Consider the following 55,422-nt stretch of genomic DNA (forward strand, 5'->3'; position numbering starts at 1 on the left):
ACGCTGGAGGTTCGGGCGCTCGAGATTACCGGAAGCCACATCGGTGATGCGCCGGTGATGCCCGATCTGCTCAACCAAATTCCGGCGGACGAGGCGATCGGCAGCGTCACTGCAGACGGTGCCTATGATACCCGCAAATGCCACGACGCCATCGCTGACCGCGGGGCGAATGCCGTCATCCCACCCCGCAAGAACGCCAAGCCGTGGAAGACCGTCACTGCGGGTGCCGTGGCCAGAAACGAGGCCCTGCGAGCTTCGAAATATCTCCGTCGAGCGATCTGGCGAAACTGGAGCGGATACCACCGCCGAAGCCGCGTCGAAACCAAGATGCACTGCGTTAAATTGCTGGGGCAGCGCCTCATGGCGCGGGACTTCGACCGACAAGTCGCGGAAGTCCAGGTCCGCATCGCCGTCATGAACGGCTACACCGCCCTTGGCATCCCTGTCACAGAGGCCGTGGGATGAATCCGTCCGGGGAAAGGGGAATCTCGGGTATTAAAAGCTTTGTGCAACAGAGCCACCTGGGGATATAGCTTGCTAAGGGGTTGCCCGGAAATCCGAGAGGTCTCATTCATCATAGCAGTGAAAGTGCGATACCAAACATCTACCCAGTCTAGAAGAGTATTGTCTACGTCAGTGATAAGTACTTTCTTCATGCGAATAGACGCCCATTCTGATCTCGTTTGACGTTGAGTAAATGCAAAGAGTTAAGCTAAAATAAACTATCCCCCATATACCCCCGCAGGACCTCCGGGACCACCACACTCCCGTCCGCCTGCTGCCCGTTCTCCAGCACGGCGATCAGGGCGCGGCCCACGGCCAGGCCGGAGCCGTTCAGGGTGTGGACGAACGCGGGCTTGCCGCCGTCCGAAGGCTTGAAGCGTGCGTTCATGCGGCGGGCCTGGAAGTCGCCGCAGGTGGAGACCGAGGAGATCTCTCGGTAGCGGTTCTGGCCCGGCAGCCAGACCTCGATGTCGAAGGTGCGGCGGGCGCCGAAGCCGGTGTCGCCGGAGCAGAGTTTCATCGTACGGTAAGGGAGTTTCAACGCTTCCAGGATACGTTCGGCGCAGGCGAGCATCCGCAGCTGCTCGTCCTCCGACGCGTCGGGGTGGGTGATCGAGACCATCTCGACCTTCTCGAACTGGTGCTGGCGGAGCATTCCGGCCGTGTCCTTGCCCGCGGACCCGGCCTCCGACCGGAAGCAGAGCGTGTGGGCGACGTAGCGGCGGGGCAGGGTGCCCTCGTCCAGGGTCTGGCCGGCGGGGATGTTGGTGAGCGTGACCTCCGACGTGGGCGTGAGCCACCAGCCGTCGGTGGTGCGGTAGCTGTCCTCGGCGAACTTGGGCAGCTGGCCGGTGCCGAGCATGGCGTCGTCCCTGACCAGCACGGGGGGGTTGACCTCTGTCAGGCCGTTTTCGGTCACGTGGGTGTCGAGCATGAACTGCGCCAGCGCCCGGTGGAGGCGGGCGACGGGACCGGAGAGGAGCACGAAACGGGAGCCGGAGAGGCGGGCGGCGGTCCCGAAGTCCAGATGGGGCGCGGCGGCGGGGATGTCGTAATGCTCCCGCGCGAAGGGCAGGTCCGGGGGGGTGCCGTGGCGCTTGACCTCCAGGTTGTCGGAGTCGTCCGTGCCGTCGGGCACGTCGGGCGCGAGGATGTTGGGCAGGGCGAGGAGCTGGGCGATCAGCTCCGCGTCCCTCTCGCGGGCGATGCGCTCCTGGTCGGCAAGCTCGGCCTTGGTGCGGGCGATGTCGGCGCGCAGGGAGTCGAAGAGGGCGTCGTCCCCCGCGGCCTTGGCGGCCCCGACCTGTTTCGAGGCCGCGTTCTGGGCGGCGCGGGCGGTCTCGGCGGCATGGATGGCGGCGCGGCGGGCCTCATCCAGGGCCAGCAGAGGGGCGGAGGCGTTGGCGATGCCGCGCCGGGCCATGGCGGCGTCGAAACCGGCGGGGTCGTCGCGGATCAGGCGGATGTCGTGCATGGGCGGCCTGCCTTGGTCTGATGGGGTCGGTCCGCCGCGGTATGCCCGATGCCGGCGGGGGGGGGAAGGGGCGCGGTGCGGGCGGCCGCGCGGGAGCGTCGCGGCGCGTGAGGCGGCCCCGGGACGGCCGGTTCCGGCCGGGCAGGGGCCCGCCGGGCGGCCTTGACATCCCCGCGATCCGGCGGCGGCGGGCTTGCTGGACAAGCTGCGGCCCCACAGATAGGACGGAGCCGATTTCAAAGGCGGGCCGTGGGCCTGCGACAGACGAGGACGACCAGATGTTTGCCACACCCGCCTTTGCCCAGGCTGCCGGCGGCGGTGCCGGGGGGGCCCTTGCCTCTTTCGTGCCGCTGATCCTGATCTTCGCGATCATGTATTTCCTGCTGATCCGTCCGCAGCAGAAACGCGCCAAGGAGCATCAGAAGATGGTCGCCGCGGTGCGCCGGGGAGACCACGTGGTGACCGCCGGCGGGCTGATCGGCAAGGTCACCAAGGTGCGCGACGACGGCGAGATCGAGGTCGAGCTGTCGGAGGGCGTCAAGGTCCGCGTGGTCCAGAACACCATCGCCCAGGTCCGCTCCAAGACCGAGCCGGCCGAGGCCTGATCCGCACCCCGAAGGATACGTCGCATGTTGCAGGTCCCGCTCTGGAAGCGAGTCTTCATCTGGGGACTGGTGCTGGCGGGTCTGCTGCTGGCCGTGCCCAACCTGTTCTACAGCCGGGTCGAGCAGGCCAACGATGCCCGCGCCGAGATCGAGACGCTGGGCGCCACGCCCGAGCGGACCGCCGCGGCGGCGGGCTGGCCGTCCTACCTGCCCTCCGGTCTGGTGAACCTGGGGCTCGACCTGCGGGGCGGCGCGCATCTGCTGGCCGAGGTCAAGGTGTCGGACGTCTATGCCCAGCGCATGGACGGGATCTGGCCGGAACTGCGCGACGCGCTGCGCGCCGCGCGCGCGGACATCGGCACGATCCGCCGCGTGGACGACGGCGGCGACGTGCTGCAGGTGCGGATCTCCAACCCCCAGGGGCTGCCGCGCGCGCTTGAGATCGCGCGCGGGCTGGCCCGGCCGGTGGCGTCGCTGACCGGCGCCGGGGCCAGCGACATCGACGTGGCCGGCACCACCGAGGGCGACACCGCGCTGCTGACGGTGCAGCTGTCGGAGGCCGAGCGCGCCGCGACGGACGACCGCACCGTCCGCCAGAGCCTGGAGATCATCCGCCGCCGCGTGGACGAGGTCGGAACCCGGGAGCCGACGATCCAGCGCCAGGGCGCGGACCGGATCCTGATCCAGGTGCCGGGCATCGGGTCGGCCGAAGAGCTGAAGGCGCTGATCGGGACCACGGCGCAGCTGACATTCAACCCGGTGGTGGGCCGCGCCGACAGCGCCGACGCGACTCCGGGCCCGGGCAATGTCATATATCCGTCGCTGGACCAGGAGGGCGTGTTCTACGAACTGGAACGCACCCCCGTCGTCACCGGCGAAAGTCTGGTCGACGCCCAGCCCGGCTTTGACCAGAACGGACGCCCGGCGGTGACCTTCCGGTTCGACCCCCAGGGCGCGCGCGCCTTCGGCGACTACACGGCCGAGAACATCGGCAACCCCTTCGCCATCGTTCTGGACGCCGAGGTGATCTCTGCCCCCGTCATCCAGAGCCACATCCCCGGCGGGTCGGGGATCATCACCGGCAACTTCACGGTCGAAGGTTCGACCGACCTGGCGGTGCTGCTGCGGGCGGGCGCCCTGCCGGCCGAGCTGGCGTTCCTGGAAGAGCGCACCGTCGGCCCGGAACTGGGGCAGGACAGCATCGAGGCCGGGCGCATCGCGTCCATGGTCGCCTTCGCCGCGGTGATGGTTCTGATGGCGGCCAGCTACGGTCTGTTCGGAATCTTCGCCAATGTCGCGCTGATCGTCAACGTCGCGCTGATCTTCGGGCTGCTTAGCCTGATCGGCGCGACGCTGACCCTGCCGGGCATCGCCGGGATCGTGCTGACCATCGGCATGGCGGTGGACGCCAACGTGCTGGTCTTCGAGCGCATCCGCGAGGAGATGCGGACCGCGAAGGGACCGAGCCGCGCCATCGCCCAGGGCTACGAGCGCGCGCTTTCGGCGATCGTGGACGCCAACATCACCACGTTCATCATCGCCATGATCCTGTTCACGCTGGGTTCCGGCCCGGTGCGCGGCTTCGCGGTGACGCTGGGGCTGGGCATCCTGACCAGCGTGTTCACCGCGATCTACGTCACCCGGCTGATGATCGTCACCTGGTTCGACCGCCGCCGCCCGAAAACCATCGAGGTCTGAGCATGAAGCGCCTGAAACTCGTCAAGGACGACGTGAACATCGACTGGTTCAAGCACGCGCGGCTGACCTTCGGGGCGTCCTGCGTGGCGGTGGTGCTGAGCGTCGTGGTCTGGGCGATCCTGGGGCTGAACTTCGGCATCGACTTCCAGGGCGGCACGACGATCCGCACCCAGGCCGAGGAATCCGTGGACGTGGCCGCCTACCGCGCCGCCCTGGCGCCGCTGGGTCTGGGGGATGTGGTGATCTCGGAGGTGTACGACCCCGGCTTCGCGACCAACGCCGCCAACGTGGCGATGGTGCGCATCGCCGCCCAGCCGGGAGAGGACAGCGTGACCCCCGAGACGGTGAACGCGGTGCGCGGCGCATTGGCCGAGGTCGCGCCGTCGGTGACGTTCACCTCCGTCGAGTCGGTCGGGCCGAAAGTGTCCGGAGAGCTGATCCGGACCGCGTTCCTGGCCGTGGCGGCGTCCCTGGGCGCGATCCTGATCTACATCTGGCTCAGGTTCGAATGGCAGTTCTCCCTGGGCGCGGTGGCGGCGCTGTTTCACGACGTGATCCTGACCATCGGGATCTTTTCCGTGCTGCGCATCCAGTTCGACCTGGCGACCATCGCGGCGATCCTGACCATCATCGGCTATTCGATCAACGACACGGTGGTGATCTTCGACCGGCTGCGCGAGAACCTGATCAAATACAAGAGCCGGGACCTGCGCGAGGTGATGAACCTCAGCGTCAACGAGACGCTGAGCCGGACGGTGATGACCTCGGGCACAACGCTGGTGGCGCTGATCGCGCTGCTGGTGCTGGGCGGCGACGTGATCCGCGGCTTCGTCTTCGCGATCACCTGGGGGGTGATCGTGGGCACCTATTCGTCGGTCTTCGTGGCCAAGAACATCGTCCTGATGCTGGGCGTCAAGCGCGACTGGTCCAAGCCCGACAAGACCGAGGGCAACCAGTTCGCGGCGCCGGGTCCCTAGGCCGTGGAACTGCACGAGGTTCCGTTCGAGGGGGTCACCCCGATCGACGGCTACGGGCCGGGGTTCTTCCGGGTCGCAGGCCGGCGGCACGAAGGCGCGATGGTGCTGCTGCCCGGCGGGCGGTCGTCCTGGGGCGGCTACGGCGACACCGCGCGGCTGGTTGCGGCGGCGGGCGACGTGGACGTGGTGCTGGTCGGCACCGGCCCCGAGATGACGGCCCTGCCGCGCGGGTTCCGCGGCGCGCTGGAAGACGCCGGCATCGGGGTCGAGGTCATGGCCTCCGGCCAGGCCTGCCGGACCTACAACGTGCTCCTGGGAGAGGGGCGGCGGGTGGGTGCGGCGCTGCTGCCGGCGTGAGCGCATGAGGGTCGAGGTCCGCGACCTGGCCGTGGGGCGCGGCGGCGTTCCGGTTCTGGCGGGCCTGTCCTTCGCGGTCGAACCGGGCCGCGCGCTGATCCTCAGGGGGCCGAACGGGGCCGGCAAGACCACGCTGCTGCGCACGCTGGCCGGGCTGCAGCCGCCCTATGCCGGGACCGTGGCGCCGGGGCCGGGGCAGGTGGCCTACGGCGCCCATGCCGACGGGATGAAGGGGCAGCTGACGGTGCTGGAGAACCTGTCGTTCTGGGCCGGGCTGCACGGCGGCGGCGGCGTGGCGGCGGCGCTGGAGGCCTTCGCGCTGACCGCGCTGGAGGACCGGCTGGCCCAGCATCTCTCCGCCGGGCAGCGGCGGCGTCTGGGTCTGGCACGGCTCATGGTCGCGGACCGCCCGGTGTGGTGCCTGGACGAGCCGACCGTGTCGCTCGACACCGCCAATACCGCGCGCTTCGTGGCCATGGTCGAACGCCACCTGGGCGCGGGCGGCACGGCGATCCTGGCCACCCATATCGACCTGGGCCTGGCCGGGGACACGCTGGACGTCCGCGCCCACCGCGCACGGGCTAGGCACATGGACGGCATCGCGTGAACTTGGGGACAGGCGATCCGGCGCGGGACGGGGGATCCACGGCGATCGCCGCGGGGCCGTTCGCGCACCCGCCCGACCGCTCTGCGGGCCGCGCACGGGCCGGGACGGACCGCGCCCGCCGCCGTGAGCGGGGTCGGGCCCCTGCGACCGGTCCTGCCGCCCGGCTTCGGGGCCCCGGCGGTCCGGCGCCCGGTCCCTGCGGCACCGCGACGGCACGCCGGCAGGCGGTCCGGGATCGTTGCGTGCTTTCGCCGGCGGCGGGCGGCGCGGTTCCCGAGGCCCTCCATCCGCGGCGGGCGCCGGCCGTCCGTCCCGCGGACCGGGAGACCGGCGCGTGATCCGCCTCATCTTCCGCGACCTGACGCTGGGCCTTCGCGCGGGCGGCGGCTTCGGGCTCGGCCTCGCGTTCTTTCTGATCGTCACCGTGCTCGTCCCCTTTGCCGTCGGTCCGGAGACCGCGCGCCTGGCCCCGATCGCGCCCGGCATCCTGTGGCTCGCGGCCCTGCTGGCGTGCCTGCTGTCGCTCGACCGGATCTTCGCGCTGGACCGCGAGGACGGGGCGCTGGACCTGCTGGCCACGGCGCCGATCCCGCTGGAGGGGCTGTCCCTGGCCAAGGCGGTGGCGCACTGGATCACCACCGGCTTGCCGCTGTCGCTGGCCGCCCCGGCGCTGGGGGTGCTGCTCAGCCTCGACTGGCCGGGCCATCTCTGGCTGGGGCTGTCGCTGCTCCTGGGCACCCCCGCCCTGTCGCTGATCGGCACCTTCGGCGCCGCGCTGACCGTGGGGCTGCGGCGCGGCGGGCTGCTGATGTCGCTTCTGGTGCTGCCGCTCTACATCCCGACGCTGGTCTTCGGCGCCGACGTGGCGCGGCGCGGGGCCGCGGGCCTGGACCCGGCCACGCCGCTGGCCCTTCTGGCGGCCGTCAGCCTGGGATGCCTCGCGGGGCTGCCCTTCGCCGCCGCCGCGGCGCTCCGGATCTCGCTGCGCTGAGGCGCCGCCCGGCCCCGCTCCGTACCGCGCGGTCCCTGCGGTCCGGCACGCGGCCCCCGGCTTCATCTTTCCCCAAATATCCCGGGGGAGTCGCCGCATGGCGACGGGGGCAGAGCCCCCGCCCGCCGCCGGGGTTCCGCGCCGGCCGCATCCCCCTTGCGCCCCGCCCCGAACCCCTGTAACGCAGCCGCACTTCACAGGCGGGGTCCGGGCCCGCGGGACAGACATCCCCGCGACGTCCACCGGTTGGGGCACATGCCCCTTGACGACCCTGCCGAGGATCGAAACCGGAAAAAGGAAACGACAGATGGCTCTACCCGAGTTCTCTCTGCGCCAGCTTCTCGAAGCGGGCGTTCACTTCGGCCACCAGACCCAGCGATGGAATCCCCGGATGGGCGAATTCATCTACGGCGACCGCAACGGCATCCACATCCTGGACCTGACCCAGACCGTTCCGATGCTGGACCGGGCCCTGCAGGTGGTGCGCGACACCGTGGCCAAGAACGGGCGCATCCTGTTCGTCGGCACCAAGCGCCAGGCCCAGAAGCCGATCGCCGACGCCGCCGAGCGCTGCGCGCAATACTACATGAACCACCGCTGGCTGGGCGGCACGCTGACCAACTGGAAGACCGTGTCCCAGTCGATCAACCGCCTGCGCGAGATCGACGAGCTGATGGTGGACGGCGCCGCCGGCCTGACCAAGCGCGAGCGTCTGTCCATGGAGCGCGACCAGGCCAAGCTGCAGGCGTCGCTGGGCGGTATCCGCGAGATGGGCGGCGTTCCCGACCTGCTGTTCGTCATCGACGTCAACAAGGAGGATCTGGCGATCCTCGAGGCCAAGAAGCTGGGCATCCCGGTCGTCGCCGTGGTCGACACCAACTGCTCGCCCGACGGGATCGACCATATCATCCCCGGCAACGACGACGCGGCCCGCGCCATCCAGCTCTATTGCGATCTGGTGAGCCGCGCGGCGCTGGACGGGATGTCGGCGCAGATGGCCTCGGCCGGCGTGGACATGGGCGCCATGGAAGAGCAGGCCGAAGAGGAAGAGATCCTTGAGACGCCGGCCAATGCCGAAGAGACCGTCGGCGTCTCCGACGAGGCGGTGGCCGACGACGCCATCGCCAAGGACGCGCCCTACGCGCTGGAAAACAAGGACTAGGACGCGGCCCGTCACGGGACGCGTCGCCGGAGCGGGACAGGACCCCCGCTCCGGGCTTATGAGGACATGAGGAGAGCCGCAGAATGGCGATCACCGCTGCAGACGTGAAGAAGCTCCGCGAATCCACCGGCGCGGGCATGATGGATGCCAAGAAGGCACTGACCGAGACGGATGGCGACATGGACGCCGCCGTGGACTGGCTGCGCACCAAGGGCCTGGCCAAGGCCGCCAAGAAGGCCGACCGCACCGCGGCAGAGGGGCTTGTGGCCGTCAAGGTCGACGGCGGCACCGGCGTTGCGGTCGAGATCAACTCCGAGACCGATTTCGTTGCCAAGAACGCCGAGTTCCAGGCGCTGGTGGGCGATGTGGCGGAGGCCGCGCTGGCCGTGGACGACGTGTCCGCCCTGGCCGAGGCCGACATGGGCGGCAAGCCCGTCAAGGAGCGCATCACCGACGCCATCGCCAAGATCGGCGAGAACATGACCCTGCGCCGGATGGAAAAGCTGTCGGGCGCCACGGTTGCGGCCTATGTGCACAACGCCGCCGCCGACGGCATGGGCAAGATCGGCGTTCTGGTCGCCTATACCGGCGACGACGCCGCGACCGCGCGCCAGGTCGCCATGCACATCGCCGCGGTCAAGCCCGCCGCGTTGAACGAACAGCAGCTCGACCCCGCCTTCGTCGAGAAGGAAAAGCAGGTCCAGATGGACATCGCGCGCGAGAGCGGCAAGCCCGAGCAGGTCATCGAGAAGATGATCGACGGCCGGATGAAGAAGTTCCTGGCCGAGGTCACGCTGGTCAACCAGGCTTTCGTGGTGAACCCGGACCTGACCGTGGGCGCGGCCGCCAGCGCGGCCGGGATCGAGATCACGGGCTTCGTGCGGATGGAAGTGGGCGAGGGGATCACCATAGAGAAAGAGGACTTCGCCGCCGAGGTCGCCAAGGCCGCCGGGCGCTGAACCGGCACTGCGGTTCACGGGGCGGGGACGGACAGCGGCGCGCCGGGCCACCGGCGCGCCGCGTGTCGTTCGGGGGGGGGGCGGGCGTGGCTCCGCCCGCTTCCGGCGCATGGCGCGGCGGGGGCGTTCCGTCCCGGGCGACCCTGGGGGAAAGATTGCGCCGCCCATGCGTCCGGTTGCCGGAGACGATCCGCCCGGATCCGTTCGACCGGGGGCCTTCGGACCGGTCGCGGCCGTGTCCCGCCGGTTCCAACCGCGCTCCGCCCCCGGCGGCGGCCTCGACCCGGGCGCCGCTCGCGTCCCGGTGCCGCCCGGCCCTGCACATACGCCGATCCCGGCGGCGGCGGCCCGCGCGGGACGCGGCCATCCAGCGGCGGCGCGCGCAAACCTCTGTGCGGCCCGGATGTGTCCGGGGCCCGTCCGCGTCAGCCCAGCAGCGTCGCCATCCGGTCCAGCGCGAAGAGATAGCCCTGGGTTCCGCAGCCGACGATGACGGCATCGGCGCGCGCGGAGATGTGGGAATGGTGGCGTAAGGCCTCCCGGGCGTGGACGTTCGAGATGTGAACCTCGATCACCGGCCCGTCGAAGGCGTTGAGCGCGTCGAGGATCGCCACGGAGGTATGGGTATAGGCGCCCGCGTTTATGACGATGCCCGCGGCCCCGTTCCGTGCGGCATGGATCAGATCGATCAGGTCGCCCTCATGGTTGGACTGGTGGCAATCGACGGTCAGGCCGAGCTCTGCGGCGCGGGCGGCGCAGGCGCCTTCCACATCCGCCAGGGTCTCGGCCCCGTAGATCCGGGGCTGGCGCTGGCCCAGCAGGTTCAGGTTGGGACCGTTGAGAAGGGTGATCTGGGACGGCATCGCGGCTCCGGGATGGCGGGTTCGCGGCGGATCATGGGGCGCACCGTCCGGCTTGTCCATCGCCCGGGGGGCGGCGCCGCGGCCGCGGCCGCCCGCCGCGCCGGCCTGCGGGGCGCGGCGGGCCGATATGCCGCGGAACCCCGCGCGCCCGGGCCTGCGTTTCCCGTCCAGTCGAAACGACATGAGGGAAAAACCATGTTCAATCCTTTGACAGGGATCGCGGCGATGGGCGGCACGCTGGCGGGTCTGGGCCTTGGGCTGGCGGCGGGAGCCGCACTGGCCGTCGCGGCGCACGGCGCCATGGCCATGGAGCCGAAGCGATGATCCTGCGGCTGGCCGCCGTGGGGGCGATCCATACCGCGGGCGGCGTGGCGATGGGCGTGACGGGGGTGCTGGCGCTCTGCACCGTGGCGCAGGTGGCCCAGAAGCTGGCGACGCGGCGGGCCCGCATGGCCATGCCGGACCTTCCGCCGAACCCGTTCGCGCCGCCGATGCCCGGATCGCCGACGACGCCGCCGCGCTAGGGGGCGCCGCGCGGCGGCCGGGGTGTCAGGTGTCGGGCGGGATCAGCCCGAGGCCGCGCAGATAGATGCCGATACCGGTTTCCAGAAGATCCTCTGGCGGAAAGGGCACGGTCGTGCCGGGAGAGTTGCGCGCGAAAAGCTCCACCACCCCGTGGCTCATCGCCCAGACATGGGCCGAGAACATGGAGGGCGGCGGGCGCTTTTCGCGCGGGATGTGTTCCGACAGGGCCTCTGCCGCGCGTTCCAGGACGCCGTTGGCGCGGGTGGCGACGGCGTGCAGGTCGGACGAGCGGTTGATGGAGATGCCGCTTTCGAACATGGCGACGTAATGGCCCGGATACGTCCGCGCGAAGGCCAGATAGGCCCGGCCCGTCGCCTCGAACGAGCGCAGGGCCGAGGGCTGGCCGGAGGCATAGGCGTAGTCCATCAGGTCGGCGAAGATCTCATAGCCCTGGCGGGCACATTCGGCGATCAGATCCTCGCGCCCCTCAAAATGGCGGTAGACCGCGGCGGGGGTGACGCCGGCGCGCTTGGCGGCCTCGGACATGGTGAAGCCGGTCGGGCCCTTTTCCTCGATCAGGACCAGGGTGGCATCCACCAGCGCCTGGGCCAGATTGCCGTGGTGATAGCCCTGCTTAGGCATCTTCCGGCCAGATCTCCGGGCCGCCGGCGATTTTGGGGTCCGGTGTGCGGGCAAGATCCGGATCCTTGCCGTCGTAATCCACGGCCCGTAGCACGGCCTGGATCGCGGCGATCCGCGCGCGGCGCTTGTCGTCGGCGCGGATCACGGTCCAGGGGGCGTGGTCCGAATGGGAACGCGCGAAGGTCTCCCCGATCGCCCGGGTGTAGGCGTCCCAGCGGTTCAGCCCCTCCACATCGACCCACGAGAGCTTCCACTGCTTGAGGGGATCGGTCTCCCGGTCGAGGAACCGGCGCAGCTGCTCGGCCCGACCGACGTTGAGCCAGAGCTTGACCAGGGTGATGCCGTCACGGACCAGCAGCGATTCGAATTCGTTGACCTGGGCGAAGAAGGACTCGCGCTCCTCGGGCGTGCAGAAGTCGAACACCGGCTCGACCACGGCGCGGTTGTACCAAGAGCGGTCGAAAAGCGCGATCTCACCCGCGCCTGGCAACTCCCTGATGTAGCGCTGGAAATACCATTCCTGCCGCTCCCGTTCGGACGGGGCGGACAGGGCCACCACGCGGGCCACGCGGGGGTTCATGTTCTCACCGAACCGCTTGATGGCGCCGCCCTTGCCGGCGGCGTCGCGCCCTTCGAACACCACCGCCACGCGCTTTCCGGTCGCCTTCACGTCGGACTGGAGGCGCACCAGCTGATGCTGAAGCGCCTCCAGCGTGGCCTGGTAGATCTTGCGCCGCATCTGCGTGTCGTAGGGGTAGCCTTCGGTGAGGATCCGGCCCTTGGCGTGGCCGGCGATGGCCGTCCGGACGCGCTCCGGCGCGGTCTGGTGAAAGGCGCTGATGGCGCCGTCGAAGGGCAGGGGCATGGGCGTCTCCTCAAGGGGTTCACCCTAGGAGCGGGGGCGGATCAGCGCAATCCGGCGCGGGCGGCGGCGCGGTCGATGGCGGCGGCGACGGCCTCCGGCGCGGCGTGATGGGGCATGTGGCCGATGCCGTCGAGCCGGGTCAGCACCGCGCCGGGCACCTGGGCGGCCAGCTTTTCGGAGTGGATGTCCAGCGGCACGACATCGTCGGCGGTGCCGTGGACGATCTCCAGCGGCAGGTCCAGCGACGGATAGCGTCCGGACATGCGCACCAGCTCGGGGCGCAAGGACTTCACCTGCTGGGCATTGGTGCGGAAGCTGTCGGGGCGCAGGGTCAGACCGGCGCCGACGTATTCGGCATAGCCCGGCGGCGGCTCCTGCGGGGCGAACACGCTGGCGATGGCGCGCCGCGCCAGCGATTTCGGCACGAAGGCAGAGATCAGCGGCACCGCCAGCCCGCCGCCGAGCGACGTGCCGGTGAACGTGTACATGATCCCCAGCCCGCCGGGCCAGGGCTGGGTCGCGCCCGACACGATGACGGCGGCGGCGGGATCGTGATCCAGCGCCCAGGCCATGGCGACCGCGCCGCCGTAGGAGTGGCCCAGCACGATCTCCCGGTCGATGCCCAGCGCGCTGGCGGCCGCCTTGAGAAGCCGCGCCTGCGCCTGCGGCCCTTCGGCGCGGGCGTCGAAGGCGCCGGCATAGTCGGGGTTGCCGTCGGTATAGCCCAGTCCGGGCCGGTCGAAGGCGGTGACGCGGTAGCGGTCCTTGACCCGGTCCACGAAATCGAAGGTCCAGTCGCGCAGGTTGCCGCTGGCGCCGTGAAGCAGCACGAGGTCCGGGCCGGACCCTTCCTGGACGTAATGCACCCGCCGCCCGTCGACCATGACGAAGCTGCCCAGGGGCGGATAGGCGTCCCGCGCGGCCGTTGCGCGGGTGTCGTTGCGCGTCTCCACGATGGCCGAGCACCCTGCGAGGGCCAGCATCGCGATCGCGGCGCTAGCGGCCGATCTTCTGGATATCATAGGGTGTCGACTGATAAATTTCGTTGATCCAGTTACCATATAGAAGATGCGCGTGGCTGCGCCAGCGGTTGACCGGCGGTCTCAACGGATCGTCATCGGTGTAGTAGTTGCAGGGCACGCCGATGCCGACGCCGGCGGCGACGTCGCGGTCGTATTCCTGCTTCAGCGTGTCGTCGTCATATTCGAAATGGTTGAAGTTGTAGATCGCGCGGTGGCCGGGGTCGGCCACCAGCGCCGGACCGGCCCCGTCGGACGCCAGAAGCGTCCTGAGGCCCGGCGCGCGCGCGATGTCGTCCTGGCGCATCTCCGTCCAGCGCGAGACCGGGATCACGCAATCGTCGGAGAACCCGCGCAGGAACGGCGAGGACGCGTCGAGCGTGCGGTGCCGGTAGCAGCCGAAGAGTTTGGCGGGCAGAAGGTGCTTCGGGACGCCGTGGAAATGGTTGATCATCGCCATGCCGCCCCAGCAGACGCCGAAGGTGGAATGGACGTTGGTCTGGGTCCAGTCCATGACCTGCCGCATCTCGTCCCAGTAGGTGACCTGATCGAACTCCAGGTGCTCGATCGGTGCGCCGGTGATGATGAGCCCGTCGAACTTCTCCTCCCGGACCTCGGCGAAGGGGCGGTAGAAGGCGGCCATATGGGCGGCGGCGGTGTTGCGGGTGCGGTGCTCCGACATGCGGATCAGCCGGAAGTCGATTTGCAGGGGGCCTGCGCCGATCAGCCGGGCGAACTGGTTCTCTGTCTGGATCTTCTTCGGCATGAGGTTGAGAAGCCCGATCTTCAGCGGACGGATGTCCTGGCGCATCGCGTCGGCCTCGGCCAGCACATGCACCCCCTCCCGTTTCAGGACGGAAAAGGCAGGCAGCGTGGCGGGCAGCTTGATCGGCATGACGGCGGGGCCTCTGGCGGTGGAGGTGCCGGGATACGGCGGATCGTCGGGGGCCTCAAGGCGGTGGCGGGCCGCATCCGGCGCGGCGGTCCGGATGGCGCCGTCCGGTCGATGGACGGGGCTGTGGCAACTCCCGGCGGCCGGGGCCTATGGCCGGCGCCGGTCCAGGGCCGCGGCGATGAGATCGTCGAACTGGGCGGGTGTCGCGACGCGCGCCACCTCGTCGGCGGTGACGGTCACGCCGCGCCGCGCCATGGCGGCGTAGCGCGGCTGCCGGTGGGCCAGCGCGCGGGCGTAGGCCCAGCGGATGAAGGCGTCGGGATCGACGGCCTGCGGCTCCAGACCGGTGTCCGACAGATAGGTCCGCCAGGTGTCGTCCAGGAATTCGGGCTGGTAGTACATCGGCTTCGGCGCGCGGTCGAAGCGGCGGACAAGCTCTGCGGTATGGGCGTTTGAGCCTTCGATCCAGACCAGCAGCAGCGTGTCGGACAGATAGGCCAGCAGCGGGTCCCGGGGATCGTCGGGATCCACCACCTCGCAGATGGAGCCGGAGGTGTCGCAGACGAAATGGTCGTAGCCATAGAGCGCCGCCCCCCGGTCGATGAAATGGCCGGTGTCGCGCATCGCCAGTCGTTCCGCCGTGCGGTGCTGGTGCTGGCGGCGCATGTATTCGTCGAAGGGCAGGCCGCCCTTCGCCGGATCGCCGGGCTTTCCGAGGTAGGTCGAGAGCGGCGCCAGGTTGTCGAAGGTGATGTTGGAGGCGACATAGATCGAATCGGTCAAGAGCAGGTCGCGCAGGAACGGCACCTGCATGGCGTGGCGCTTGAACTCGTCGGCGATATGCTCGTTCATGTAGCGGGTGCCGATGCGGTAATCGACCGAGTAGTGGAACCAGTCGCCCTGGTCGCGCAGCATGGCCGAAAGGTGGGTCTTGCCCAGCCCGGACATGCCGAAGAGCAGGACCCGCTTGCGCGGCGCGGCGCGCCAGTCGTCGGAAGAGCCGTAGATCATGGGCCGTGTCTAACCCCATGCGGGCGACGCGAAAAGGCCCCGCTTGGGGCGGGGCCTTTCGCGGCATCGCCGCAGGCGGTGGCTCAGAACTTGTAGCCGATCTGCAGCCCCACGCCGACGACGTCGTTATTGGCGAAATCGGCGCGCGCGGTCCGCGGATCGCCGGTCGCCGGAGAGGCGTCGCCCAGCCAGACATAGCGCGCCCCGCCGGCGATGTTGACCTGCTCCGTGACCTGGTAGCTGAGACCCAGGCCGATGGATTTCTGCCCGTTGGTGGGCGACAGCGGCGATACGAGGTTGTCCCTGTCCTGCTCGTAGCCGAAGGTGACGGAGCCGGACAGCTTGTCGGTGAGCCGCCGGCCGATGCCGACCGTGAGGGCGTAGCCGTCCTCGATGTCGGTCAGGCTGTCGTTGTCGCGCAGCCCGCCGTCCTGGGCGATGTCGAAGAACACCGGCGACACGATCACGTCCCCGTACCAGGCATAGCGGATCTGGCCGAAAAGCAGCGTCTGCTGGTTCAGGCCGGTCTGGAAATCCAGGTTCAGCGAGGCCGGCGTTTCCACCGTGGTGGTCGAGCTGGCCGACAGCAGCGGGTTGATGAGGTTCACGGGGATGCCGTTCAGCGTCTCCGTGGTCTTGAGATCGTGCTCCATCTTGGAGGAATAGGTCAGCGCCACCCGCAGCGCGATGTCGGGCCGCTCATAGGCGACGCCGAGGACATAGCCCGTGTCGCTGTCCTCTTCGAAGCCGGCGTTGTAGCCCGACAGCCCGCCGTAGGCGAGGCCGGCCAGCGTCACATCCGCGCTGAGGCGGGTGCGGCGCAGGCCGCCGTGGACGGAAAAGGCGTCGCTGATCTCATAGCGCGCGAGGGCGGTCAGCGACTTGCTGTCCACCCGCGCCTGCGTCCCGCCCAGGGCGAACGAGCCGCCGGCCGGGTAGGACACATCCGACCCGAAGGGCTGGTCCGCGATCAGCGCGAAGCTCAGCCTGTCGGTGAGCTGGTACTTGATGGCGGCGCCGACCTGGTTGTAGTTCTCGGCCACCTCGCCGCTGCCGGACCCGCCGAACACGGCCGCATCGGTGCCGGTGACGTCCGGCATGACCCGCCCGAAGCTGAGTTCGAACGCGTTGCCGTCCTCGAACAGGATGTCGACAGGCTGGCCGGACCGGTCCAGCCCGAGGGCGAGCGCCGCGCCCGGAACGAGGGCAAGCGCCGCGGCGCCGGCGAGGAATGTGGCTTTCATGATCTCCTCCCTGAGATCTGGTGTAAAATGCTGTGCCATGTCACGCCAGAACGGTTCACCGGGCAACGGCTGACGGCACGTCATGCGTGTTTTTGCGACCCAGCGTCACGTTTTCGATACATTCCGGCTCTCGGCGCGGATGTTGAGCGCGTTGGCCGCGAAGATCACCGCCGCCCCGGCGAAGACGGCGGCCTGCAGCGGCTCTGCGTAGAGCGCCATGCCGACCACGGCGATGACCGGAAGGCGCAGGAAATCCATCGGCATGACCACCGATGCGGGCGCCATGGAGAGCGCCGTGGTCAGGCACAGATGCGCCCCCAGCCCGGCACAGCCGATCACGGCCAGCCAGGGCCAGAGCGCCGCCGACGGCCAGGCGATGTCGCCGTCGAGGCCCGCCATCGCCAGACCGAAGCCCGCCTGCATGACCGTCAGCCAGAACAGGATCGACACGATCGGTTCGGTCCGGGTCAGGCGGCGGGTGAACAGCGCGGTGGCGGCGAAACCCAGCGCGGCGGCGGCGGCGGCGGCCTGGCCCGGGCCGACGCCCCCGGCGTCCGGGCGCGCCACCAGAAGGATGCCCGCGAAGCCCAGCACGGCCGAGAGGACGCGCGTGCCCGTCAGCCGTTCGGCCAGGATCAGCGGCGCGCCCAGCGCCACCCAGATCGGAGAGGTGAACTCCAGCGCGAAGACCTGCGCCAGGGGGATCACGGTGATGGCGTAGAACCACAGGTTCTGGCCGGTGAAATGGCACAGGTTGCGGATGGCGTGAAGGCGCAGCCGGCGCGCGCGGATGCGGCCAAGCTGCCCGGTCGGCGCACCCACCGCGACCACCAGCGCCAGACCGACGATCGAGCGGTAGGTCATCAGCTCGAACGTGTCGAGCTCGGCCGCGCCGGCCCGGCCCGCCACCGCCATGGCCGAGAACGACACGATCGCCCCCGTCATCCAAAGGGCGGCGCGGCGCAGGGTGGCGGCATCGGTCATGTCCGGGGGCGGGCGGACGTCGTCCGCCGGTCACCGCTGCCGGACGGCAGGGACCGACGGCGGCGGGGCCGGGGGCGCGTGGGCCATGCGGATCGTGGCCCTCGTCCGGGCCCGCCACGCTGCGCGGCGGCGGCGCGGACCGGCTCTCCGGCGATGCGGATCATGGGCGGCTCCCGGGATACGGTCCGGGAGGGTCCGGGACGCGTGCCGATCCTAGCGCGCCGGGCGGGGCGGCTTCAAGGCCGGCAGGACGTGGGACAGGACGCGCCGCAGACGCGACTCTGCGCCGGCGATCGCGACCGCCAGCGCCAGCGACAGCGCCAGCCCCGGCACGGGGTAGAGCGGCGGCGGCAGTCCGGGAAAGGCCCGCGCCAGGGCGATGGCCAGCCCGGTGGTGATGTTCTGGTGGACCAGATAGAGCGGATAGGCGATCCAGCCCAGCCACAGGAGCGCACGGTGCTCCAGCGCGCGGGTGCCGCGCACGGCGGCCAGGAACAGCGCGGCCAGCGCCGCCGCGGTGACCAGGACGGCCGCCGCGTCGCCGCGGCCGGCCATGTCCAGCGCCGCCAGCGCGGCGAAGGCCAGCCCCGCCCGGAGCGGACCCCGGCATCCGGTCCGGGCCGTTTCCCACGCGCCGATTCCCAGAAGGAACCAGCCGTAGTGCTGCACGCCGAAGTTCCGCAGGAGCGCCAGAGGCGGCTCGACCAGGGGAGTCGCGCGCGCGGCCAGGGCAAGGGCCAGGAACCCGATGTAGAGTACCGCGACCAGCCTGAGGCGCCTGTCGCCGAGGCCGGGATAGGCCAGCGCCGCCACCGCGTAAAAGCCGACCTCCACGTAGATCGACCAGAACGCGCCGTCGAGGCTCCGGGGCGCGGCGGGCAGGAACCGGGACAGGATCTCTGGCGACAGGAGGGTGAGGCCGGGCAGCAGGTCCAGCGGCCGGGGCATCCCGGCGGGGCGTGCGGGCAGAAGCGGCGCGGTGGCGTAGATCGCCAGGCTGGCCAGGGCCATGGCGGGAAAGAGCCGCAGCCAGCGGCGCCGGGCAAAGCCCGCCACCCCGCCGCCGCGCCCCAGGCTCATGGCGATGACATAGCCCGAGATGGCGAAGAACAGCTGCACCCCCATCCAGCCCAGCCCGAGCGGCGCCAGCCAACGCGGCTGGGCGAAGGGTTCCATCCCGGACCAGCGGGCGTAGGCGTGGTAGCGCACCACCATCAGGATGGCGAGGCCCCTGAGCCCGTCCAGCGCCGGGACGCGGCGGACGGATCGCGGGGCCGGGGCCGGCGCGCGCGGGACGGGCTGCTCTGGGTCCATGGCGGGCTCCGGCGGGATCGTGGCCACCATCGGCGCGCGGGGGTTAATCCGGGCCTAACGCCGCCTCTTCGCGGGTCCGCGCCGCGGCCCGGTCCGCCGCCTCAAGCACAGGGTCGAGCCATCCGGTCCTGTCGATTTCCTCTGCCAGACGGCGGGCGCCGGCCAGGGTCAGGTGGCCCTCATCGTAGAAGTATTTCTCCAGCTCGTCGCTCATCGACAGGCAGCGGCGCTGCGCCTCCGGGCAGATCAGCGGCATCCGGTCGAGTACCGGCACGCCGTCCAGGTCGGCCGCGACCTGCTCGACCCGGTCGTTGCGGGCCTGGTTGCGCTCTTGGCCGCGCGGCGTCTCGACCTCTGCGTAGTAGCGCCGGTCCGAGAGGCGGGCGATTTCGGCGGGCTCCAGATCCCCATCGGCGGCGGAGGTGAGCACGGTGTAGTCCGCCAGGTTCAGCGTCCGCGCCCGGAAGGACGGAAACTCATGGATGTTGCGCAGCAGGACCAGCGTCTTGCCGTCGCGGGCGATGGCGCGGGCGACGTCCCCGAGATGGGGCAGATCGGCGTCGGACAGGCGGCTGGCCAGCATCACGACATCGGCCTCACGGTAGTTCGGGCTGCGAAAGAAGGCGCTGCCGATTTCGGCGATCTGCGTGTCGTATCGCGCCAGCGCCAGCCGCTTTTCCGCGGTCTTGGAGAAGCTGAGCATGTTGTAGAGGTCCTTGGAGTGGGAGTTGCCCACCAGCAGGACGCGGATCCGGTCGTCTTCGGGGTCGAACCACAGCGCGCCGTTGGCGTCGTCCGCGGTGCGGCCCAGCGCCCGGACCCGGTCCTGGACGATCGACCAGCTTTCCGAGCGCAGTCGTTCGTTGTCGATCTCATAGCGCGCGATCCGGACGTCGAACTGCGCCGGAATCGCGCGGCCGGGCGCGCCGCCGGTCAGATACCCGGCAAGACCGAGGCCGAAGACCGCCGCCAGCGCGCCGCCAGAAAGCCCGAACACCGTCGCGCGGTCCAGCCGGTCGCGGCGGCGGAACGGCTGCTCGACCACGTGGTAGCTGAAAACGGCGAGCGCGAGCGACAGGGCGATGAACGGGAGCAGATCGACGGGGGTGACGTTGTCGATGTTCCACTGGCGCCAGAAGGCGAACACCGGCTGGTGCCACAGATAGAGCGAGTAGGACACCAGCCCCAGCCCCACCACGGGGCGCAGCGACAGGATCGCGGCCGCGGGCGTGCCGGAGCCGGCGAAGAGGATCACCAGCGCCGTCCCCAGCGTCGGCAGGAGCGCCGCGGCACCCGGGAACGCGGTCTGTCCGTCGAAGGTCACGACGGCGAACCCGATCGCGGCGAGCCCGGCCAGCGGCAGGACGGCCGCGGCCGCGCCGGATCGCGGCACCGGACGGTCGAGAAGCCACAGCGCGCAGAAGGCGCCGATCATCAGCTCATAGACGCGGGCGGGCAGCAGGAAGAAGCCCGCCATGGGCGCGTTCGCGGCGCTCCAGACCGCCACCGCGAGGCTGGCCGCGAAAAGCCCCCCCAGGATCCAGGCGACACGCGCGAGGCCGAAGCGCCAGCAGGCCATCAGGAGCGGCGGGAAGAGGATGTAGAACTGTTCCTCGACCGCCAGGCTCCAGGTGTGGAGGAGGGGCTTGAGCTCTGCCGCCGTGTCGAAATAGCCGCTCTTGAGCCAGAACAGGATGTTCGACGAGAACAGCGCGGCGCTGGCGGCACTGCGCGCGACCTCGCGCATCGGGCCGGGCAGAAGCACGATCCAGGCTACGGGCAGGAAAACCGCGATGACGAAGATCAGCGCGGGAAGGATCCGGCGTGCGCGCCGTTCGTAGAAATGCGCGATGCTGAAGCGCCCCCGGCGCAGGTCGCCGGCGATGATCGAGGTGATGAGATAGCCCGACACCACGAAGAACACGTCGACGCCGACATACCCCCCCGGCACCGCGGCGAAGCCTGCATGGTAGAAGACGACGGGAAGCACCGCGAAGGCGCGCAATCCGTCGATTTCGGGGCGGTAGAACATTGAACACGACTGGCCGCTGATACAGCCCGGATAGAAGCACCGATCACGGCCCTTGCCCAGAGGCCAGCACAGCGAAGTTCCTGTCCATTCGGGGGAGGACCCTAGCCCTTCGGCCGGGTCGGTCCCGCCGACGGGCCGCCGCCCGAACCGCGCTCAGCCGTTCAGGACGCGCGCCGCATCCGGAGCGAAATAGGTCAGGATCCCGTCGCAGCCCGCGCGCTTGAAGGCCAGCAGGCTCTCCATCATCACGGTGTCGCGGGCCAGCCAGCCGTTGTCGAAGGCCGCCGAGAGCATCGCGTATTCGCCAGAGACCTGGTAGGCATAGGTGGGGACGGCGAACGCGTCCGACACGCGGCGGCAGATGTCGAGATAGGGCATTCCCGGCTTGACCATCACCATGTCCGCGCCTTCGGCCAGATCGCGGGCGACGAGGCGCAGCGCCTCGTCCGAATTGGCCGGATCCATCTGATAGGTCTTCTTGTCGCCCTTCAGCGCGCCCGAGGCGCCCACCGCGTCGCGGAACGGGCCGTAAAAGCCGCTGGCGTATTTGGCGGCATAGGACAGGATCGCCGTATCGGGGTGGCCCGCGGCCTCCAGCGCCGTGCGGATCGCCCCGATCCGCCCGTCCATCATGTCTGACGGACCCAGGATGTCCGCACCCGCATCGGCCTGGGCCAGCGCCATGCGGACCAGCGCCTCGACGCTCTCGTCGTTCACGATCGTGCCGTCACGCACGATGCCGTCGTGGCCGGCGGCGTTGTAGGGGTCCAGCGCCACATCGGTCATCACCGCGATCTGCGGCACCGCGTCCTTGATCGCGCGGGTGGCGCGGTTCGACAGGTTGTCGGGATTCCAGGCCTCTTCGCAGAGGTCGGACTTGAGCGCCGGGTCGGTATAGGGAAACAGGCAGATCGCCGGGATGCCGAGGCCCGCGGCGTCGCGCACGGCCTCTACCAGCAGGTCTATCGACAGCCGGGCCACGCCGGGCATGGAGGCGATCGGCGCGCGCTCCGCGCGCCCCTCGCACACGAAGACCGGCCAGATCAGGTCTGCCGGGGTCAGGGCGGTCTCCCGCACCAGGGCGCGCAGCGCGGGGTTGCGGCGCAGGCGGCGCAGTCGGGTGGCGGGGAAGGGGGGCGGGACCTGCGCCATGTGGGCTCCAAACGCAACGGAAACGACGGACCCCGCCTGCGTCGCATGGAACTCCGCCCGCCTCAAGTGTAAGCCCGGAAACGCATGTGGCCGCCCGGGGGGCAAGTTGGACTGGACCGGAACCGTATTCGAGCTGATCGACACGCGGTCGTTCTCTGACCTGTGGTACTGGATCGCGCTGGCGGTGGTGTGGTCCAGGGCCAGCCATTACGTGATCGGCGTGCCCTACGACATGGTCGCCCGCGCCGCGCGAGAGGGCGGCCAGGCCCAGGCGGATCTGGAGGACATCGTGCGGATCCGGGGCGCGCGGCACTTGCGCATCGTAGAGGCCGCCGGGCCGTGGCTGGTGGCGCTTCTGGCGCTGGCGCTCAGTGTCCTGCTGCTGCTGGGCTTCTTCTACGGGGTGGAGTTCGCCCAGGCGATGGCGCTGATCGCGCTGCCCCTGACCGCGGTGGGGTGGGTGTCCGTCGCCACCGCCAGGGCAACGGCGCAGGGCCCCCTGACAGGGGAGGCCCTGCGCCGCCGCATGACCCGGCACCGCGTGACGGTGCAGGTCATCGGCATGGTGTCGGTCTTCGTCACCGCCCTGTGGGGGATGTACCGCAATCTCGACGCGGGGCCCTGGGGCTAGGCGATTACGTTGGCCTCCGGGCCGTAGGGAAAGCCGGTGAGGTTCTCGGCCCCCGTGCCGGTGACCACCAGGATGTCGTGCTCGCGGTAGCCGCCGGCGCCGGGGCGGCCTTCCGGCACCCAGAGCATCGGCTCGATCGAGATCACATGGCCGGGTTCCAGCACCGTGTCGATGTCCTCGCGCAGCTCCAGCCCGGCCTCTCGCCCGTAGTAATGCGACAGGATCCCGAAGGAATGGCCGTAGCCGAAGGAGCGGTGCTCCAGCACGCCCTCATCCGACAGAAGGTCGTTCAGCGCGGCGCAGATGTCCGAGCAGCGCAGGCCGGGGCGGACCAGCGACAGGCCCAGCTCATGCGCGGCGACGTTGATGCGCCAGAGCCGCAGGGTTTCCGCGTCCGGCGCGCCCAGAAACAGCGTCCGCTCCAGCGCGGTGTAGTAGCCGTGGATCATCGGAAAGGCGTTGAGGCTGAGCAGGTCGCCCGACGCCAGCGCCCGCGTGGTGACGGGATTGTGCGCGCCGTCGGTGTTCGGGCCAGACTGGAACCACACCCAGGTGTCGCGCAGCTCTGACCCGGGATGGGCGCGGGCGATCTCTGCTTCCATGGCGTCGCGGCCGGCCATGGCCACGTCGATCTCACGCGTGCCGGGGCGGATCGCGTCGCGGATCGCGGCGCCGCCCAGGTCGGCGATGCGCGCGCCGTCGCGGATCAGCGCGATTTCCGCGGGCGATTTCACCATCCGCTGCGCCATGATGTCGGCCGAGATGTCGTGGAGCGCCGCCCCGGTGAAGGTGGCGGCCTTCTCGCGGGCGGCAAGGGTCATGTGGTCGGCCTCGACCCCGAGGCCGCGGACCGGCCCCAGCACATGGGTCACGGCGCGCCAGTAGTTGTCGCGCTGCCAGTCGGTATAGATGAGGTTGTCGCCCACGGACCGCCGCCAGGGCTGGCCTGCGTCGATATTGGCAGAGACGGTGACGCAATCGGCGGCCGTCACCACGCAAGCGTAGGGCCGCCCGAAGCTGCAATAGAGAAAGCCCGTGTAATAGGCGATCCCCTGCATGGAGGTCAGCAGCACTGCCGGCAGGTCGCGGGCCGCCATGATGGCGCGCAGCCCGGCCAGGCGGGCCGCGTATTCGTCCGCGGCGAAGGGCAGGGGGGCCTTGTCGCCGTTGGGACGGGAAAAGAAGTCGGGTCTGGTCTGGAGCATGGGAAATCCCCGCGAAACAGGCGTCCGGGCGTTCAGGACGAAAGGTTCGAAGGTCGCGGCGACGCCATCGCCGCTGCCGTCACGCTTACCGCCACCGCCACCGGCGTCAAGGGCCGTGACGCCCGGCCGCGCGCCGGGCGAGGGTCAGGACGGTGTCCACGTCGCGGCTCATCGGGCGGAGTCCGTCGTGCACCTCCGCGAACGGCACCCAGGCGGCCGCGGTGGCGTCGTCCGCCGCGACCGGGGTCCCGGAGCGGTAGGCGCAGAGCACCATGGCCAGGGCGAACCGTGGCGCGCCGCCGCCGCCGACCGCCAGTTCGGCCAGCACGCGCAGGGGACGGGCGACGACGCCGGTCTCCTCCCGAAGTTCGCGGGCCGCGGCGTCCAGGACGCTCTCGCCCGGGTCAACATGGCCGCCGGGATAGCCCCACAGCCCCGCGTCCGGCGGGTTGCGGCGCCGAACCAGCAGCACGCGGCCGGCATGGATCACAACCGCCGCCGCCCCCCGTCGCGCCTGCATTTCGCCCCTTCCCTCTGTCGGTCCGATCACGCTAGAGACGGGCGACGGTGGTCGCCCCACCCGGACAACCGGGCCCGCGTGGCGGAATGGTAGACGCAGGGGATTCAAAATCCCCCGCCGCAAGGCTTGCCGGTTCGAGTCCGGCCGCGGGTACCACCGTCCGGCGCGCGGGCGTGATGGAATGGTAGACATACGGGACTTAAAATCCCTGGGGCGCAAGCCCGTGCCGGTTCGAGTCCGGCCGCCCGTACCACGGACGCCTCCGCCGCGCCCCGCGATCCGTTGCCCGAAGCGCACAACCGTCCGGCGATCGCTCCGCCCAGCGCGAATCGCCCTCGCGCGGGTCGCCCCTCTCTCCCGCCTGCGGAGCGGGTTCCGGGCGGTGCGCGACAATCGGCGCATGGCAGGCCCTGGCGTGCGGCTTTCCGCGCCTGTCGGGGCGCCTCTCTGGACCGCGATGGCGCGCGTCCATACCGTTCCCTGCGGGCGGGCCCGCCGCCGCCCTGTCCGGCGGAGGCTCTGAGGTCCGGATCGGAGACGACCATGCCGCATGATGTATGCACCCCAGCCGGCCGTCCCCCGGGGGGCTTTGCCCCCGGAACGCGGCTCATCACCCCGGAGGGGGCGGTCGCGGTGGAAACCCTGCGGGCGGGGGATCTGGTCTTGACGCGGGACAGCGGCCCGTGCCGCCTTGCGTCGGTCTTTCGCCGCGACGCCCCGTCCGCGGCCGGCCTGGTGTGCATTGCGCCGGGCGTCCTTGGACCGGACGTTCCCGAAACGGCGCTTACCGTGGTCGCGGAGCAGCGGATGCTGATGGTCTCCGACGACACGCTGCGGCTCTTCGGCACCGCGGAAACGCTGGTCGCCGCCGGCGATCTTGCCGCAAGCGCGGTCGCGGACTGGACCCCGGAGCGGACTGGGCACCTGGTGACGCTCGACCTCGGGCGGGCCGAGCTGGTTCTGGCCGACGGGGCCTGGGCGAAGCTGGGCGCCGATCTCGACGCGCCGCCGGGATCTCCGAAAGTGCTGTCGCCGCAGGATATCCGCATCGCATCCCTCTGAGCGGTACTGGACCTTGCTCTCCGCACGCGCCATGGTACGAGCGGACGGGACCACCGGAGGACGGACATGAATTCGACGCCCTGGCATTTCTGGCTGATCGTCGCGGTCGGCTTCGTCTGGCACCTGTTCGGAGTGCTGGACTACACCGCCACGCAATACGACTGGGGCCCGTGGATGGCGATGGTCGGCGGCCGCCAGGAGATGTTCATCGAGGGGATGCCGGCCTGGGTTGACGGGGCCTGGGCGCTTTCGGCCTGGGTGGGTCTGCTGGGCGTGCTTCTGATGGCGGTGCGGGCCGGATTTTCGCCTCTGGTGCTGTCGGTGTCCATGTTCGCCACGGTGCTGGTGGCCGTCTGGCTGAGCCTCTTCTCGCAGCCGTCGCTGCTGAGCCTTGCCGGCTGGCCGGCGCTGGCGGTGATCTGGCTCTCTGCGGCTTTCACGGTTCTGCTGTGGCTCTACGCGCGCGACCAGCACAGGCACGGCGTCATCGACTGAGGCCGCGCGGCAGGCGGGTCCGGGCCCGCCTGCCGCGCGGTGCACGGCGGCGCCGTCCTGCGGACCGGGCCGCGCCGCCGGCATGGCGGTCCCGGGCCGCCCCGTCCCCGATGGATCACCCGCCTTCCGGCCGCCGCCCCGCCCGCCAGGCTGCCCAGTCCTCAGGCGTGTCCAGGTCGGTCACCGCGGCGCGTCCCGGCAGCGGCACGGCGCGTACCTTCTCTCCGGTCAGGAGTGCGCGGGCACCCGTGTCGCCGGTCAACCCGGCCATCGCCGGAACCAAGCGGGCCGGAAACAGCACCGGCTGTCCGGGCGTGCCGTCCGACGCGGTGGCGCGCAGCACCAGATCCGGCGCCGCGCGATGGGCGGCGATCAGGCGGCAGAGCGCGGGCGTGTCGATCTCCGGCATGTCCGCCAGCGTCACCAGAAGCGGCCCGGTCGCCGTCCGCGCCAGCGCCCGGAAGGAGGCGGCCATGCCCGTGCCGGCATCGGCGACGGGCACCAGGTCGACCGCAAGCCCGCCCAGAGCCGCCGCGCGGAGAGGGGCGGGAACCGGAAGGGTGACAAGAACCCGACAGCCCGTCGCCAACGCGCGCGTGGCGGCCAGGCGCAACAGCGAAAGCCCCTCCACCTCTTCCAGAAGCTTGTCGCGCCCGCGCATCCGCGCCGACGCCCCCGCGGCCAAAATCGCGATTCGCAGCCCGGTCACACCGAAACTTCCGCGAAATCGCGACCCCGCCACGGCCGGGTGCCGGAACCCGGGCCTTGCAAACATCCCGACCCGAAAACCCCGGTTGCACCGTCGCACATCTCTGCTCCCTCCGCTCCCGGCCCGACCCAACCGGCATTAACCTTAACGCCCCTTCATCTTTCCCCAAATATCCCGGGGGAGTCGCCGCAAGGCGACGGGGGCAGCGCCCCCGCACCCCGGCGCCCGCCAAAGGCAACAGACGCCTCACCGCGCCGGCGCCGCCCGCCGCGGACGCCCCAGCCGGGCCTGGCAATGGCCACGACCGTACCGGCCGGGTTTTTCCGGCGCGGTCCGCGGAACCCGCGGCGCACGGCGGAGTTGAAAATCGGACGGCGGCAGGGGCGGGGTGCCCGTCAGGTGCATCACGCGCCGACACCTCCTGCTCCCCGTGGGTAACCGATTGCTGTCCCGATCGGTCTGCATCCCGGTCCTGCCGTCGTTCCGCAGCCCAGGCCGTCCCAACCTGGGCTGCACCCCACCGTCACATGGCGCCCGTCACGTGGCCCCCGTGCCGCGGCTGCCGCGCTCGCGGTACGGGGTCGTGCGGTAATGCGCGCGATAGCATTTCGAGAAATGCGAGGGCGACGTGAAGCCGCAGGCCAGCGCCACGTTGATGACGCTCATGTCGGTCTGCAATAGCAGGTTGCGCGCGCGTTCCAGGCGCAGTTCCATATAGTAGCGCTTCGGGCTGCGGGTCAGGTAGCGGCGGAACAGCCGCTCCAGCTGGCGCGTGGACAGGTCCACCTGCTGGGCCAGCAGGGCCGGGCTGATCGGCTCTTCGATATGGGCTTCCATCTTCTGGATCACCGCCGCCAGCTTGGGATGCCGCACGCCGATCCGGGTCGGGGTAGAGAGCCGCTGCTGGTCCTGGTCGGTGCGGATCGAGGAATAGATCAGCTGGTCGGCCACCGCGTTGGCCAGGTCCTCGCCGTGATCCCGCGCCAGCAGACGCAGCATCAGGTCGATCGAAGCCGTCCCCCCCGCGGTGGTCATCCGCGCCCCGTCGATGGCGAACACCCGGCGCGTCAGCTCCACGTCCTCGAAGGCCTCGGCGAAGGCGTCCTGGTTCTCCCAGTGGATCGTGGCGCGCTTGCCGTCCAGAAGTCCCGCGGCCGCCAGCGTATGCGCGCCGGTACACAGCCCGGCGACGGCCGCCCCGCGCCGCGACTCGCGCCGCAGCCAATTCAGCACGCGCCGGGTCGTCGCCTCCGCCACGTCCACCCCGCCGCAGACCACGATGGTGGCGTCGCGCGGCGGCTCGCCCAGGTCGTCGTCCAGCGTGAACGTCACGCCGCCCGAGCAGGTCCGCACGCCGCTGCCGCCCGCGTCGCCTGTCAGGCTCCAGCTGTAGAGCGTGCGTTCCGACAGCCGGTTGGCAAGGCGCAGGCACTCCACCGCGCCCGCGAAACTCAGCAGGCTGAACCGATCCAGCAGCAGGAACGTGTAATGCGCGGTCGCCCCCTGCCGGGGGGCGGTCGCGGCGCGGGAAGGGACGGGGCGCTCGGCCATCGGGATGCTCGCTGGACATGCGTCACCCCGTCCCGCCAACCGGGCGGGGCGCGCGATTTCTCTCCGTGTTAGCGTGGCCTTTGCCGTTTGCAAGAAGAACCGCGCGGGGCTATAGCTGGCTTCCGATCTTTGGCAGGGAGAGACCGATGGCATCCGCTGAGATTTCGAGCTGGCGCACGCGCGACCGGGTCCAGATGCCGGTCTATACCGACGCCGCGCGCCTCTCCGCCGCCGAGGCGCGGCTCAGAGCCTCTCCGCCGCTGGTCTTCGCGGATGAGGCACGGCGCCTGCGCGCCGAATTGGCAGAGGTCGCCCATGGCCGCGCCTTTCTGCTCCAGGGCGGCGACTGCGCCGAAAGCTTCGAGCAGTTCGGCGCCGACCAGGTGCGCGACACGTTCAAGGTGCTGCTGCAGATGGCCATGGTACTGACCTACGGCGCCAAGGTGCCGGTGGTGAAGGTCGGCCGCATCGCCGGCCAGTTCGCCAAGCCCCGCTCGGCCCCGACGGAGACGGTGGACGGGGTAGAGCTGCCGTCCTACCGCGGCGACATCATCAACGGCTTCGCCTTCGACGCGGCGTCGCGCCTGCCCGATCCCGACCGGATGATCGAAGGCTATACCCAGGCCGCCGCGACCCTCAACCAACTGCGCGGCCTGTCCAAGGGCGGCTTTGCCGACATCAACAAGGTGCACCAGTGGACGCTGGACTTCACCGCAGAGGACAAGGCCGCCGCCTACCGCGACATCGCCAACGCGCTGCAGGACACGCTGGACTTCATCCGCGCGGCGGGCCTGACCCCCACGAAGTCCGAAGAGCTTGCGACGGTGGATTTCTACACCTCCCACGAGGCGCTGCTTCTGGAATACGAGGAAAGCCTGACCCGCCGCGATCCCATGACCGGCGACATGGTGGCGGGGTCCGGGCATCTGGTCTGGATCGGGGACCGCACCCGGCAGCCCGACGGCGCCCATGTGGAATTCTGTTCCCGGATCATGAATCCCATCGGTCTGAAATGCGGCCCGACGATTTCCAACGACGACCTGAAAGTGTTGATCGAGCGGTTGAATCCCGCCAACGAGGCGGGCCGCCTGACGCTCATCGCGCGCTTCGGCCACGCGCAGGTGGCAGAGCATCTGCCCCGTCTCATCGACACGGTCACGCAGATGGGCGCGCATGTGGTCTGGTCCTGCGATCCCATGCACGGCAACACGATCAAGTCGGCGTCCGGCTACAAGACGCGGCCCTTCGACGACGTGCTGGGAGAGGTGCGCGAGTTCTTCCGCATCCATGCAGAGATGGGCACCATTCCCGGCGGCGTCCATTTCGAGATGACCGGACAGGACGTGACCGAGTGCACCGGCGGCCTGCGCGCCCTGACGGATGAGGATCTGTCGGACCGCTACCACACGGCGTGCGATCCGCGGCTGAACGCCTCGCAATCGCTGGAGCTGGCCTTTCTGGTCAATCAGCTCATGCGCGACGGCCACGCCGCGGCACGGGATGCCGCCACCGCGTGAGCCACCGTGCGTGTCAGCCCGCGTCGACCAGCCGGAACGACCGGCGTCGGCGCAGCACGTCGCGGGCGCGGTCCGCGCGCTCGAAATCGGGACCGCCCGCGGACCGGGGGGTGAAGCCCGGCTCCACGGGGCGGTGGCCGGTCGCCGCGATGGCCATGCGCAGGGGCGGTGCCGGCATCCGGTGCGGCAGATCGAAGAAGCCCAGCGCCCGGGTGACCTGTCCCGCGCGGTCGCGCAGCGGCAGCAGGGTGAGCCCGGCGGTCAGCGGCGAGCGGAACGCGCGCCGGGACCATTCCAGCGTCAGATCCAGCCGTGCCGGCGTGTCGAACAGCGTCTCCAGCCCGTCGCCCAGACCGCTGCGCGAGGCCGGTGCGAGCAGACAGGACAGCGGCATCCCGCGAAGTTCGCACCCCTGCAGCGCCGCGATCCGCTGGCCCGCCAGACGGATCCGCGCCTGTCGCGGCGCGATCCGCTCGATCACCAGGACCCGGTCCAGCGCACAGCCCAGGGCCGCCGGATCCACATCGTCCCGGTAAGGCACGCGTCCCGCATCCAGCGCGGCCCAGTGGCTTTCGACCGCCCGGCGCGCGGTGTCGTCGCCGCGGTCCCTGCGATGCGGCAGTCTGAGAATCTCTGCGCTTCCGACCATGCCAGGCCCCCATGCTTCGCCGCGGGCCGTCGCCGGCCGCGTCTCTTCCCCGTCGCGGTCTGTCCATCGCCGCGTGCCTGTGCAAGACAGGGCGCGAACCGACCGATATTCCCCACACCATCGATACCATGGGGTTTGTCGAAAATCTTTCTTAAATACGAACGAGGGTTAATTCCTCATGTTCCCATCCGTAACGCGATCCATGACCGGCTTTGCCAGCCATACCGGCGCATGGGACGACTGGTCCTGGACCTGGGAACTGCGCTCGGTCAACGGCAAGGGGCTCGATCTTCGCCTGCGGCTGCCCGACTGGATCGGCGGGCTGGAGGCCGCGCTGCGCGCGCGTTTTCAGGGCGCGGTGTCGCGGGGCAACGTGGGGCTGTCGCTGAAACTCATGCGCGAGGCCGGGGCAGGGGGCTTCGACCGCGCCGCCCTGGACCGGGCCCTGGCGCAGATCGCAGCGGTCGAGGATATCGCACGCGCCGCGGGCCGTCCCCTGGCGCCGGTGCGCGCCACTGACCTTCTGACGCTGCGCACCGGCGCCGAGATACTCGACGCGGACGCAGAGGCCGCCCTGCGCGACCGCCTGATCGCGGATTTCGATACCGACGTGCTGCCCGCCTTTCTGGAGGTGCGCGCCGCGGAGGGCCGCGCGCTCGACGCGATCCTCACCGCCCGGCTGGATGAGATCGCGTCCCTTGTGGCCCTTGCCGGCGGTGCCGCGCGCTCCCGGCAGGCCGTCCAGGCGCAGTCGCTGGACGCCGCGGTGCGCCGCATCCTGGACGAAACCGCCGCTACCGATCCCGACCGGCTGGCCCAGGAGCTGGCGCTCATCGCCGTGCGCCAGGACGTCACCGAAGAGCTCGACCGCCTGGGCGCCCATGTAGACGCCGCGCGCACGCTTGTGCGGCGCGACGCACCCAAGGGCCGCAAGCTCGACTTCCTCATGCAGGAGTTCATGCGGGAGGCGAACACGCTTTGCGCGAAGTCCCAGGACACGGCGCTGACCGCGCACGGGCTTGACCTGAAAACCGTCATAGACCAACTCCGCGAACAGGTTCAGAACGTGGAGTGAAACCTTGCCCGACACCCGCCGCGGCCTTCTGATCATCCTCTCCTCACCCTCGGGCGCCGGAAAATCGACCCTGGCGCAGCGCCTGACGGCATGGGACCCGACGCTTGCCTTCTCCGTCTCGGCCACCACCCGGCCGCCGCGCCCGGGAGAGACCGACGGGCGCGACTATCGCTTCGTCGACGACGCGGCGTTCAAGGCCATGGTTTCGGACGGAGAGATGCTGGAACACGCCCATGTCTTCGGCAATTTCTACGGCTCTCCCCGGGGGCCGGTGGAGCAGGCCATCGGTGCGGGCAAGGACGTGCTCTTCGACATCGACTGGCAGGGCGCGCAGCAGATCCGCAATTCGGCCCTGGCCGCCCATACCCTGTCGATCTTCCTGCTGCCGCCGTCGATCCACGAACTTCGCCGCCGCCTGGAGAGCCGCGCCAAGGACGCGCCGGAGACCATTGCCGGGCGGATGCAGAAAAGCTGGGACGAGATCAGCCATTGGGACGGCTACGACTACGTGCTGGTCAACGAGGACCTGCACGACACGGAGGACCGGCTGACCTCCATCATCACCGCCGCGCGCCTGCGCCGGGTCCAGCAGCCCGGTCTGAACGCGCATGTCCGCAGACTGCAGCAGGAATTCGAGGAGAGCACATGATCTACGATCTGGGCGGCGACACGCCGCTTCTGGAGGACGGCGTCTGGGTCGCACCCGACGCCAATGTCATCGGCCGCATCATCCTGCGCGCGCGCGCCAGCGTCTGGTTCTGCGCCACCTTGCGCGGCGACAACGAGACCATAGAGGTCGGCCCCGGCACCAACATCCAGGAGAATTGCGTGCTGCATACCGACATGGGAATGCCGCTGACCATCGGGCGCGACTGCACCATCGGCCACAAGGTGATGCTGCACGGCTGCACCGTTGGCGACGAGAGCCTGATCGGCATGGGGGCGACGGTGCTGAACGGGGCGAAGATCGGGACCAACTGCCTGATCGGCGCGGGGGCGCTGGTGACCGAGGGCAAGGAGATCCCGGACGGCTCTGTGGTGCTGGGCGCGCCGGGCAAGGTGGTGCGCAAGCTGGACGCCCGGGCGATCCAGATGCTCCGCGCCTCTGCCCTGCACTACCAGGAGAACGCGGCGCGCTTCGCCAAGACCCTGACGCGGATCGACTGAACCATGGCGCAAGGATTCATCGCACGCCTGTTCGGCCGCCGCGAGGCGCCCCGCGCGCTGCCCCGGCCCGACACGGCACCGCGCACCACCGTCCGCCGCACGCCCTGGCCGGAGGGCACCGAGCGCGCCCTGGGCACGCCGCTGCAACCGTCCGTCGTCTATGGTGCCGAAAGCCCGGACGCGCTGGACGCCATCTACGAGGGCCGCGCGCCGGGATACACCTACGCGCGCGAGGCGCATCCGAATGCCTCTGTCCTGGCCGCCAAGATCGACGCGCTGGAGGGGGCCACCGGGGGGCTGGTGACGGGTTCCGGCATGGCCGCGGTGGCGGCGGCCCTGCTGGGGCTGGTGCGCGCCGGAGATCACGTGGTCGGCGGCGACCAGCTCTACGGCCGATCGCTGCGGATGATGACCGACGACCTGCCGCGGCTGGGCGTGGAGACCACGCTGGCCGATCCCACCGACGCGGCCGCCATCGAGGCCGCGCTCCGCCCCGAGACCCGCGCGATCCTGATCGAGGTCGTGTCGAACCCGACCCTGCGCGTCGCCGATCTGGACGGGATCGCCCGGCTGGCCGGGCCGCGCGGCATCACGCTGATCGTCGACAACACCTTTACCACCCCGCGCGCGATCCGGCCCTTCAGACATGGTGCGGACATCGTGATCCACTCGGTCACCAAGCTGCTGGCGGGGCACTCCGACGCGACGCTGGGCTATGTCGCCGCGAAGGATCCCGCGCACCGGGAGGCGATGCGCGTCTTTGCCACCACGCTGGGACTGACCGCCAGCCCGTTCGATTGCTGGCTGGCGGAGCGGGGGATGCACTCTTTCGAACTGCGCTACGACCGGGCAGAGGCGACCGCCCGCGCCCTGGCCGACCGTCTGGACGGGCTGCCCGGGGTCGAGAGGGTGATCTATCCCGGGCGCGACGACCATCCCGACCGGGCGCGCGCCGCGGCGCTTCTGGGCGCGCGCACCGGCAACATGGTGACGTTCCAGATCGCCGGCGGGCGCCCTGCCGCGAACGCGCTGGTGCGCGCGGCGGAGCGCATCGCCTTCGCGCCCACGCTGGGCGACGTGGCCACCACACTGTCGCACCCGGCCACGTCGTCGCACCGCGGACTGAGCCCGGAGGGGCGCGCCGCGCTGGGGCTGTCGGAAGGCTCGTTCCGGGTCTCCGTCGGGGTGGAACCCGCCGACCTGCTGCTGGGGGAGTTCGAGGCCGCGATACGCGCGGCGGCCGCGGCGGGGTAGGGCGCATGGACGGCCCGCGCCCGCAGGAGCTGCTCGACGCGCTGGCCGTGCCCGCCCTTCTGATCGGGCGCGACCACCGGATCGTCGCGGTGAACGCCGGCGCCACGGAGGTGTTCGGCCGCGGTCTGGTGGGGCGCCACTTCGTCCTGGCCCTGCGCCAGCCCGCGCTGGTCGAGGCGATCGAGCGCACCCACGGCGACGGACAGCCCCGCGACGCGCGGTTTCTGGCGCGCAAGGACCGCACCGATCTGACCTTTGGCGCCCATGTCGCCGCAGCCGGCCGCTGGATGCTGGTCAGCTTCGAGGACCGCTCGGCCGCCGAGGAGGCCGACCAGATGCGCCGCGATTTCGTCGCCAACGTCAGCCATGAGCTGAAAACCCCGCTGACCGCCATCCTGGGCTTCATCGAGACGTTGCGCGGCCCGGCCCGCGCCGATGCCGCGGCCCGCGAGCGATTCCTGACCGTGATGGAGCGAGAGGCCCAGCGGATGAACCGCCTGGTGACCGACCTGCTGTCGCTGAGCCGGGTGGAGGCCAACGAACGGATGCGCCCCACAGAGGAGGTCGACATCGCGCTGATCGTCGCCTCCTGCGTGACCACGCTGAGCGGATCGGCCACGTCGCGCGGCGTGGCGCTGGTCTACGACCGCCCCGCGGCCCCGGTGCTGCTGAAGGGCGACGGCGACCAGCTTCGGCAGGTGGTCGGGAACCTGATCGAGAACGCCGTCAAATACGGCGGCACACGGGTCGAGATCCGCCTGACCGAGCGTCTGTCCGTCCCAGAGCTCCACCGCGCCGGCGTCGTGCTGGACGTGATCGACAACGGTCCTGGCATAGACGAGCGCCATCTGTCGCGGCTGACCGAGCGGTTCTACCGCGTGGACGGCCACCGCTCCCGCGAGGTGGGGGGCACCGGGCTGGGCCTGGCGATCGTCAAGCACATCGTCTCGCGCCACCGCGGCAGGCTTCTGGTGGCGTCGCGGCGCGGTGCCGGGACGGTGTTCACCGCGCTCTTGCCGCGCGAGCCCTGACCGGCCGCGCTGCCCTTGCGTCGCCGGCGTTGTCATCAAACCGTTACATTGCCGTTACATAGGTGACGCGCCCCGCCGGTATCGAGCGGCGGAGGCCGCGACCCGGCCCGGGAAACGACAAGCCAGGAGCTCACATGTCCTTCGTCAGAACCACCGCCTCCGTTGCTATTCTTGCCGCCGCGGCCACCGCCGCAGGCGCCCAGGGCCGCGATCAGGTCCAGGTCGCCGGATCCTCCACCGTGCTGCCCTATGCCAACATCGTCGCCGAGGCGTTCGGCGAATCCTACGACTTCCCGACGCCGGTGATCCAGTCCGGGGGCTCCTCGGCGGGCCTCAAGCTCTTTTGCGAGGGCGTGGGCGAGAACACCATCGACATCGCCAACGCGTCCCGCCCGATGCGCCCCGAAGAGCAGAAAACCTGTGCCGACAATGGCGTGAACGAGATCATAGAGGTCCGGATCGGCTATGACGGCATCGTGTTCGCCAGCCAGACCGACGGACCGGCCTTCACCGCCTTCGAGCCGGCGCAATGGTACAAGGCGATGGCCGCGGAGATCCCTCAGGACGGTGAGATGGTCGCGAATCCCAATACCAACTGGACCGACATCGACCCCAGCCTTCCCGATGCCGAGATCCTGGCGTTCATTCCCGGCACCAAGCACGGCACCCGGGAGGTGTTCGAGGAAAAGGTGATCCTGGCGGGCTGCGAAGCCTCCGGCGCCATGGAGCAGATCATGGAGATCAACGGCGGCGACGAGGACGCGGCCGAAGACGCCTGCATGGCGATTCGCGACGACGGGGCCGCCGTGGACATCGACGGCGACTATACCGAAACCCTGGCGCGCATCGAATCGAACTCCGACGGCGTCGGCGTGTTCGGGCTGTCGTTTTACGAAAACAACACCGACAAGCTGAAGGTCGCCACCATGGGCGGGGTCGCGCCGTCGACCGAGACCATCGCCAGCGGCGAATACCCGGTGTCGCGCCCGCTCTACTTCTACATCAAGAAGGCGCATATCGGCGTGATCCCGGGCCTAAAGGAATACGCCGCGTTCTTCGTCAACGACCAGGTGGCCGGGCAGGGCGGCCCGCTGGCCGACTACGGGCTGGTGCCCGATCCCGAACTGGCCCAGACGCAACAGAAGGTCGAGGACGAGACCACCATGCCGGACCCCTCCTGACCCGCACGACACACGCCCGGGGCGGCCCGCTGCAAGATCCGGCGGGCCGCCCGACCCGTTCATGACCCATGCACGGCGCCGGACGACCCGCGCCCTGTCGAAAGGCCCGCTTTCATGCCGGTGATCTGGATCCTGCTCATCCTTGCCGGGCTTGCCATCGCGGGCGTGGTCCTGGGCCGCCGCCGGGCGCTTGCCTCCGCGGGCGGCGATCCGACCGCGCTTCATTCCCGGCCGAACTATCACGGCGCGTCGGTCGCGCTGGCCGCGCTGATCCCGTCGCTACTGCTCCTGGCGGTCTGGCTCTTCGTCCAGCCCGTGCTGATCGATGCCAGGGTGACCGGCCAGATCCCCGAGAGCGCCGTGCCCGACGGCGGCACGCGGGACCTGCTGATGGGCGATGTGGAACGGCTGGCCGACGGGCTTGAGATCCTGGTGCGGACCGGGCGCGTCAGCCCGCGGGAGGCTGCCGACCTCTCCGCCGGGGACGACATCCGCGGACAGCTCGGCGCCATAGGTCTGGCGCTGGGGTCCGATGTCTCGCCCGCGATCCTCGACGCCGCGCGCACCTTCCGCAACCTGTCCCGGCGCGGCGCGCTGCTGATGACCGTCGCGGTGCTGGGCGTGGCGGCCGCGGGCTTCGGCCTCAGCCTTTCCCGCGTCAACAAGGACCGCCGCGCCCGAAACGCGGTCGAACGGGTGATCCGCGGCCTGCTGCTTGTCGCGGCCTTGATCGCGATCCTGACGACGCTGGGGATCGTGCTGTCGATGCTGTTCGAATCGATCAGTTTCTTCCGCCAGTATCCGATCGCCGACTTCTTCTTCGGCACCAACTGGGCCCCGAACTTCCGCGGCAATTCGGACCTGGGGATCCTGCCGCTTCTGTGGGGCACGCTCTACATCTCTTTCATCGCGCTGGCGGTGGCGGTGCCCGTCGGGCTCTTCGCGGCGATCTACCTGTCGGAATACGCCAGCCGGCGCCTGCGCTCCGTCGCCAAGCCGCTGATCGAGGTGCTGGCCGGCATTCCCACCATCGTCTACGGCCTGTTCGCGCTGCTGGTCGTCGGACCGGCGCTGCGCGACTACTTCGCCCAGCCCCTGGGGATCGGCAATTCCAGCTCTTCGGTGATGACCGCCGGGCTGGTCATGGGGATCATGCTGATCCCGTTCGTTTCGTCGCTGTCCGACGACATCATCTCTGCCGTGCCGCAGACCATGCGCGACGGCAGCCTGGGCCTGGGGGCCACCAGGTCCGAGACGATCCGTCAGGTCGTGGTTCCGGCGGCGCTGCCCGGCATCGTCGGCGCGATCCTGCTGGCGGCAAGCCGCGCCATCGGAGAGACGATGATCGTGGTGCTGGGGGCGGGGGCCGCGGCGCGGTTGGACCTCAACCCGTTCGAGGCGATGACCACGGTCACCGTCAAGATCGTCAGCCAACTGACCGGCGACACCAACTTCGCCTCACCGGAAACCCTTGTGGCCTTCGCCCTGGGCCTGACCCTCTTCGTCATCACGCTGGTGCTCAACGTCGTCGCCCTGGCGATCGTCCGCCGCTACCGGGAGCAGTACGAATGACCGACATGCCCGACGACCGCGGCGCCGGGCGGAGTGCCGCCACCTCCACCGCGTCGATCATGCGCCCGGACGCGCGCACCAAGTCCCGCAACGCGGCCGAGAAACGGTTCCGCGCCTACGGGCTGGGGGCCATCGTCATCGGCATCCTGGCGCTGGTCTTTCTGCTGGCCTCGATCCTGTATCGCGGCCTGCCGGCCTTTACCCAGACCTACATCTCCATCGACGTCGCCCTCCCGGCCGAGACGCTGGACCCCGAAGGCAACCGCGACCCGGCGGAAATGGCCAAGGTCATCACCTTCGGCTACGCGGGGCTTGTGGACGACGCGATGCAGAGCGCGCTGGAGGCGCGCGGGATCGAGGTGGAAGGACTGAACGATCCGGGCGTCCTGATCTCCAAGCAGGCGCCGGCGCAGATCCGCGACTGGGTGCTGTCCAACCCCGAAGCGGTCGGCGGGACAGAGCGTTTCGATTTCCTCGCCACCAGCCGGATCGACCAGTACTACAAGGGCGCCGTGACCATGGAGAGTGCCGCGCGCGACAGCCAGATCAGCCCCGAGCAACTGCAACTGGCCGACATCCTGAAAGACGAGGGGATGCTGACGCGCAAGTTCAACTGGTCTTTCGTCACCGCGCCCGACGCGTCGGATCAGCGCCCGGAGGCCGCGGGGCTGGGGGTGGCGATCCTGGGGTCCGCCTACATGATGCTGATCGTGCTGGGCCTGGCGCTTCCCATCGGCGTGGCGGCATCGATCTACCTGGAGGAGTTCGCCCCCACCAATCGCTGGACCGACATCATCGAGGTCAACATCTCGAACCTTGCCGCCGTCCCGTCCATCGTGTTCGGAATTCTCGGCCTGGCGATCTTCATCAACTTCGGGGGATTGCCGCAATCGGCGCCGATCGTCGGCGGCCTGGTGCTGACGCTGATGACCCTGCCCACCATCATCATCTCGACCCGCGCATCGCTGAAATCGGTGCCGCCGTCGATCCGGGACGCGGCCTTGGGCGTGGGCGCGTCGAAGATGCAGGCCGTGTTCCACCACGTCCTGCCGCTGGCCGGTCCCGGCATCCTGACGGGGACCATCATCGGGCTGGCGCAGGCCCTGGGAGAGACCGCGCCGCTCTTGCTGATCGGCATGGTGGCCTTCGTCACCGAATATCCCGACGCGCCGCCCGAAGGCTTCTTCGACCCGGCCACGGCGCTGCCCGTGCAGGTCTACAACTGGACCCAGCGCGCCGACCCGGCCTTTGCCGAACGCGCGTCCGGCGCCATCATCGTCCTGCTGGTGTTCCTTGCGATCATGAACATCACCGCCATCGTGCTGCGCCGCAAGTTCGAGCGCCGCTGGTAACGAAAGGTCCGTCCCGTGAAAGACGCCCGTTTTGAAGAAAGAGACACCACGATGAAGGACACCAAGATCTCGGCCAGGGGGGTCAACGTGTACTATGGCGCCAACCACGCCATCAAGGACGTCTCCGTAGAGATCGCCGACAAGACGGTGACCTCCTTCATCGGCCCGTCCGGCTGCGGCAAGTCCACCTTTCTGCGCTGCCTGAACCGGATGAACGACACGATCGACATCGCCCGGATCGAGGGCGACATCCTGATCGACGAAGAGGACATCTATCACCCCGACGTGGACCCGGTGCAGCTGCGCGCCAAGGTCGGCATGGTGTTCCAGAAGCCGAACCCGTTCCCCAAGTCCATTTACGACAACGTGGCCTACGGACCCAAGATCCACGGCCTGGCCCGCAACAAGGGCGAGCTGGACGAGATCGTCGAGAAGTCGCTGAAGCGCGCCGCGATCTGGGAGGAGGTCAAGGACCGTCTCCAGGCGCCGGGCACCGGCCTGTCGGGCGGCCAGCAGCAGAGGCTGTGCATCGCCCGCGCGGTGGCCACGTCGCCGGAGGTGCTGCTGATGGATGAGCCGTGCTCGGCGCTCGACCCCATCGCCACCAGCCAGATCGAGGAGCTGATCGACGAATTGCGCGGCCGGTTCTCGGTGGTGATCGTGACCCATTCCATGCAGCAGGCCGCGCGCGTCAGCCAGAAGACCGCGTTCTTCCACCTGGGCGACCTTGTGGAATACGGCGACACCGACGACATTTTCACCAACCCGCAGGATCCGCGGACCGAGAAATACATCACCGGCCGGATCGGCTGAGGAGGGCGCCATGAGCACCGGACAACATATCGCATCCGCCTTCGACCGCGACCTGGAGGCGCTCCAGGCCACGGTCATGAAGATGGGCGGGCTGGTCGAGGCCGCCATCCAGGACGCCGCGCGCTCTCTGGAAAGCCGGGATGAGGATCTGGCCCAGCGGGTCCGCGACAACGACCGGCAGATCGACACGCTCGAAGAGCAGGTCAACGAGGAGGCCGCCCGCGTCGTGGCCCTCCGTGCGCCGATCGCCAGCGACATGCGGCTGGTGCTGTCGGTCATCAAGATCTCCGCCAATCTGGAGCGCATCGGCGACTATGCCAAGAACCTGGCCAAACGGACGGGCGTGCTGCTGCAGCTTCCCACCATCGAAGGCGCGCCCCAGTCGATCCGCCGCATGGCCCGCGAGGTGGAGGTGATGCTCCACGACGTGCTTGACGCCTATATCCACCGCGACGCCCAGATGGCCCGGCAGGTCCGGGCGCGCGATGAGGACGTGGACCAGATGTACACCGCCATCTTCCGCGAGTTCCTGACCTTCATGATGGAGGACCCGCGCAACATCACCGCCTGCATGCACCTTCACTTCATCGCCAAGAATATCGAGCGCATGGGCGACCACGTCACATCCATCGCCGATCAGGTGATCTACACGGTCGAGGGCGCCATCCCGGAAGACGACCGCCCCAAGGGCGACATGACCTCCGTCCAGCATATAGAGGGCTGATCCGATGGCCGACCGCCCGCATGTGCTGATCGTCGAGGATGAGCCGTCGCAGCGCGACATCCTGGCCTACAATCTTGAGGCAGAGGGGTTCGAGGTCACGCGCGCGGAGACGGGCGATGAGGCCCTGACCCTGTTCGATGAGGGCCAGCCGGATCTGGTGGTGCTCGACTGGATGCTGCCGGGCGTGTCCGGCATAGAGATCTGCCGCCGCCTCAAGCGCCGCGTCGCCGCCCGCGAAACGCCTGTCATCATGCTGTCGGCCCGCACCGAAGAGGCCGACCGCGTCCGCGGCCTGGAGACCGGCGCCGACGACTACGTGACCAAGCCCTATTCCGTGGCCGAATTGATGGCCCGTGTGCGCGCGCAGTTGCGCCGTACGCGGCCGGGCACCGTCGGACAGGTTCTGGACCACGCGGGCATCCGACTGGATCCCGAGACCCACCGCGTCCACCGCGACGGGCAAGAGCTGAGCCTGGGGCCGACGGAGTTCCGTCTGCTGACCACGCTCATGGAAAAGCCCGGCCGGGTCTGGAGCCGCGAGCAGTTGCTGGACCGGGTCTGGGGCCGGGACATCTATGTGGACAGCCGTACCGTGGACGTCCATGTGGGCCGGCTGCGCAAGGCGCTGCGCGCCCATGGCGGCGACGATCCGATCCGCACCGTGCGCGGCGCCGGCTACGCGCTGGGGTAGGGCGGCGGCCCGGCGGCTGCATCGCAAGGACAGGGGGAACCCTGTGTCCCGGCCCGCGTTGCGTGCCCATGAATACCGATCAGGCGGAGCGGATCCGCATCGCAGGTCACCTCGCGCTGATCCCCGTGGGGGTTCTGGCGGTTTTCTTCATCCTCTATGTCGCGGAAAGCGTGTTCAAGCCCACTATCCTGGCGCTGACGCTGGGCGTCGTGCTCTCTCCGCTGTCGGATTTCTGGGAGCGTCTGGGATTGCCCCGGGGGATCAGCGCGCTCATCAGTCTGGTGTTCACGCTCATCGTCATCATGGTTCTGGCCGCGCTTCTGCTGCCCGTTGCCGAACGCGTGGTCGCGTCCTGGCCGGCCATCATGGCGGAAACCCGGGACGCGGTCGTCCAGTTCCAGAGCATGATCCAGGGCATCGAGTCGGCCGGAGAGCAGGTCGAACGCGCCATCGGGAACGCAGCACAGGCCGGAGAGAATGCAGCCCAGGGCGGCGGCGATCTGGGCATCCCGACGACAGCGGACGCGCTGTTCCTGGCGCCAACGGTTCTGGGACAGTCAATAACCTTCGCCGGGATTCTGTTCTTCTTTCTGCTGACCCGGGTAGAGATCTACGCCTGGCTCGCCCAGCATCTGTCGCCCGAGAGCATGGAGCTTGAGACCGCCCGCCGCCTACGACAGGCGGAGCGGGAGGTGGCGCGCTACTTCCTGACGATCGCAATCGTCAACCTGGGGTTCGGCATCTGCGTGACCATCGCCATGACGCTCCTTGAGGTGCCTGCACCGCTGCTCTGGGGCACGGCGACGTTTCTGTTGAACTTCGTCCTCTATCTTGGTCCCGCAGTGGTCTTTTTCGCTCTGCTGCTCACCGGGCTGGTGGCGTTCGAGGGCAGCTACGCGGTCGTACCCGCCTTGGTCTTTCTGAGCTTCAACATGATCGAGGCGCAGTTCGTGACACCGTCGGCGATCGGCCGGACGATGAAACTGAACCCTGCGCTGGTCTTTTTCGCACTGGTATTCTTCCTGTGGCTCTGGGGCCCGATCGGCGGCTTCGTGTCGATCCCGCTGCTGCTCTGGGGCCTGACGCTTGCCAAGGAGATCACCGCGACGCGCCGCGATGTCCAAAAGCTTGCCGGCAACCCGAAAATGGACATCGAAGAGGCGCGCCAATCCTGAGCCGAACGAACGCGGCGGTTGCCCTGACCGGGCATCGGATCGGGACGAACTCACCTGCGCAACATGTCGCAATCTTTGCGGAAAAGAACACCGGACTCAGGTCCTCGGACGCATAAACGGCGGCTCCATCTTTCACATAATCATGATTATAGGTATAAGGCACATTAGCTGGGCACACCCCAAACCGGGTTGCGACAAGTCCCCTGTCTTGCTGGACATGCCGTTGTCGGTGAGAATGGCTTGGACCCGACAAGACACAGCCTCGAGCGTGCGGTGTTTCTGTCCGCCGTCGCAACGCGTTGGGCGACCGCGAACTTGGCCAGGCTTGCCCTCGGTTGTCTGCACCTCGGCGATACCGATGTGAAGGCGCCCGATGGGATACCGCTCGAACGTCTGGCGCCTTCGATGTCCGGCAGGCGCGGGACGCCACGGCGCCGAAGGCAGCAGCGCCGAGCGCGTGAGATGCGGGATCGACGACGGCAGGGCATGAAGGCGGTCGCCCAGTGCAGGCGCGTGCGGCGCCGGACCGCGACCCGTCCGGGGAAAGAGGCCCGACCCAGCTGCACGAGCACCGCTTGCGACCGCTGTATCGCTGCTCTGCCGGCGGGCGTGGTCGGGGCGCTCCCGTGACCTGCCCCGTAGAGCTTCAGCGAAAGGATCGCACCATCGGACCGTATACAAGACCGTGCGGAAGTTTCTGCCCTGGCGCATTTTCTCACGCGATCGGGAAGCGTTCTTCGAACATGATGGGGAGCTGGCGTTTGGCGGCTTCTGGCCTCCGGCTTTCGCACGGTGCGGTCGTATCGGACCCGTGGACCGCCGCAGACGCTGGCGGTGGTGTTGTATGGAAAATGCGGAAGGTGCTGTCTTGTCGCGTCCGCTTGTCCGGCGGCCACGCAGCGTCATGATGATGCAGAACGCAACGCCTTGGTTTTCTGGAGATCCCGAGATGCCTGCCGATTACTACGCCCCGACCGGAGGGCATCCGCCGCAGACGCAGCTTCTGACCGACCGCGCGATCTTCACCGAGGCCTATGCCGTGATCCCCAAGGGCACGATGCGCGATATCGTGACCTCCTCCCTGCCGTTCTGGGAGGGCACGCGGCTCTGGGTCCTGTCGCGGCCGCTGTCTGGATTTGCAGAGACGTTCTCGCAATACATCATGGAAGTCGCGCCCGGCGGCGGGTCGAACAGGCCCGACACCGACCATGGCGCGGAAGGTGTCCTGTTCGTCGTGCAAGGCATGGCGCGGCTGACGCTCAGCGGCGCGCCGCACGATCTGACGCCCGGTGGATACGCCTACCTGCCACCCGGAAGCGGCTGGACGCTGCACAACCCCGGTGGCGAAACGCTGCGGTTCCACTGGATCCGCAAGGCGTATCAGCAGGTGGAGGGGCTGGACGCGCCCGGTCCCATCGTCGCCAACGAACGCGACATCGCGCCCACGGTCATGCCGGGCACGAACGGGGCCTGGGCCACGACACGGTTCGTCGATCCCGCCGACCTGCGCCATGACATGCATGTGACCATCGTCACGTTTCAGCCCGGGGGCGTGATCCCCTTTCTGGAGACCCATGTGATGGAACACGGTCTCTACGTGCTGGAGGGCAAGGCCGTCTATCGGCTCAACAACGACTGGGTCGAGGTCGAGGCGGGGGATTACATGTGGCTGCGCGCCTTCTGTCCGCAGGCGTGCTACGCGGGCGGGCCCGGGCCGTTCCGCTATCTGCTCTACAAAGACGTGAACCGCCACATGGCGTTGCGCTCGGCGGGCGCACCGGCGGCCCCGGCGGCGTTCAGGGCGGTGGCGGAATAGACGCGCCACCCAGCGCCGCCGTCAGGGCGGCGGCGGCATCCGTTACCGCCCGGCCCAGACCCGCTATCGCCGCAGCGTCGATCCGCGAAGTCGGGCCAGACACCGACAGCCCGGCCCGGACCTCTCCGTGGACGTCGAAAACGGGGGCCGCGATGCAACGCATCCCCAGGGTGCGCTCTTCCGCGTCGATGGCATAGCCACGCTCCCGCGCCGCTTGCAGATCCCGTATCAGCATGTCGGTCCGGACGATGGTATGCGGTGTGAACCGTTCCAGTGGCGCACCTTCGATCAGCGCCCGGCGCCGGTCCTCCGGCATCCATGCCAGCAACACCTTGCCGATCCCCGAGGCATGGAACCGCGACAGCGTTCCGGGGGGAAAGAACGCGCGGATGTTGGCGTGCGTCTCCACCTGGCTGACGAACAGCACCTGCCCCGCGCGCTCTACCCCCAGGTTCGCGGTTTCACCGGTCCGCTCCATCAGGGTCCGCATGATCGGACGCGCACGATCCACAAGGCTGGTGCGACGCAGAAAACGCGAACCGATCAGGAAGGCGTTCGATCCGATATGCCAGTCCTGATCCTGGGCATCGAATTCCACCAGATCGTGACGTTCCAGGGTGACCAGGATGCGGTAGATCGTTGCGGGTGCCTGGTCGAGATCGTGCGCCAGTTCCGTCAGCGTCACTCCCCCGCTCTGCCCCAGATAGGCGAACACCTCCATCGCCCGGTCGAGCGACTTTATGACGTTCTGCGCGCTCTTGTCGTCCCAGCTGCGGGGCCGTCCGCGCGACCTGCGGCCGGACACCGCGTCATTACCCGCCATCCCCAAGACAATCCTTCGGATAACACTGAAATATGCTTTCACGACTTGAAAAACTCAATTATCTGAAAACGGGGAAGATTTCAACGCCCGGGCCGGATCGATGCGCGATCCGAAAAAATATCAATCGGAAGGTGTCTCCTTTAGATCTGTCAGGACCGACAGGAGGAGACGCCGCCATGAGCTTCCAGAACCCGGTTTTCATTCCCGGCCCGACCAACATGCCCGAGGCGATCCGCAAGGCCTGTGACATGCCGACCATCGACCATCGCTCGCCGCTGTTCGGTGGCATTCTGCACCCTTGCCTGGACGGCGTGCGCAAGGTGCTGAAGTCCGACGCGGCGCATGTGTTCATCTTTCCCGCGACGGGCACCGGCGGCTGGGAGACGGCGCTGACCAACACCCTGTCGCCCGGCGACAGAGTTCTGGCGGCACGCAACGGCATGTTCAGCCACCGCTGGATCGACATGTGCCAGCGTCACAAGCTGGACGTCGACGTGGTCGAAACACCCTGGGGTCATGGCGTGCCCGCGGACAGGTACGAGGAGATCCTGACCGCGGATACCGGCCATGGCATCAAGGCGGTCCTTGCCACCCATAACGAGACCGCGACGGGCGTCAAATCCGACATCGCCGCCGTCCGCCGGGCGCTGGATGCCGCCGGCCACCCTGCCCTGCTGCTGGTGGACGGCGTGTCGTCCATCGGGTCGATGGATTTCCGGTTCGACGACTGGGGCGTTGATGTCGCAGTCACGGGCAGCCAGAAGGGTTTCATGCTGCCCGCGGGCCTCGCGATCGCCGGCTTTTCGGACAAGGCGATGGAGGCGACCGCGACGGCCGCCCTGCCCCGCACGTTCTTCGACGTGAAGGACATGCAGAAGGGCTATGACAGCGATGCCTTTCCCTACACCCCGCCCGTGGGACTGATGAACGGTCTGCGCCTGTCGCTGGACATGCTGCTGGACGAGGGGCTGGAGAACGTCTTCGCCCGCCACCACCGCATCGCGGAAGGGGTCCGCCGGGCCGTCGGCGCCTGGGGGCTGGAACTTTGCGCCGCCTCCCCGGAACTCTATTCCGACAGCGTGTCGGCCATCCGGACACCGGAAGGGTTCAACGCCACCGACATCGTCACCCTGGCCGCGCGTGACTACGGCATGGCCTTCGGCGTGGGTCTGGGAGAGGTCGCTGGCAAGGTGTTCCGCATCGGTCACCTGGGGATGCTGACCGACGCGATGATGCTGTCCGGGCTAGGGGTAGCCGAAATGGCGATGGTCGATCTTGGCCTCGACATCACGCTGGGGTCCGGCGTCGCGGCGGCTCAGGAACACTACCGCCACGGCAACACTGCCCGGAAGGCGGCCGCGTGATGGACGGGGGCGACATGCGAATCCCGAGCTATGAGGACATGCTGGCCGCGCATGAGCGGATCAAGCCGCATATCCGGCGCACGCCGGTCCGCACCTCCGACTACCTAAACGATCTTGCGGGATGCGATCTGTATTTCAAGTGCGAGAACTTTCAGGAACCCGGTGCCTTCAAGGTGCGCGGAGCCGCCAACGCCGTTTTCGGACTGGACGATGAACAGGCGCGCAAAGGCGTGGCCACCCATTCGTCCGGCAATCACGCCTCATGCCTCAGTTTCGCCGCCATGCGGCGCGGCATCCCCTGCAATGTCGTCATGCCGCGCACCGCACCGCAGGCCAAGAAGGACACGGTCGCCCGCTATGGCGGCAGGATCACCGAATGCGATCCCTCCACCTCCTCGCGCGAGGCAGCGTTCGCCAAGGTGCAGGCAGAGACAGGCGGCGATTTCGTACATCCCTATAACGACCCGCGCGTAATCGCGGGACAGGGGACGTGTTCCAGGGAGTTCATGGAGCAGACCGACGGGCTCGACATGGTGGTGGCCCCCATCGGCGGCGGCGGCATGATCTCGGGTACCTGCCTGACGCTGTCGACGCTGGCCCCCGAAACGAAGGTGATCGCGGCCGAGCCCGAGCAGGCCGACGATGCCTATCGCAGCTTCAAGGCAGGACACATCATCGCCGATGACGCGCCCAAGACCATCGCCGACGGCCTGCTGGTGCCGTTAAAGGAGCTGACCTGGCACTTCGTGTCGAATCATGTGAGCGAGATCTACACGGCCTCCGAGCAGGAAATCATCGACGCGATGAAACTGTCGTGGAAGCATCTGCGCATCGTGATCGAGCCCAGCTGCGCGGTGCCGCTGGCCGTGATCCTCAAGAACCCGGACGCCTTCGCGGGCAAGCGCGTCGGCGTCGTCATCACCGGGGGCAATGTCGATCTCGACAAACTGCCCTGGATGCAGACCTAGGAGCCAAGCCCATGAAAGACCTCAATTACGACGATCTCGACGTCGGCTACGATGTTCCCGCCGTCCCCGGCATGGATGAGGCCGACATCGCGACCCCTGCCCTGATCCTCGACCTCGACGCGCTCGAGCGCAACGTCAAGAAGATGGGCGAATTCGCCAAGTCGGCGGGGATGCGCCACCGCAGCCACGGCAAGATGCACAAATCCGTGGATGTGCAGAAGCTCCAGCAGGAACTGGGCGGCGCCTGCGGCGTCTGCTGCCAGAAGGTCAGCGAGGCGGAAGTCTTCGCGCGCGGCGGTATAACCGACATCCTCGTGTCCAACCAGGTCACGCAACCGCGCAAGATCGCGCGTCTGGCGAATCTGCCGAACCTCGGCGCGCGGACGATCTGCTGCGTCGATGATCTGGACAATGTGTCGGACCTATCGAAGGGCGCCGTCGAGGCCGGAACCCAGATCGAATGCCTGGTCGAGATCGACTGCGGCGCGGGCCGCTGCGGCGTGACCACCACGGAAAAGGTGGTGGAACTGGCCCGGGCCATCGACGCCGCCGAAGGGCTGAAATTCGCCGGGCTCCAGGCCTATCAGGGCGCGATGCAGCACCTCGACAGCTACGACGAGCGCAAGGCCAAGACCCAGATCGCCATCGACATGGTCACCGAGGCCGTGGCCGCGCTGAAGGACGAAGGGCTGACCTGCGATATCGTCGGCGGCGGCGGCACCGGCAGCTATTATTTCGAGAGCGCCTCGGGCGTCTTCAACGAGCTTCAGTGCGGCAGCTACGCGTTCATGGATGCCGATTACGGCCGCATCCTCGATGAGGATGGCAACCGGATCGACGATGGCGAATGGGAGAACGCGCTGTTCATCCTGACCAGTGTCATGAGCCACGCGAAGGCCGACAAGGCCATCGTGGACGCGGGGCTGAAGGCGCAGTCGGTCGATAGCGGCCTGCCCACCATCTACGGGCGCGATGACGTGGAATACGTCAAGTGCTCGGACGAGCACGGCGTCGTCATGGACCCCGAGGGCGTGCTGAAGATCAACGACAAGCTTCGCCTGGTGCCGGGCCACTGCGATCCCACCTGCAACGTTCACGATTGGTATGTCGGCGTGCGCGGCGGCAAGGTCGAGACGCTGTGGCCCGTATCGGCCCGCGGCAAGGCCTACTGAGGCCTTCGCGTTCCAGGGACCGGCAGGACGCCGGTCCCGCCGTCCGCGCGCGGCGGCCCGTCCCGGCGGGTATGCGCGCGGACGCATGATGTCCCATGAATCGGAGAGCCCATGCTGATCGTGCCAGAACGCGAAATTCCCGACCTGCTGACGCGCGGGGCGTCCTTCGACGCCGTCGAGAAGGTCTTCGCCGCGATGGCCGCGGGCGACGCCTACAACTTCCCGGTCGTACGCGAGGCGATCGATCATGAGGATGCGCTCTACGGCTTCAAGGGCGGGTTCGACGCCAAGGGCCAGGTTCTGGGCCTCAAGGCGGGCGGGTTCTGGCCCAACAACATGGAACGGCGGCAGATCATCAACCATCAGTCCACCGTGTTCCTGTTCGATCCCGATACCGGCAGGGTCGCGGCCATGGTCGGCGGCAATTACCTGACCGCCCTGCGCACCGCCGCGGCCTCTTCGGTTTCGATCCGGCATCTGGCGCGCGGGGACGCCAAGGTGCTGGGCATGATCGGCGCGGGGCACCAGGCGTCGTTTCAGTTGCGCGCGGCCCTGGAGCAGCGCGAATTCGAGCGGGTGATCGCCTGGAACTACCATCCCGAGATGCTGCCCAACCTGGCAAAGATCTGCGACGAGGTCGGAGTTCCCTTTCAGGCCGTCGAGCTTGACGGGATGCGTGAGGCCGATGTCATCGTCTCGATCACCTCGGCCTTCGCGCCGTCGCTCATGGCCGATCACGTCGCGCCAGGCACCCATGTCGCCTGCATGGGCACCGACACGAAAGGAAAGCAGGAGGTCGAGGCGCAGCTTCTCGCCCGCGCCACCGTCTTTGCCGACGAGGTGGCGCAGTCGGTCTCTATCGGAGAGGCCCAGCACGCCATCGCCGAAGGGCTGATCGACAAGGCCGGCATCCACCAGATCGGCGCGGTCATCAACGGCACCCATCCGGGCCGCAGGTCCGACGGTGAGATCACCCTTTTCGACGGCACCGGCGTCGGGCTCCAGGACCTTGCCGTGGCAGCCGCCATCGTCGACCTGGCCAAGGCGAAGGGCGTCGCCATCGAGGTCGAGTTCTAGGACCGCGCCCGGCACCTTTGCGCGCAGGTCCGCACGCCCATGTGATCCGGCGCGGTGCGCTCCGGGCGCATGGCCACGGGACCGTCGCGCCGCGCTTGGGCCGTCCGTCCCGGCCGGCAGCCGATCCGCCCGGCAGGGGCCCCTGCCCTCAGGCCCGTGGCGACGTGGATCCGTCCGCGTTCGCCCCGGAGCCGTCCCGCAACGGACGCGCCAGATCCTGCGCGATGGCGAAGGCGCCGCGGATCTTGTCGGCGTCCCTGGTCCAGTCGCGTCGCACGACGATCTTGTTGTCCTTGACCTTCGCCTGACCGTTCTGCGCCTCGATGAACTCGACCAGCCCCTTGGGAGAGGCGTACTTGTCCTCATGGAACTGCACCGTCACGCCCTTGGGTCCGGCATCTAGCCGCGCGATACCGGCGCGCTTGCACTCCGCCTTGATGCGGACCACCAGAAGCAGCGTGTTCACCTCCTTCGGCAGCGGGCCGAAGCGGTCGATCAGCTCCGCGGCGAAGCCCTCCAGCTCTACCTTGGTGGTCAGATCGGTGAGGCGGCGGTAGAGTCCCAGACGCACGTCCAGGTCCGGCACGTATTCCTCCGGGATCAGGACGGCGACGCCCAGGTTTATCTGCGGGCTCCACTCGCCCGCGTCGCCCAGCCCGTCGATCCCCTCCAGCTCGCCCGCCTTGAGCCGTGCGATCGTCTCTTCCAGCATCGACTGGTACAACTCGTACCCGACCTCTCGGATCTGGCCTGACTGCTCCTCTCCCACCAGGTTGCCCGCGCCGCGGATGTCGAGATCCTGCGCGGCCAGGTTGAACCCGGCGCCAAGACTGTCGAGAGAGCCCAGCACCCGCAGCCGCTTTTCGGCCGTGGGCGTCAGCTTGGCGCGGGGTTTCGTGGTGAGATACGCATAGGCGCGGGTCTTGGCACGGCCCACCCTGCCCCGGATCTGGTAGAGCTGGGCCAGCCCGAACATGTCGGCGCGCCAGACGATCATCGTGTTGGCGGTGGGGATGTCGAGGCCGGATTCCACGATGGTCGTGGCCAGCAGCACGTCGTACTTGCCGTCATAGAACGCGTTCATACGGTCGTCGAGCTCACCGGCCGCCATCTGCCCGGTGGCGGTGACATGGGTGATCTCTGGAACCTCCTCTTTCAGGAAGGTCTCAAGCTCCGGGATGTCCTTGATCCGCGGCACCACGACGAAGGACTGGCCGCCACGGTAGTGTTCGCGCAGCAGCGCCTCGCGCACGGTGATGGCGTCGAACTCCGACACGTAGGTGCGGATCGCCAGACGATCAATTGGCGGCGTGCCGATTATCGAAAGATCCCGGACACCTGTGAGCGATAGTTGAAGCGTGCGCGGGATCGGAGTCGCGGTCAGGGTGAGCACGTGGACATCGGTCCGGAGCGATTTCAGCCGCTCCTTGTGGTTGACGCCGAAATGCTGCTCCTCGTCGATCACCAGAAGGCCGAGGTTGCGAAACTTCACCGATTTCGCCAGCAGCGCATGGGTGCCGATGACGATGTCGCAGGTCCCGTCGGCCAGCCGCTGGCGCGCCAGCTTCGCGTCCTTGTCCGACACGAAGCGCGACAGTTGCCGGACCTCCACCGGAAAGCCGCGAAAGCGGTCGCTAAAACTCTTGTAGTGCTGGCGGGCCAGCAGCGTGGTGGGCGCGATCACCGCCACCTGAACGCCCGACATGGCGGCGATGAACGCCGCGCGCATGGCGACTTCGGTCTTGCCGAACCCCACGTCGCCGACGATCAGCCGGTCCATCGGCGTACCGGAGGCCAGATCCGCCATCACGTCCTCGATGGCCTTCATCTGATCCTCTGTCTCCTCGTAGGGGAACCGGGCCGAGAAATCCTCCCAGATGTGGCTTTCGGGCTCCAGGATCGGGGCCTTCCTCAGCAGCCGTTCGGCGGCGATGCGGATCAGCCGGTCGGCGATCTCGCGGATACGCTCCTTCAACTTGGCCTTCTTGGCCTGCCACGCCCCGCCGCCCAGCTTGTCGAGCAACCCTTCGTCGTGGCCGTAGCGCGACAGAAGCTCGATATTCTCGACCGGCAGGTAGAGCCTGTCGCCGCCGGCATATTCCAGCAGCGCGCATTCATGGGCGGCGCCCAGTGCGGTCACGACCTCCAGTCCCTGGAACCGTCCGATGCCGTGATCGACATGGACGACCAGATCGCCCGGGCTGAGCGACTGCGCCTCGGTCAGGAAGTTCTCGGCCCGGCGCCGCTTGGGACCCTTGCGCACCAGCCGGTCGCCCAGAACGTCCTGCTCCGAGATCACCGCCAGGCGGCCGCCCTCGTGCGGTCCCTCGAACCCGTGCTCCAGGCCCCAGACCGTCAGGAACAGCCCGCCCTTGCCGTCGGGCACGTCGCGGAAATCCCGGATCCGGGTGGCGCCGGCGATGTCCTCGTCCTCGAGCAGGCCCTCCAGCCGCTCGCGCGCGCCGTCGGAATAGGAGGCGACGATCACCTGCCCCTCGCGGCGCTTGGCGGTGATGTGGTCGGCCAGCGCGCCGAAGAGGCTGACGCTTTCCTGCTGCCGCTCGGGCGAGAAGTTGCGCCCGATCCGCCCCCCCGCATCCGCCACTCCGGGGCCCGTCGCCTGGGCCAGCGGATGGAACTGCACGGTGCGCCGGCCGTCCGTGGCCGCCACCCACGCGGCATCGTCAAGATAGAGCGTCTCGGGCGGCGCGGGCTTGTAGACGCTGTCCACGCGCTCCTTCTTCTTCATGGCGTCCTGGCGATTGTCGTACTGGTCGGCGATGGTCTCCCACCGGGCCAGCCGCGCGGGCGTCACCTGGTCGTCCAGCGTGATGGCCGCGTCCGGCAGGTAGTCGAAGAGCGTCTCCAGCCGCTGATGGAAGAACCCCAGCCAGTGCTCTGAGCCCGCGTGCTTCTTGCCCGCGCTTACGGCCTCATAGAGCGGATCGTCGGTTCCCGCCGCGCCGAACTCGATCCGGTAGGACTGGCGGAACCGGGTGATCGCGTCGTCGTCCAGGATGACCTCAGACACGGGGGCAAGCTCTACCTCTTTCAGCTTTTCCGTGGTGCGCTGGGTGGCCGCGTCGAAGCGCCGCGCGCCGTCCAGCGTGTCGCCGAAGAGATCCAGCCGCACCGGTCCCTCATGTCCCGGCGGCCAGACGTCGATGATCCCGCCCCGGATGGCGTAGTCGCCCGGCTCCATCACCGTGGGCGCCTGCGTGAAGCCCATTCGCACCAGGAACCGGCGCAGGCCCTGCTCATCCACGCGCGATCCCACGCGGGCCGTGAACGACGCCTGCGCGACCGTATCGCGGGGCGGCACCTTCTGTGTGGCGGCGTTGACAGTTGTCAACAACGCGAACCGCTTGGGCATGGCGTGGGTCAGCGCGGCCAAGGTCGCCATCCGCCGGGCCGAGATGTCGGCGTTCGGGCTGACGCGGTCATAGGGCAGGCAGTCCCAGGCCGGAAAGGTGAAGACCGGCAGGCCGGGGTCGTAGAATTCCAGCGCCGCCTGCATCGCCGCCAGCCGCTTGTCGTCGCGCGCGACATGGAGAACATGCCCGGCCTGCGCGATCTCCCGCAGGACGAGTGCCGCGTCGAACCCTTCGGGCGCGCCGCCGAGTGTGATCTGCGAGGTCCTTGCCATGGCCCGGCAGGTAACGACGCCCGAAGCGGTGTCAATGACACAAATTCGGGTCCGGCAGCCATATTGCGCGGCTCAGCGGATGTTCAAACTGCAGGAACGGCCGGTCAAACGACAGGCAGGCGCGACCTTTTCGCCATCAGCACCTCAGCCCATCGAAGCCCCGTGAACTGAAGCTTTCGCCGAAGCCGTCTTCGGTGCGGCGCATCCCCACGCCGGCCGTCTGAATGCCGGCCCGAGCCGACGTTATCTCCGGTGGTGCGCGTACCACCCCCATCGGATACGAAACCGGCGGCGTTATCGCGCATGCCGCCCATACCATCGTCCCCACGACAAGTCTCAACGCCGTTGCAGTGACGAACGGTTTCGCCACGACCTCCCCGATCCAACGTTGGCTGGCCCGAAATGCAGCACATGCAGGAGCCGGGCTCACGCACTCGTTCGTCGGGCGAAGGACTACAGCCGCTCGGCCGAGAACGTGTCGCAGTCGCGGATGCCGCCGCTGTCGTAGCCGGTGGCGAACCAGCGCTGGCGCTGGTCGGAGGTGCCGTGGGTGAAGCTGTCGGGGCGCGGCGCGCGGCCCGCGCCCGTCTGCAACCTGTCGTCTCCGATCGCCGCGGCGGCAGCCATCGCCTCTGCGACATCGCCCTTTTGCAGCGATCCGAACTGTTCCTGCGCAGCCTGTGCCCAGACGCCGGACAGGCAGTCGGCCTGCAATTCGATCCGCACCGAGATCGCATTGGACTCCACCTCCCCCACCCTTGCGCGGATGCCGTTGGCGTCCGCCAGGATGCCAAGCTCATCCTGGACGTGATGCGCGACCTCGTGGGCCACGACATAGGCGGCGGCGAAATCGCCCCCCGCGCCGAGCCGCCTGTCGAGCGTCACGAAGAAATCCGTGTCGAGGTAGATCTTCTCGTCGCCCGGGCAGTAGAACGGCCCCGTCGCACCGGAGGCGCCGCCGCACGGGCTCTGCGTCACGCCCTTGAAGAGCACAAGCGTGGCCGGATCGTGGGGCCGTCCGACCTCCGCATCGAAGAGCCGCGCCCAGACCTCTTCGGTATCGGCCAGCGTCACGGCCACGAACTCGGCACGCTCCTCGTCCGCCGCGGTGACCTCACCGCCGCCGCCGCTGCCGCCCTGCTGCACTGCAACGTCGCGCAGGAGCGGGGTGAGGTCGATGCCGAAGATCCAGCCGATCACCACGATGGCCAGGACGCCAAGGCCCCCGGCCCCGCCAAGAACCATGCCGCCGCTGCGACCGCCGCTGCGGCGGCGATCCTCGATGTTGCTGCTTTTGCGCCGTCCTCGCCACTTCATGTCCCGATACCCCCGCTACCCCAGACGAATGGCCAGCTTATACCACCGATGGCCAGGCGCTACTCCCTTGACCGCATGCGCCGCCCGTGTTCCTTCGCGGCCATGTTGCGCCGCCTCTACGACTGGACCCTGTCCCTTTCCGCCCACCCCAACGCGCTTGTCGCGCTGGCCCTGGTGGCTTTCGTGGAATCGTCGGTCTTTCCGATCCCGCCGGACGTGTTGATGATTCCGATGATCCTGGCCACCCCGCGCCGGGCCTGGCTGATCGCCGCCGTGGCCACGGCGTCATCGGTCGCCGGGGGCCTTGCGGGCTACTGGATCGGCGCCGGGCTCTTCGAGCAGGTCGGCCGCCCGGTCCTGGAATTCTACGGCAAGACCGATTATTTCGACGAGTTTCGCCTCCGGTATGCCGAGTGGGGCGCCTGGGCGGTGCTGGTGGCGGGCATCACGCCCTTTCCGTTCAAGGTCATCACCATCCTGTCGGGGGCGGCGGGCCTGTCGCTGCCGGTGTTCCTGGTCGCCTCGATCCTGGCGCGCGGGCTGCGGTTCTTCCTGGTGGCCTGGTTGCTGAGGCTCTTCGGCGCGCCGATCCAGGAGTTCATCGAAAAACGGCTCGGACTGGTGTTCACCCTGTTCTGCGCGGCGTTGGTGGGCGGCTTCGTGGCGGTGAAGTACCTGTGACGCGCCGGGGCCTGATCCTGCTGGCCGCGACCGGCTCCGTCGTCCTGATCCTCGGGGCCTATACTTTCCAGGCTCTGGGCTACGCGCCGTGCAAGATGTGCCTGTGGCAGCGCTGGCCCCACCTCTTCGCCATCGCCCTCGGCGCCCTCGGCTCGGCGGTCCCCGCAGCCTGGGTAGCGGTTCTGGGGGCGGGCGCCACCCTGACCACGAGCGGTATCGGCCTGTTCCACACCGGGGTCGAGCGCGGCTGGTGGGAGGGTCCGTCCTCCTGCTCTGGCGGATCGTCCCTGTCGGGTCTGGGCGG

At 68.9% G+C, this 55,422-nt stretch carries 54 protein-coding genes and 2 tRNA genes (1 of these 56 only partly in view); 36 read left to right on the forward strand and 20 right to left on the reverse strand.

Going from position 1 to position 55,422, the window contains the following annotated elements; all coding sequences use genetic code 11:
• The coding region (locus KW83_RS11430) for an IS5 family transposase (RefSeq protein ID WP_152563573.1) at positions 1–465 on the forward strand (465 nt) is incomplete at its 5' end.
• A gap of 247 nt (positions 466–712) precedes the next feature.
• On the opposite strand, the gene serS is transcribed toward KW83_RS11430, so the two are convergent.
• Entirely contained in the window at positions 713–1,978 is a 1,266-nt protein-coding gene (gene serS, locus KW83_RS11435; protein WP_036178695.1) for a serine--tRNA ligase, read from the reverse strand.
• Positions 1,979–2,256: 278 nt separating this feature from the next.
• Here serS and yajC point away from each other — a divergent pair, with 278 nt between their 5' ends.
• The 8 genes from yajC to tsf all read left to right on the forward strand — a co-directional run bounded on the left by yajC (position 2,257) and on the right by tsf (position 9,334).
• The gene (gene yajC / locus KW83_RS11440) at positions 2,257–2,583 is read left to right on the forward strand and encodes a preprotein translocase subunit YajC (RefSeq protein ID WP_036178698.1); all 327 of its coding nucleotides are present in this window, start codon (positions 2,257–2,259) and stop codon (positions 2,581–2,583) included.
• Positions 2,584–2,607: 24 nt separating this feature from the next.
• Complete coding sequence (secD, locus tag KW83_RS11445; RefSeq protein WP_036178701.1) at positions 2,608–4,281, forward strand: protein translocase subunit SecD; 1,674 nt, start codon at positions 2,608–2,610, stop codon at positions 4,279–4,281.
• 2 nt (positions 4,282–4,283) lie between these two features.
• Positions 4,284–5,258 carry a protein translocase subunit SecF gene (gene secF / locus KW83_RS11450; RefSeq protein WP_036178704.1) on the forward strand — a complete coding sequence of 325 codons (975 nt, stop codon included), beginning with the start codon at positions 4,284–4,286 and terminating at the stop codon, positions 5,256–5,258.
• Between the two features lie 3 nt (positions 5,259–5,261).
• Positions 5,262–5,615, forward strand: a complete 354-nt coding sequence (locus tag KW83_RS11455; RefSeq protein WP_036178706.1) for an Mth938-like domain-containing protein — start codon at positions 5,262–5,264, stop codon at positions 5,613–5,615.
• A gap of 4 nt (positions 5,616–5,619) precedes the next feature.
• On the forward strand, positions 5,620–6,222 hold the full coding sequence (gene ccmA / locus KW83_RS11460; RefSeq protein WP_036178709.1) for a heme ABC exporter ATP-binding protein CcmA: 603 nt from the start codon (positions 5,620–5,622) through the stop codon (positions 6,220–6,222).
• Positions 6,223–6,556: 334 nt separating this feature from the next.
• On the forward strand, positions 6,557–7,213 hold the full coding sequence (gene ccmB / locus KW83_RS11465) for a heme exporter protein CcmB (protein ID WP_036178712.1): 657 nt from the start codon (positions 6,557–6,559) through the stop codon (positions 7,211–7,213).
• A gap of 307 nt (positions 7,214–7,520) precedes the next feature.
• Positions 7,521–8,375, forward strand: coding sequence for a 30S ribosomal protein S2 (gene rpsB / locus KW83_RS11470; protein ID WP_036178714.1), 855 nt, complete (start codon positions 7,521–7,523; stop codon positions 8,373–8,375).
• A gap of 83 nt (positions 8,376–8,458) precedes the next feature.
• Complete coding sequence (gene tsf, locus KW83_RS11475) at positions 8,459–9,334, forward strand: translation elongation factor Ts (RefSeq protein WP_036178718.1); 876 nt, start codon at positions 8,459–8,461, stop codon at positions 9,332–9,334.
• Positions 9,335–9,759: 425 nt separating this feature from the next.
• Here tsf and aroQ read toward each other — a convergent pair whose 3' ends face one another.
• A complete protein-coding gene (gene aroQ / locus KW83_RS11480; RefSeq protein ID WP_036178983.1) occupies positions 9,760–10,197 on the reverse strand; it encodes a type II 3-dehydroquinate dehydratase in 438 nt (145 codons plus the stop codon).
• Between the two features lie 195 nt (positions 10,198–10,392).
• Between aroQ and KW83_RS21710 the strand changes: the two genes are divergently transcribed.
• Both KW83_RS21710 and KW83_RS11485 read left to right on the forward strand, forming a co-directional pair.
• Entirely contained in the window at positions 10,393–10,521 is a 129-nt protein-coding gene (locus tag KW83_RS21710; RefSeq protein WP_268745544.1) for a hypothetical protein, read from the forward strand.
• The gene (locus KW83_RS11485; RefSeq protein WP_036178721.1) at positions 10,518–10,721 is read left to right on the forward strand and encodes a hypothetical protein; all 204 of its coding nucleotides are present in this window, start codon (positions 10,518–10,520) and stop codon (positions 10,719–10,721) included. The genes KW83_RS21710 and KW83_RS11485 overlap by 4 nt, the downstream gene beginning before the upstream one ends.
• Positions 10,722–10,746: 25 nt before the next feature.
• Here KW83_RS11485 and KW83_RS11490 read toward each other — a convergent pair whose 3' ends face one another.
• From KW83_RS11490 to hemB, 10 genes are all read right to left on the reverse strand, one after another.
• Complete coding sequence (locus tag KW83_RS11490; protein WP_036178723.1) at positions 10,747–11,364, reverse strand: TetR/AcrR family transcriptional regulator; 618 nt, start codon at positions 11,362–11,364, stop codon at positions 10,747–10,749.
• The gene (gene ppk2 / locus KW83_RS11495; protein ID WP_036178726.1) at positions 11,357–12,229 is read right to left on the reverse strand and encodes a polyphosphate kinase 2; all 873 of its coding nucleotides are present in this window, start codon (positions 12,227–12,229) and stop codon (positions 11,357–11,359) included. Before ppk2 ends, KW83_RS11490 begins: the two co-directional genes overlap by 8 nt.
• A gap of 41 nt (positions 12,230–12,270) precedes the next feature.
• Positions 12,271–13,212, reverse strand: coding sequence for an alpha/beta fold hydrolase (locus KW83_RS11500; RefSeq protein ID WP_036178728.1), 942 nt, complete (start codon positions 13,210–13,212; stop codon positions 12,271–12,273).
• A gap of 13 nt (positions 13,213–13,225) precedes the next feature.
• Positions 13,226–14,143, reverse strand: coding sequence for a homoserine O-succinyltransferase (locus KW83_RS11505; RefSeq protein ID WP_036178731.1), 918 nt, complete (start codon positions 14,141–14,143; stop codon positions 13,226–13,228).
• A gap of 147 nt (positions 14,144–14,290) precedes the next feature.
• Entirely contained in the window at positions 14,291–15,154 is an 864-nt protein-coding gene (locus KW83_RS11510) for an ATPase (RefSeq protein ID WP_036178733.1), read from the reverse strand.
• Positions 15,155–15,237: 83 nt separating this feature from the next.
• Positions 15,238–16,398, reverse strand: coding sequence for an OmpP1/FadL family transporter (locus tag KW83_RS11515; RefSeq protein WP_036178735.1), 1,161 nt, complete (start codon positions 16,396–16,398; stop codon positions 15,238–15,240).
• 105 nt (positions 16,399–16,503) lie between these two features.
• Positions 16,504–17,382, reverse strand: a complete 879-nt coding sequence (locus tag KW83_RS11520) for a DMT family transporter (protein ID WP_036178737.1) — start codon at positions 17,380–17,382, stop codon at positions 16,504–16,506.
• A gap of 213 nt (positions 17,383–17,595) precedes the next feature.
• Entirely contained in the window at positions 17,596–18,696 is a 1,101-nt protein-coding gene (locus KW83_RS19200; protein ID WP_161785488.1) for an acyltransferase family protein, read from the reverse strand.
• A 43-nt stretch (positions 18,697–18,739) separates the two neighbouring features.
• Positions 18,740–20,728, reverse strand: a complete 1,989-nt coding sequence (locus KW83_RS19205) for an acyltransferase family protein (protein ID WP_051928460.1) — start codon at positions 20,726–20,728, stop codon at positions 18,740–18,742.
• 153 nt (positions 20,729–20,881) lie between these two features.
• Positions 20,882–21,880: a porphobilinogen synthase gene (gene hemB / locus KW83_RS11535; RefSeq protein WP_036178740.1), complete on the reverse strand. Its 999-nt coding sequence runs from the start codon at positions 21,878–21,880 to the stop codon at positions 20,882–20,884.
• Between the two features lie 106 nt (positions 21,881–21,986).
• Here hemB and KW83_RS11540 point away from each other — a divergent pair, with 106 nt between their 5' ends.
• Positions 21,987–22,511 (forward strand): hypothetical protein, encoded by a 525-nt coding sequence (locus KW83_RS11540; protein WP_036178743.1) that lies wholly within the window; start codon positions 21,987–21,989, stop codon positions 22,509–22,511.
• Here KW83_RS11540 and KW83_RS11545 read toward each other — a convergent pair.
• Together KW83_RS11545 and KW83_RS11550 are read right to left on the reverse strand one after the other, a co-directional pair.
• Positions 22,508–23,716: an aminopeptidase P family protein gene (locus tag KW83_RS11545; protein ID WP_036178746.1), complete on the reverse strand. Its 1,209-nt coding sequence runs from the start codon at positions 23,714–23,716 to the stop codon at positions 22,508–22,510. The two genes, KW83_RS11540 and KW83_RS11545, sit on opposite strands and share 4 nt — an antisense overlap.
• Before the next feature lie 106 nt (positions 23,717–23,822).
• Positions 23,823–24,236, reverse strand: coding sequence for an NUDIX hydrolase (locus KW83_RS11550; RefSeq protein ID WP_036178747.1), 414 nt, complete (start codon positions 24,234–24,236; stop codon positions 23,823–23,825).
• 72 nt (positions 24,237–24,308) lie between these two features.
• On the opposite strand from KW83_RS11550, the gene KW83_RS11555 reads away from it, so the two are divergent.
• From KW83_RS11555 to KW83_RS11570, 4 genes are all read left to right on the forward strand, one after another.
• Positions 24,309–24,392: transfer RNA gene (locus KW83_RS11555), tRNA-Leu, on the forward strand.
• An 11-nt stretch (positions 24,393–24,403) separates the two neighbouring features.
• Positions 24,404–24,489, forward strand: a tRNA-Leu gene (locus tag KW83_RS11560).
• A gap of 290 nt (positions 24,490–24,779) precedes the next feature.
• On the forward strand, positions 24,780–25,298 hold the full coding sequence (locus KW83_RS11565; RefSeq protein WP_081904580.1) for a Hint domain-containing protein: 519 nt from the start codon (positions 24,780–24,782) through the stop codon (positions 25,296–25,298).
• A gap of 66 nt (positions 25,299–25,364) precedes the next feature.
• Complete coding sequence (locus KW83_RS11570; RefSeq protein ID WP_036178750.1) at positions 25,365–25,793, forward strand: hypothetical protein; 429 nt, start codon at positions 25,365–25,367, stop codon at positions 25,791–25,793.
• A 115-nt stretch (positions 25,794–25,908) separates the two neighbouring features.
• On the opposite strand, the gene KW83_RS11575 is transcribed toward KW83_RS11570, so the two are convergent.
• Entirely contained in the window at positions 25,909–26,502 is a 594-nt protein-coding gene (locus tag KW83_RS11575; RefSeq protein ID WP_036178753.1) for a nucleotidyltransferase family protein, read from the reverse strand.
• 537 nt (positions 26,503–27,039) lie between these two features.
• On the reverse strand, positions 27,040–28,053 hold the full coding sequence (locus KW83_RS11580) for a GlxA family transcriptional regulator (protein WP_036178755.1): 1,014 nt from the start codon (positions 28,051–28,053) through the stop codon (positions 27,040–27,042).
• Between the two features lie 146 nt (positions 28,054–28,199).
• On the opposite strand from KW83_RS11580, the gene KW83_RS11585 reads away from it, so the two are divergent.
• Positions 28,200–29,570 (forward strand): class II 3-deoxy-7-phosphoheptulonate synthase, encoded by a 1,371-nt coding sequence (locus tag KW83_RS11585; RefSeq protein WP_036178758.1) that lies wholly within the window; start codon positions 28,200–28,202, stop codon positions 29,568–29,570.
• 13 nt (positions 29,571–29,583) lie between these two features.
• Here the strand turns inward: KW83_RS11585 and KW83_RS11590 are convergent, their stop codons facing one another.
• Positions 29,584–30,219, reverse strand: coding sequence for a PAS domain-containing protein (locus tag KW83_RS11590; protein ID WP_051928462.1), 636 nt, complete (start codon positions 30,217–30,219; stop codon positions 29,584–29,586).
• Between the two features lie 202 nt (positions 30,220–30,421).
• Here KW83_RS11590 and KW83_RS11595 point away from each other — a divergent pair, with 202 nt between their 5' ends.
• The 13 genes from KW83_RS11595 (at position 30,422) to KW83_RS11655 (ending at position 44,070) form a co-directional block, all read left to right on the forward strand.
• On the forward strand, positions 30,422–31,294 hold the full coding sequence (locus tag KW83_RS11595; RefSeq protein ID WP_036178761.1) for a YicC/YloC family endoribonuclease: 873 nt from the start codon (positions 30,422–30,424) through the stop codon (positions 31,292–31,294).
• 4 nt (positions 31,295–31,298) lie between these two features.
• Complete coding sequence (gene gmk / locus KW83_RS11600) at positions 31,299–31,943, forward strand: guanylate kinase (RefSeq protein ID WP_036178763.1); 645 nt, start codon at positions 31,299–31,301, stop codon at positions 31,941–31,943.
• Positions 31,940–32,461 carry a gamma carbonic anhydrase family protein gene (locus KW83_RS11605; protein ID WP_036178765.1) on the forward strand — a complete coding sequence of 174 codons (522 nt, stop codon included), beginning with the start codon at positions 31,940–31,942 and terminating at the stop codon, positions 32,459–32,461. The genes gmk and KW83_RS11605 overlap by 4 nt, the downstream gene beginning before the upstream one ends.
• 3 nt (positions 32,462–32,464) lie before the next feature.
• Positions 32,465–33,715, forward strand: a complete 1,251-nt coding sequence (locus tag KW83_RS11610; RefSeq protein WP_081904582.1) for a trans-sulfuration enzyme family protein — start codon at positions 32,465–32,467, stop codon at positions 33,713–33,715.
• 5 nt (positions 33,716–33,720) lie between these two features.
• A complete protein-coding gene (locus KW83_RS11615; RefSeq protein ID WP_036178768.1) occupies positions 33,721–34,746 on the forward strand; it encodes a sensor histidine kinase in 1,026 nt (341 codons plus the stop codon).
• A gap of 134 nt (positions 34,747–34,880) precedes the next feature.
• Positions 34,881–35,927: a substrate-binding domain-containing protein gene (locus tag KW83_RS11620; protein WP_036178771.1), complete on the forward strand. Its 1,047-nt coding sequence runs from the start codon at positions 34,881–34,883 to the stop codon at positions 35,925–35,927.
• 114 nt (positions 35,928–36,041) lie between these two features.
• A complete protein-coding gene (gene pstC / locus KW83_RS11625; protein ID WP_036178773.1) occupies positions 36,042–37,499 on the forward strand; it encodes a phosphate ABC transporter permease subunit PstC in 1,458 nt (485 codons plus the stop codon).
• Between the two features lie 5 nt (positions 37,500–37,504).
• Complete coding sequence (gene pstA, locus KW83_RS11630) at positions 37,505–38,851, forward strand: phosphate ABC transporter permease PstA (RefSeq protein ID WP_051928470.1); 1,347 nt, start codon at positions 37,505–37,507, stop codon at positions 38,849–38,851.
• A gap of 51 nt (positions 38,852–38,902) precedes the next feature.
• Positions 38,903–39,664, forward strand: a complete 762-nt coding sequence (gene pstB, locus KW83_RS11635) for a phosphate ABC transporter ATP-binding protein PstB (protein ID WP_036178779.1) — start codon at positions 38,903–38,905, stop codon at positions 39,662–39,664.
• A gap of 10 nt (positions 39,665–39,674) precedes the next feature.
• The gene (phoU, locus tag KW83_RS11640; protein ID WP_036178782.1) at positions 39,675–40,388 is read left to right on the forward strand and encodes a phosphate signaling complex protein PhoU; all 714 of its coding nucleotides are present in this window, start codon (positions 39,675–39,677) and stop codon (positions 40,386–40,388) included.
• A gap of 4 nt (positions 40,389–40,392) precedes the next feature.
• The gene (gene phoB / locus KW83_RS11645; RefSeq protein WP_036178785.1) at positions 40,393–41,079 is read left to right on the forward strand and encodes a phosphate regulon transcriptional regulator PhoB; all 687 of its coding nucleotides are present in this window, start codon (positions 40,393–40,395) and stop codon (positions 41,077–41,079) included.
• A 68-nt stretch (positions 41,080–41,147) separates the two neighbouring features.
• A complete protein-coding gene (locus KW83_RS11650) occupies positions 41,148–42,254 on the forward strand; it encodes an AI-2E family transporter (RefSeq protein WP_051928463.1) in 1,107 nt (368 codons plus the stop codon).
• A gap of 949 nt (positions 42,255–43,203) precedes the next feature.
• Positions 43,204–44,070: a bifunctional allantoicase/(S)-ureidoglycine aminohydrolase gene (locus KW83_RS11655; protein WP_036178798.1), complete on the forward strand. Its 867-nt coding sequence runs from the start codon at positions 43,204–43,206 to the stop codon at positions 44,068–44,070.
• On the opposite strand, the gene bhcR is transcribed toward KW83_RS11655, so the two are convergent.
• The gene (gene bhcR / locus KW83_RS11660) at positions 44,051–44,893 is read right to left on the reverse strand and encodes an HTH-type transcriptional regulator BhcR (protein WP_036178801.1); all 843 of its coding nucleotides are present in this window, start codon (positions 44,891–44,893) and stop codon (positions 44,051–44,053) included. The two genes, KW83_RS11655 and bhcR, sit on opposite strands and share 20 nt — an antisense overlap.
• Positions 44,894–45,069: 176 nt before the next feature.
• Between bhcR and bhcA the strand changes: the two genes are divergently transcribed.
• The 4 genes from bhcA (at position 45,070) to bhcD (ending at position 49,474) form a co-directional block, all read left to right on the forward strand.
• The gene (gene bhcA, locus KW83_RS11665; protein ID WP_036178803.1) at positions 45,070–46,257 is read left to right on the forward strand and encodes an L-aspartate--glyoxylate aminotransferase BhcA; all 1,188 of its coding nucleotides are present in this window, start codon (positions 45,070–45,072) and stop codon (positions 46,255–46,257) included.
• A 14-nt stretch (positions 46,258–46,271) separates the two neighbouring features.
• Complete coding sequence (gene bhcB, locus KW83_RS11670; protein WP_200879679.1) at positions 46,272–47,225, forward strand: beta-hydroxyaspartate dehydratase BhcB; 954 nt, start codon at positions 46,272–46,274, stop codon at positions 47,223–47,225.
• Positions 47,226–47,236: 11 nt separating this feature from the next.
• Positions 47,237–48,397, forward strand: a complete 1,161-nt coding sequence (gene bhcC / locus KW83_RS11675; protein WP_036178808.1) for a 3-hydroxy-D-aspartate aldolase BhcC — start codon at positions 47,237–47,239, stop codon at positions 48,395–48,397.
• 111 nt (positions 48,398–48,508) lie between these two features.
• A complete protein-coding gene (gene bhcD, locus KW83_RS11680) occupies positions 48,509–49,474 on the forward strand; it encodes an iminosuccinate reductase BhcD (RefSeq protein WP_036178811.1) in 966 nt (321 codons plus the stop codon).
• 148 nt (positions 49,475–49,622) lie between these two features.
• Here the strand turns inward: bhcD and mfd are convergent, their stop codons facing one another.
• A complete protein-coding gene (gene mfd, locus KW83_RS11685) occupies positions 49,623–53,120 on the reverse strand; it encodes a transcription-repair coupling factor (protein WP_051928464.1) in 3,498 nt (1,165 codons plus the stop codon).
• Between the two features lie 453 nt (positions 53,121–53,573).
• Positions 53,574–54,437: a KPN_02809 family neutral zinc metallopeptidase gene (gene ypfJ, locus KW83_RS11690; RefSeq protein ID WP_036178814.1), complete on the reverse strand. Its 864-nt coding sequence runs from the start codon at positions 54,435–54,437 to the stop codon at positions 53,574–53,576.
• Positions 54,438–54,539: 102 nt separating this feature from the next.
• Here ypfJ and KW83_RS11695 point away from each other — a divergent pair, with 102 nt between their 5' ends.
• Positions 54,540–55,118, forward strand: a complete 579-nt coding sequence (locus tag KW83_RS11695) for a YqaA family protein (protein WP_036179012.1) — start codon at positions 54,540–54,542, stop codon at positions 55,116–55,118.
• Positions 55,115–55,422: the 5' portion of a disulfide bond formation protein B gene (locus KW83_RS11700; RefSeq protein WP_036178816.1), read on the forward strand. 160 nt of this gene lie beyond the right edge of the window; only the first 308 of its 468 coding nucleotides appear in the window; the start codon lies at positions 55,115–55,117; the stop codon falls past the right edge of the window. The genes KW83_RS11695 and KW83_RS11700 overlap by 4 nt, the downstream gene beginning before the upstream one ends.

Origin of the sequence: Palleronia rufa (assembly GCF_000743715.1) — a bacterium.
In the GTDB taxonomy this organism is placed as follows: Bacteria; Pseudomonadota; Alphaproteobacteria; order Rhodobacterales; family Rhodobacteraceae; genus Palleronia; species Palleronia rufa.

What these genes read in the sequence shown, in the direction of transcription:
- serS (WP_036178695.1), bottom strand. Translation starts at nt 1,978, where the DNA reads ATGCACGACATCCGCCTGATCCGCGACGACCCCGCCGGTTTCGACGCC.
- yajC (WP_036178698.1), top strand. Translation starts at nt 2,257, where the DNA reads ATGTTTGCCACACCCGCCTTTGCCCAGGCTGCCGGCGGCGGTGCCGGG.
- secD (WP_036178701.1), top strand. Translation starts at nt 2,608, where the DNA reads ATGTTGCAGGTCCCGCTCTGGAAGCGAGTCTTCATCTGGGGACTGGTG.
- secF (WP_036178704.1), top strand. Translation starts at nt 4,284, where the DNA reads ATGAAGCGCCTGAAACTCGTCAAGGACGACGTGAACATCGACTGGTTC.
- ccmA (WP_036178709.1), top strand. Translation starts at nt 5,620, where the DNA reads ATGAGGGTCGAGGTCCGCGACCTGGCCGTGGGGCGCGGCGGCGTTCCG.
- rpsB (WP_036178714.1), top strand. Translation starts at nt 7,521, where the DNA reads ATGGCTCTACCCGAGTTCTCTCTGCGCCAGCTTCTCGAAGCGGGCGTT.
- tsf (WP_036178718.1), top strand. Translation starts at nt 8,459, where the DNA reads ATGGCGATCACCGCTGCAGACGTGAAGAAGCTCCGCGAATCCACCGGC.
- aroQ (WP_036178983.1), bottom strand. Translation starts at nt 10,197, where the DNA reads ATGCCGTCCCAGATCACCCTTCTCAACGGTCCCAACCTGAACCTGCTG.
- KW83_RS21710 (WP_268745544.1), top strand. Translation starts at nt 10,393, where the DNA reads ATGTTCAATCCTTTGACAGGGATCGCGGCGATGGGCGGCACGCTGGCG.
- KW83_RS11485 (WP_036178721.1), top strand. Translation starts at nt 10,518, where the DNA reads ATGATCCTGCGGCTGGCCGCCGTGGGGGCGATCCATACCGCGGGCGGC.
- KW83_RS11490 (WP_036178723.1), bottom strand. Translation starts at nt 11,364, where the DNA reads ATGCCTAAGCAGGGCTATCACCACGGCAATCTGGCCCAGGCGCTGGTG.
- ppk2 (WP_036178726.1), bottom strand. Translation starts at nt 12,229, where the DNA reads ATGCCCCTGCCCTTCGACGGCGCCATCAGCGCCTTTCACCAGACCGCG.
- KW83_RS11500 (WP_036178728.1), bottom strand. Translation starts at nt 13,212, where the DNA reads ATGCTGGCCCTCGCAGGGTGCTCGGCCATCGTGGAGACGCGCAACGAC.
- KW83_RS11505 (WP_036178731.1), bottom strand. Translation starts at nt 14,143, where the DNA reads ATGCCGATCAAGCTGCCCGCCACGCTGCCTGCCTTTTCCGTCCTGAAA.
- KW83_RS11510 (WP_036178733.1), bottom strand. Translation starts at nt 15,154, where the DNA reads ATGATCTACGGCTCTTCCGACGACTGGCGCGCCGCGCCGCGCAAGCGG.
- KW83_RS11515 (WP_036178735.1), bottom strand. Translation starts at nt 16,398, where the DNA reads ATGAAAGCCACATTCCTCGCCGGCGCCGCGGCGCTTGCCCTCGTTCCG.
- KW83_RS11520 (WP_036178737.1), bottom strand. Translation starts at nt 17,382, where the DNA reads ATGACCGATGCCGCCACCCTGCGCCGCGCCGCCCTTTGGATGACGGGG.
- KW83_RS19200 (WP_161785488.1), bottom strand. Translation starts at nt 18,696, where the DNA reads ATGGACCCAGAGCAGCCCGTCCCGCGCGCGCCGGCCCCGGCCCCGCGA.
- KW83_RS19205 (WP_051928460.1), bottom strand. Translation starts at nt 20,728, where the DNA reads ATGTTCTACCGCCCCGAAATCGACGGATTGCGCGCCTTCGCGGTGCTT.
- hemB (WP_036178740.1), bottom strand. Translation starts at nt 21,880, where the DNA reads ATGGCGCAGGTCCCGCCCCCCTTCCCCGCCACCCGACTGCGCCGCCTG.
- KW83_RS11545 (WP_036178746.1), bottom strand. Translation starts at nt 23,716, where the DNA reads ATGCTCCAGACCAGACCCGACTTCTTTTCCCGTCCCAACGGCGACAAG.
- KW83_RS11550 (WP_036178747.1), bottom strand. Translation starts at nt 24,236, where the DNA reads ATGCAGGCGCGACGGGGGGCGGCGGCGGTTGTGATCCATGCCGGCCGC.
- KW83_RS11565 (WP_081904580.1), top strand. Translation starts at nt 24,780, where the DNA reads ATGCCGCATGATGTATGCACCCCAGCCGGCCGTCCCCCGGGGGGCTTT.
- KW83_RS11570 (WP_036178750.1), top strand. Translation starts at nt 25,365, where the DNA reads ATGAATTCGACGCCCTGGCATTTCTGGCTGATCGTCGCGGTCGGCTTC.
- KW83_RS11580 (WP_036178755.1), bottom strand. Translation starts at nt 28,053, where the DNA reads ATGGCCGAGCGCCCCGTCCCTTCCCGCGCCGCGACCGCCCCCCGGCAG.
- KW83_RS11585 (WP_036178758.1), top strand. Translation starts at nt 28,200, where the DNA reads ATGGCATCCGCTGAGATTTCGAGCTGGCGCACGCGCGACCGGGTCCAG.
- KW83_RS11590 (WP_051928462.1), bottom strand. Translation starts at nt 30,219, where the DNA reads ATGGTCGGAAGCGCAGAGATTCTCAGACTGCCGCATCGCAGGGACCGC.
- KW83_RS11595 (WP_036178761.1), top strand. Translation starts at nt 30,422, where the DNA reads ATGACCGGCTTTGCCAGCCATACCGGCGCATGGGACGACTGGTCCTGG.
- KW83_RS11605 (WP_036178765.1), top strand. Translation starts at nt 31,940, where the DNA reads ATGATCTACGATCTGGGCGGCGACACGCCGCTTCTGGAGGACGGCGTC.
- KW83_RS11610 (WP_081904582.1), top strand. Translation starts at nt 32,465, where the DNA reads ATGGCGCAAGGATTCATCGCACGCCTGTTCGGCCGCCGCGAGGCGCCC.
- KW83_RS11615 (WP_036178768.1), top strand. Translation starts at nt 33,721, where the DNA reads ATGGACGGCCCGCGCCCGCAGGAGCTGCTCGACGCGCTGGCCGTGCCC.
- KW83_RS11620 (WP_036178771.1), top strand. Translation starts at nt 34,881, where the DNA reads ATGTCCTTCGTCAGAACCACCGCCTCCGTTGCTATTCTTGCCGCCGCG.
- pstC (WP_036178773.1), top strand. Translation starts at nt 36,042, where the DNA reads ATGCCGGTGATCTGGATCCTGCTCATCCTTGCCGGGCTTGCCATCGCG.
- pstA (WP_051928470.1), top strand. Translation starts at nt 37,505, where the DNA reads ATGCCCGACGACCGCGGCGCCGGGCGGAGTGCCGCCACCTCCACCGCG.
- pstB (WP_036178779.1), top strand. Translation starts at nt 38,903, where the DNA reads ATGAAGGACACCAAGATCTCGGCCAGGGGGGTCAACGTGTACTATGGC.
- phoU (WP_036178782.1), top strand. Translation starts at nt 39,675, where the DNA reads ATGAGCACCGGACAACATATCGCATCCGCCTTCGACCGCGACCTGGAG.
- phoB (WP_036178785.1), top strand. Translation starts at nt 40,393, where the DNA reads ATGGCCGACCGCCCGCATGTGCTGATCGTCGAGGATGAGCCGTCGCAG.
- KW83_RS11650 (WP_051928463.1), top strand. Translation starts at nt 41,148, where the DNA reads ATGAATACCGATCAGGCGGAGCGGATCCGCATCGCAGGTCACCTCGCG.
- KW83_RS11655 (WP_036178798.1), top strand. Translation starts at nt 43,204, where the DNA reads ATGCCTGCCGATTACTACGCCCCGACCGGAGGGCATCCGCCGCAGACG.
- bhcR (WP_036178801.1), bottom strand. Translation starts at nt 44,893, where the DNA reads ATGGCGGGTAATGACGCGGTGTCCGGCCGCAGGTCGCGCGGACGGCCC.
- bhcA (WP_036178803.1), top strand. Translation starts at nt 45,070, where the DNA reads ATGAGCTTCCAGAACCCGGTTTTCATTCCCGGCCCGACCAACATGCCC.
- bhcB (WP_200879679.1), top strand. Translation starts at nt 46,272, where the DNA reads ATGCGAATCCCGAGCTATGAGGACATGCTGGCCGCGCATGAGCGGATC.
- bhcC (WP_036178808.1), top strand. Translation starts at nt 47,237, where the DNA reads ATGAAAGACCTCAATTACGACGATCTCGACGTCGGCTACGATGTTCCC.
- bhcD (WP_036178811.1), top strand. Translation starts at nt 48,509, where the DNA reads ATGCTGATCGTGCCAGAACGCGAAATTCCCGACCTGCTGACGCGCGGG.
- mfd (WP_051928464.1), bottom strand. Translation starts at nt 53,120, where the DNA reads ATGGCAAGGACCTCGCAGATCACACTCGGCGGCGCGCCCGAAGGGTTC.
- ypfJ (WP_036178814.1), bottom strand. Translation starts at nt 54,437, where the DNA reads ATGAAGTGGCGAGGACGGCGCAAAAGCAGCAACATCGAGGATCGCCGC.
- KW83_RS11695 (WP_036179012.1), top strand. Translation starts at nt 54,540, where the DNA reads ATGTTGCGCCGCCTCTACGACTGGACCCTGTCCCTTTCCGCCCACCCC.